The organism is Bradyrhizobium jicamae (assembly GCF_018130695.1).
In the GTDB taxonomy this organism is placed as follows: domain Bacteria; phylum Pseudomonadota; class Alphaproteobacteria; order Rhizobiales; family Xanthobacteraceae; genus Bradyrhizobium; species Bradyrhizobium jicamae_B.
Window position 1 is genome coordinate 56150 of record NZ_JAFCJX010000026.1, and the last position, 57671, is coordinate 113820.

A 57671-nucleotide genomic window follows, 5' to 3' on the forward strand; every position below is an offset into this window, starting at 1 on the left:
CGGAGCCGCGGCCGCGGTCGCCAACGCGGTCAACGACGCACTTAGACCATTTGGTACAACAATTACCGAGATTCCGCTGACGCCGCAGGTTATCCTGACGGCCTTGGGGCGGATCTGAAACGGAGACGCCACCGGCGAAAGCAAACAAAATAACGCCAAACAAAAAGTCCTAGGGGAGGAACAGCCATGACGAAGAAGGTGACTGAGGCCGGATCGATATCGCGCCGCCGGCTGCTGACGACAGCGAGCGCCGGCGCAGCACTCGCCGCTTCGCCACTCGGGATCAATCTGCTGCAGGCGCAAGGCGCCCCGATCAGGATCGGCATGAGCATGCCGCAAACCGGCGGTCTTGCGGGCGGCGGCAAGCCTTCGTTGCTTGGCATTGAGATCTGGCGGGACGACGTCAACGCCAAGGGCGGTCTGCTCGGCCGCAAGGTCGAACTCGTCGTCTATGACGACAAGTCGAGCGCCTCGGAGACGCCGGCGATCTATTCGAAGCTGATCGATGTCGACAAGGTCGATCTGCTGTTTGCGCCCTATGCGACCGTTCCCACTGCGCCGATCATGCCGCTGGTCAAGCAGCGCGGCCTGCTGTTGATCGGCAACTTCTCGTTCCAGGTCAACAGCAAGGTGGGCCACGACATGTGGTTCAACAACGCGCCGTGGGGACCGGCGGACAGCTGGGCGGCATCGTTCCTCGACATCGGCCAGAAGGCCGGCGGCAAATCCATGGCGCTTCTGTCGGCTGACCAGGAATTCGCCCAGAACCTGGCGAAGACGGCAAGGGAGGTTGCCGGAAAGCGCAGCCTGCCGGTCGTGTTCGACCAATCCTATCCACCCAACACCGTCGAGTTCTCCAGCATCATTCGCGGGCTCAAGGCCACCAAGCCGGATATCGTCTATGTCGCGTCGTATCCGCCGGATTCAGCCGGCATCCTGCGCGCCGTGAATGAGATCGGCATCGGCGGCAGCGTCAAGCTGTTCGGCGGCGGCATGGTGGGCCTGCAGTTTGGCTCCGTCATGGAGAGTATGGGTTCGCTGCTCAACGGCGTCGTCAACTACAATTCGTGGCTGCCGGAAAAGAGCATGTACTTCGACGGAACGAAGGCGTTCTTCGAGAAGTACACGAAGCGGGCCGTTGAGGCCAAAGTCGATCCGCTCGGCTACTATCTTGCGCCATTCGGCTATGCCAGCGGCCAACTCGTCGAGCAGGCCATCAAGGCGACCAACTCGCTCGATCAAAAAGGCCTTGCAAAATATCTGCGCGAGAATACGCACCAGACCATTGTCGGTCCGATCGCGTTTTCGCCGGATGGCGAGCGCAAGGAAACCGCAGTGCTGCAGGCTCAGTTCCGCGGCGTCACGGACAAGAACATCGAGCAGTTCCGAAGTTCGGGCAAGCAGGTGATCCTGTTCCCGGATAATCTGAAGTCAGGCGAACTGGTCGCTCCGTTTGAGGCTGCCAGGACGTAGGCAGAAGGCGGTGCGATGGCTCGGGACCACGGCGAGTGGTCTCGGGCAGGAGTTGGGTGCCTGACGATGCGCTGATCGGGGAAGCGGCTCAAGCCGGCTCAAGGGGGCCTCAATTGTTTTCAATGGACTTGCTGCTGGATGCGGTGGTGACCGGGGTGCTGCTCGGCTGCTTCTACGGCGCAGTGAGCCTCGGATTGTCCGTCTCGTTCGGCTTGCTTGACGTCCCGCACGTTGCGCACCCGGCCTTTCTGGTGCTGGCGTCGTATGGGGTGTTCATCATCAACGAGCAATATGGAATCGATCCGCTGATCGCAGGCCTCCTGATTACGCCGCTGTTCTTCGTGTTTGGCCTGATCGCATATCGTCTGTACTACGAGACGTTCGAAAAGCGCGGCAGCGACGCCGGCGTCCGCGGTATTGCGTTTTTCTTCGGCGTCGCCTTCATCATCGAAGTTCTGATCATTATCCAGTTCGGCGTCGATCAGCGCGCGGTCACTGCCGATTATATCGGCAAGTCGTGGCGCATCGCCGATACGCGGATTCCTTACCGAATGCTGGTCGCCTTCGCGGTCGCCGCGGCATTGACCATCGTGTTGACATTGTACCTGTCGCGGACGTTCATGGGACGTGCGATCCGTGCCGTTGCGCAGGACCAGGAAGCGCTGCGGCTGATGGGGGCAAATCCCATCAGGGTGAAGCAATGGGCGTTCGGCATTGCCACCGCCGTGCTCGGTATCGCCGGCGCCCTGCTCATCATCGTCGCACCCGTCGATCCCACACTTGATCGCGCCTATATCGGACGGACATTCTGCGTCGTTGTCATGGCCGGGCTCGGCAGCATGAGCGGCACGCTTGTCGCAGCCATCATTCTCGGTGTCGCCGAGACGATCGTCACGACCATGGTCGGCGCGTCCTGGGCGCCCGCGATTTCCTTTGCGATGCTGCTCGGCGTGCTTGCCGTGCGGCCGCAGGGCTTGTTCGGCAGACGATCATGAAGCGCAGCGGTGCGGCATTCTGGATCGGAGCGGCCGCCTTTCTTGCCGTCGCCTTCGTCATGACGAAGGTCATTGGCAACCAGTATCCATTCTTCGCCGGCTACGTCATCCTGCAGTTCATCGCGCTTGCGGTCGCATGGAGTATTCTTGGCGGATACGCAGGCTATGTGAATTTCGGCACCAGCGCGTTCTATGGCGTCGGCGTCTATGCCTCGGTGTTCCTGGTCAAGGCGTTTGGTGCGCCGCTTCCGGTCCAGATCCTGACGGCAGCGGCGATTGGGGCGCTGATGGGATTCGCGCTGGGACTGCTGACCTTGCGGATGCAGGGCATCTTCTTCTCGATCGCGACGATTGCGCTGACGATCATTATCGAGACGGTCGTCACGAACTGGCGATATGTCGGTGGCGCAGCCGGCATTCAGATCCAGCGGCCGCCCGTCACTGCGCCGTTCGACAATTATGTCCAGCTGCTGTTCTTTATTCAGGCCGTGCTGGTGGTGCTGGCGGTCGCGATCTCGCGCTACATCCAGAATTCGTGGATCGGCCGCGGCCTGCAGGCGCTCAAGGACGACGAACTGGCCGCGGAGTGCTCGGGCGTCCCGACGCTGCGGCTGAAGCTGCTCGCATGCGTCATCTCGGGGGCATTGCTGTGTGCGGTCGGTGCCCCGGGGGCGATGTACCTGCAATATGCGGACCCGTCGTCGGCATTCAATCTCAATTACTCCGTATCGACGCTGGCGATGTCACTGATCGGCGGGACCGCCCATTGGATCGGCCCGGTCATCGGCGCGATTGTGCTGAGCACGACGCAGCAATTGCTGACCGTCACGATCTCGTCGGAAGTGAACGTGCTGGTGCTCGGCGTCATGCTCGTGTTGTTCGTGGTAGGGGCGCCCGAAGGCATCATCGGTCTCGCGCGGCGGATCTTTCACAGGTCTAACGAGGGCAGGGAATGACGATGGCTCCCGAAGCCCCAGCACCTCTGCTGCGGATCGTCTCGCTGACCAAGCGTTTCGGCGGATTCACAGCGGTCGACAATGTCAGCGTCGACATTCGTCCTGGAGAGCGTTTCGGCCTCATCGGTCCGAACGGTTCGGGCAAGACCACGCTGATCAATTGCATTTCCGGTGCATTCCGGACGGAGCCCGGCACTGTGCTGTTCCGCGATGAGGACATCACCTCGCTGCAGCCGCATATGCGCACGCGCCGTGGCATCGCGCGCAGTTTCCAGATCCCGCGACCGTTCCGAAGCATGACGGTCGCCGAAAATCTGATGGTCGCACTCGACTTTGCAGCTCATGAACATGTGTCCGTGGCGCAGCGGCGGGACACCATGATGGGGATCCTGACTCAAATGGGCCTCGCGTCGAAGGCCAATGCTGCGGCCACACAGCTGAGCCAGGTCGAGCTGCGCAAGATGGAACTGGCCCGCGCCATGGCGACGCACCCGAAGCTGCTGATCTCGGACGAAGCCATGGCTGGGCTGTCCAGCTCCGAGGTCGACGAGGTGCTCGATCTCCTGATGAGTCTGGCCAGCCACGACATCACCATCATCATGATCGAGCACATCATGCAGGCGGTGATGCGGTTCTCGGACCGCGTGATGTGTCTCGACGCCGGCAAGATCATCGCGATGGGCACGCCTTCCGAAGTCATGGCCAATCAGCGTGTGCAGGAGGCCTATCTTGGCACTTAGCCTTGCCATCAACGGTCTTGATGCGGGCTACGGCGCCGTGAAGGCGTTGCGCGGCGTCTCGATGCGCGTGGATGCCGGGGAGACCGTTGCGCTGCTGGGCACCAATGGCAACGGCAAGAGCACCCTGATGAAGTGCATCGCCGGCCTGGTCAAGCCGCAGAGCGGCAGCTTATCGCTAACGATCGATGGAACGGCGCACGAGCTCGCCGGCATGCCGGCCGAGGAGATCGTCGATCTCGGTGTGGCGATGGTGCCCGAGGGGCGACGGTTGTTTCCCAGGCTGACCGTGCTGGAAAACCTGATGCTCGGCGCCTTCCGCAAGGTGGCCCGACGCAATATCGACCGTAACCTGGCGGTCGCCTTCGAGACGTTTCCGGTCTTGAAGGAGCGGCAAGGCCAACTCGCTGGAACCATGTCGGGCGGACAGCAGCAGATGCTGGCGATCGCGCGTGCGCTGATGTCGTCACCGCGGTTGCTTTTGGTTGACGAGCCATCGGTGGGCCTGTCGCCGCTGCTGGTCTCGCAGACCATTGCCAAGATCGGCGAACTCAACCGGAACCTCGGCTTGACCGTGCTGATGGCAGAGCAGAACTTCAACCAGACAATCCGGATCGCAAACCGTGGCTACATCATCGTCCACGGCGAAATCGTCGTCGCAGCCGCGTCTGTGGACGAGTTGAAAGGCAACGACATCGTCAAGCGGCTCTATCTCGGCGGTACCGCGTGAAGAGATCAGGCATGTGTCAGGCTATTCAGCTGCGCGTGAGACGTCGGCGGCCTCCCGGGTCGTGACAACCACCTTGATCGCATCCTCGATCCGCTCGCGCGCATAGCGCAACGCCGTCGGCAAATCGGCCAGCGGGAACGTGTGGGTGTGAATTTTGGTCGCGTTGAAGCGTTTTTCCGCCATCAGTGCCATCGCACGGCGGGTGGCGCTGCGGCCCTCGCCGCGAATGCCGTAGGCATAGATGTTGTTCTTTACGAGATGCGCGATATCGAGTTTCGCCAGTTCGTGAGGAAAAGCAGCGAGGCAAATCTTGCCGCCGCGATTGGTCATATGGATAGCCTGGTTCAGCGTTGCTTCGGTCCCGGCGCACTCGACAACGTAATCCGCGCCAATTCCTCCCGTCAGGTGTTTGACGACCTGGACCGGGTCCTCATCATTGATGTTGATGACGCGATCTGCGCCAAGTTCCTGGCCGATCGCGAGACGGCGATTACGTGTGCCCGTCAAGATCACCGGGCTCGCACCGAGCGCCTTGGCGACCGCCACTGCGAGCAGTCCGATCGGGCCTGGCCCGATCACGACGACGCTCTCGCCGACGACCAATCCCCCCAATTCTGTCAGCCCATACATCGACGTGCCGGCGGTCACGACCAGCGTCGCTTCAGCGTCGCTCATGGTGTCGGGCACACGCGCGAGCGTGTTGATGTGGTTGACGGCGTATTCGGCAAAGCCACCGTCGGTCGTAAAGCCGTTGGCGCGATGGCCCTTCTCGGGTTTGCCGTAGTTGAGGCACGAGGTGTACATGCCCTGCCGGCAGCGCTTGCACTGACCGCAGCCGGCGTGGATTTCGACGCTGATCCGTTCGCCGATCCTGAATTCGTCGACATCGGGCCCGAGCGCCGCGACCGTGCCCATGTATTCGTGGCCGGGCGTAAAATTCTTCTTGAAGGGCAGGCCGCCGAGGATGCTCGCGGGCGAACCCGAATGGATGATCTCGAGGTCGGTTGCGCAGATCGCGACTGCATCGATGCGGACCAGGACTTCGGCTCGTCCGGGTATAGGCGTCGGCTTCTCGCGCAAGAACAACTGCTCGGGATCGCCCAGGACCCAAGCCTTCATCTGGTCGGGGATCGGCAGATCGGGTGAGGTCGTGACGCCGGCGGGATTGTACATGGGCGTTTCCTGTTTTTTGCAGCCTAGCGCAAAACCTCTGTCGATCGCGAGTATCGCTTTGCTGCATAGCAGCACGCGTGTCGCAAAACCGTCATGCGCGATCTATACTTGGTCCCCCGGTTGATGTTGAAATCCTTTTCAGCGCTTTCCCGCCCAAACTGGAGCCAGCCATGAAGATCGTCCGCCTTGTCCTTGCCTTGCTGGCGCTTGCGTTGATCGCGCCGTCGCAATCCGCTCGGGCGGCCGACGTCATCTGCTACAACTGTCCGCCGGAATGGGCCGATTGGGCTTCGATGCTCAAGGCGATCAAGGCTGACCTGAACTACGACATTCCGCACGACAACAAGAATTCCGGTCAGGCTCTGGCGCAGATCCTCGCCGAAAAGAGCAATCCGGTCGGCGACATCGGTTATTTCGGGGTCACCTTCGGCATGAAGGCCAAGGCGCAGGATGCGCTCGAGCCCTACAAGCCCGCCCATTGGGATCAGGTCCCTTCCGGCCTGAAGGACCCGGGCGGCTACTGGACCACGATCCACTCCGGCACGCTTGGCCTGTTCGTCAACAAGGACGCACTCGGGGGCAAGCCGGTGCCGGCCTGCTGGAAGGACCTGCTGAAGCCCGACTACAAGGGAATGGTTGGCTACCTCGATCCGTCATCAGCCGCCGTCGGCTATGTCGGCGCCGTCGCGGTCAATCTGGCGCTCGGCGGCTCCTCGTCGAACTTCGATCCCGCGATCGCCTTCTTCAAGGACCTGCGCAAAAACGATCCGATCGTTCCCAAGCAGACGTCCTATGCGCGGGTGGTGTCAGGTGAGATGCCGATCCTGTTCGACTACGATTTCAATGCCTATCGCGCGAAATACTCCGAGAAGGGCAACTTCGAGTTTGTGATTCCCTGCGAGGGCTCGGTCGTGTTCCCCTATGTCGTCGGCCTCGTGAAGAACGCGCCTGACAAGGACAAGGCCAAGAAGGTGATGGACTATCTGCTGTCCGACAAGGGCCAGGCGATCTGGACCAATGCCTACCTTCGGCCCGCCCGCCCAATCGAGCTGCCGGCCGCCGTGAAGAGCAAATTCCTGCCCGACAGCGACTATGCCCGCGCCAAGAGCGTAGACTGGGGCGAGATGGAAAACGTGCAAAAAGGCTTTGTGGACCGCTATCTCGCAGAGGTCCGCTGAGGCAATATCGTGCCCTTCGGGGCACCATTCTCACAATGTCGCATAGAACCTTTCTCTGGCTCTGCCTGCTGCCGCTCGCGGTGGTGACGATGGCGTTTTTCCTGCTGCCGATGGCAAGGCTGGTGATTGTCGGCGCCGAGGGCCCGCAGGGGATCGCTGGCTATCTCGCGATCCTGGCCGAGCCGCGTTATCGAGCGACCCTGATCAACACGGTGCTGCTGGCCGCCGCGACCACGATCGTCACGCTGATCGTGGCAACGATCGCCGGAATGTTCCTGCAGCGACATCGTTTCCCGGGCCGCTCGGTCCTGATCGCGATGCTGACGTTTCCCTTGGCCTTTCCGGGCGTCGTCGTCGGCTTCATGATCATTCTCCTGGCCGGCCGGCAAGGCCTGATCGGAGACGTCTCTAACCGCGTATTCGGCGAGAAGATCGTGTTCGCCTATTCGATCTACGGTCTATTCCTCGGCTATCTCTATTTCTCGATCCCGCGTGTGATCCTCACCATCATGGCGGCGGTGCAGAAGCTCGACGTGGGCCTGGAGGAGGCTGCGCGCTCGCTCGGCGCCAGCCCGTGGGCGGTGCAGCGCGACGTCGTGCTGCCGGCCCTGGCACCGGCCTTCGTCGCGTCGGGAGCGATCGCGTTTGCGACGGCCATGGGCGCGTTCGGAACCGCATTCACGCTGGCGACGAACATCGATGTGCTGCCAATGCTGATCTACACCGAGTTCACGTTGGCCGCGAACTTCGCGACGTCGGCGGCACTGTCGGTGGGACTCGGCTTGATCACCTGGTTGATCCTGGCGCTGGCCCGCTCGTTCAGCGGCGGCGCGGTCGCGGCCGCCGGGTGAGCACATGCGCGATCGCCTGATCTTCGCCAGTCAGTTCATCTTCACGCTGCTCGTCGCCGCATTCCTCGTCGTGCCGGCGATCCTGTCGATCTCTGCCGGCGTCACCGTGAACTATTTTCGCGGGATCCAGTCCGGTGTGACCCTGCAATGGGTGGCGCAGGTCTGGGAGCTCTATGCCGGCACCATCCTGTTGTCATTTTTGATTGCCTTCGCGACGCTTGCGGTCACGCTGATTGCCGGCGTTCCGGCCGCCTACGCGCTCCATGTCAGGGGCGGGCGGCTCGCTCGCGTGGTGGAGGAGATCATCACGCTACCATTGGCCATTCCGGGTCTCGCGATAGCACTCGCGCTGCTGCTGGCCTATGGCGGCTTTGGAGATTTCCGTCGCTCCTGGCTCTTCATTCTGGTTGGCCACGTGATCTTCACCATGCCGTTCATGGTGCGATCGGTTATGGCTGTCTTCGCGACCGTCGATATCAAGACGCTCGACGAAGGTGCAGCGTCGCTCGGTGCGACGCCATGGCGGCGTTTCCTTGACGTCATCGTGCCGAATGCCGTTCCGGGAATCCTCGCCGGCGCCCTCATGGTCGTCACGCTGTCGCTCGGCGAATTCAATCTGACCTGGATGCTGCACACGCCGCTCACCAAAACGCTGCCGATCGGGCTCGCTGACAGCTATGCCTCGATGCGCCTCGAAGTGGCGTCCGCCTATACTCTGATCTTCTTCGTGATGATCATTCCGCTCCTGGTCGCGATGCAGTTGCTGGCCGACAAGGAGCAGAGGCGATGAGTGCGGTGGGACACGGCGCGGCCGTCCGGATCAAGGCGTGCGGCAAGACATTTGCCGACGGTACCCGCGCGCTCGATCCCGCCACGCTCGACATCGCGCGTGGCGAGACGCTGGTGCTGCTTGGGCCGTCCGGCTGCGGCAAGACGACGATGCTGCGGATCATCGCCGGTCTCGAATTGCCCGATGCCGGTGGCAAGGTGCTGTTCGACGGCAAGGACATGACGTCGGTGCCGATCGAGCGTCGCAATGTCGGAATGGTGTTCCAGTCCTACGCGCTGTTTCCCAACATGACGGTGGCCGACAACATCGGCTATGGGCTGAAGATCCGCGGCGTGCCGAAGGCTGAACGGGCTGCGTGCGTCGCCGAGCTTGTGGCGCTCACCAACATCACCGGCTTGGAAAATCGCCGGATCGAGCAGTTATCCGGCGGTCAGCGCCAGCGCGTGGCTTTGGCGCGGGCGGTTGCCATCCGTCCCGGCATCCTGCTGCTCGACGAACCTCTGACCGCGCTCGATGCGGCCTTGCGCGACCGGCTGCGGGGTGAGCTCAACCGCTTGCTGCGTGCGCTTGGCATCACGACGATCTACGTAACGCATGATCAAGCCGAAGCGATGGAACTCGGCGACCGCATCGTGGTCATGAGGAAAGGGGCGATTGCCCAGATCGGGACACCGCGCGAGGTTTACTTCACCCCGCAAAATCGGTTCGTCGCAGAATTCATCGGGGCCGCGAACATCATCGAAGCGCCGCTGCAGAATGGTTCGCTGGTCATGCCAGGCGGTCAGTTGCGAATTGGCGACGACGTGACGATGCCGGCCACCATTGCCATGATCCGTCCCGAGACAATCCAGGTGGTCGACGCAGGGCAAGGATCGCTTTCCGGGCTCGTCGACAGCGTCAGCTTCACTGGCGACCGGCAGCGATTGGTGGTAAGCGGCGCTTCAAGCAGGCCGCTTAATGTGGATGCGTCCAATGCAATCCGGGTGAAGGCCGGCGATCGGGTCGGACTGTCGATTGCGCCGGAGGCCGTGCGTCTGCTGCCGCTTGAAAGCTGAGAAATCCGATGTCGACGAAGCCCGTTCTGATCGCGCAGATCTCCGACCTGCACATCAAGCCGCCAGGTACGCTCGCTTATGGTCGTGTCGACACGGCCAAGGCGCTCGAGCGATGCGTCGCGGCGCTGAATGCGCTGCAGCCCGCGCCCGACTTTGTGGTGATCTCCGGCGACCTTGTCGATACACCGAGCGCGGAAGAATACGTCTACCTTAAGAGCCTGCTCGCACCGCTGAAGCTTCCATTCGCGGGTGTTCCTGGCAACCACGATTCGCGCGACTTGATGCGGGCGGCGTTTCCGAGCTTTTCCTATAGCCAGGCCTCCGGCCCGCTCGATCAAAAGATCGAGGTTGGCGGCCTCGATCTGCTGCTGCTCGATTCCAGCGTCCCCGGGAAGCCGCACGGCACGCTCGAAGCATCGACGTTGCACTGGCTCGACAAGACGCTGGCTGCTTCCTCGGGGCGGCCGGCGTTGCTGTTCCTCCACCATCCGCCTTTCAAGGGCGGGATCTGGCACATGGACGCGCAGGATCTCTTCAACGCCGATGCACTGGCGGAGATCGTCAGGTGCCATTCGCGTATCCGGCTGATCGGCTGCGGTCACGTCCATCGCGCGATGCTGACCGTGTTTGCCGGTGTTCCCACCACGATCTGCCCGGCACCCAACCACGCGGTCGATCTTGATCTTGGCAAGCTGCGGGTCCCGTCATTCAAGGTCGAGCCGCCGGCATTTCACCTTCATACCTGGTTTCCGGACGATGGGGGCGGGCACCTGGTCACTCATCAGGTCCCTATCGGTGAATTCGACGGACCCCATCCCTTCTTTGGCTCGGACGGCAAACTGCTCTGACGCGAGCCGCGTTGCCAAGTCCGACAATCCAGCGCAAACTTTCCGCAACCGGCAGAACAGAACCAAGAGCCGGCTTTGGGGGAGGGAAAGATGCGCCCGCTACGGTTGCTCGTTCCAGCGCTCGCGTTGCTCGCCGTTTCACAAGCTGCGGCGCAAAACTCCTATCCCGATCGCCCGATCAAGATGATCGTTCCGCTCGCGGCAGCAAGCGCAGTGGACGTGGCGGCGCGCATCGTCACCCAAAAGATGGCCGACAATATGGGCCAGCAATTCGTGATCTTGAATCAGCCCGGCGCATCCGGGTTGATCGGGGCCGAACAGGTCGCGCGCGCCGAGCCGGACGGCTATACGATCGGCGGCTTCAACGACAGCATCATGACCATGGTGCCCAATCTACAGTCCAAGATGCGCTGGGATACGCTGAAGGATTTTGAGCCGGTTTCGCTGGTTGCAACCGTCGAGTGGGGCTTGATCGCCAGCACCACGACCAGCTTCAAGTCCGCGGCCGATCTGATCGCTGCGGCCAAGGCAGCACCGGGGAAGATCGACTACGCGTCGGGCGGTCCCGGCAGCCCGCAACATCTGGCGATGGCGATGTTCGCATCGGCGGCCGGTATCACGCTGACGCACGTGCCTTACAAGGGCGCGACGCAGGCCGCGACCGACGTGGCGGCGGGACAGGTTCCGGTCGGCTTCCAGGGATTGGGGACGGTCGCCGCACTGGTCCGCGGCGGTCAGCTTCGGCTGATCGGCGTCACCACCGAGCGTCGCCTGGCGCAATTTCCTGATGTGCCGACAGTATCCGAATCCGGGTTGCCGGGCTTCCTGTTCAACTCCTGGTTTGCCATCGTCGCGCCGACAGGGACGCCGCGAGAAATCGTCGCAAGGCTCAATGCTGAGGTGGTCAAGGCCGTCGGTGATGCCGAGGTGCGCCGTAAGCTCGACGAGCTCGGATTTGCGGTGCGCGCCAGTTCGTCCGACGAGCTGCGGACGCTCACGCGGGAGCAACTCGCGAAATATGCGCGCCTCATCAAGGAAATGGGGATTGCGAGCGAGTGAGTGGCGGGAGAAAGTTCGCCGGCTTGGGATGATGAGCCAACGCCAACAGCTACTTTCCGTCTGACAAAATTGCCACGGGTGCGCGGGCTTCCGGCGGAATTGCGCCATGTTCTCAATCGAAAGTTTCCTAACTAAGCCATATTTATTTGAAATTGTGTGTATCGGTCTTGGCGGCAGCCTCGGCGCGCTTTATTGCTGCAGCGCCTTGGCGGGGCTATAGTCGGGGCAGCTTCATAGATTGATGGCTTTGCAGGCGCCGTGCATGCGACGCGCCCATGGTACGCAACATAGTTTGACTGGATGACGATGACCGGTGCGCCGATCGAAAGAACTGCCGGAGCGCCGACGTTTTCGGGCAGCAAGCTCTCGGTGCTGCGCAAGCATCCCTATTTTGCCGATCTGGAACCGGATGCATTCGATCAGCTGTGCCGCTACGCCAAGCACGTCACGCTGAAGCGGGGCACGACTCTGTTCTCCAAAGGCGACCCGGGGACCAACCTGATCGCGGTGATCTCGGGCACGATCAAGATCAGCATTTCCTCCCCCGATGGACGCAATGCGATTCTCAACCTGATTGAGGCCGGCGAGATCTTCGGCGAAATCGCCTTGCTTGACGGGCAGCCGCGGTCGACCGATGCGATCGCCAATACCAATTGCGAGCTCTTCATCATCGACCGGCGCGAATTCATTCCTTTCGTGCGGAGCCAGCCAACGGTCGCGATGAAGCTCATCGAGCTGCTGTGCGCGCGGCTGCGCCGGACCAGTGATCAGGTCGAGCAGGTCATCCTGCAGAACCTGCCGGGACGGCTTGCCAGCGCGCTGCTGCGCCTCAGTGAGAAGCACAAGGCTTCGCCGCAGGGGCGGACCATCGCGATCACCCAGCAGGAGATCAGCGAAATGGTCGGCATGACCCGCGAGAGCATCAACAAGCAGCTCCGCGCATGGGCGACGCGCGGCTGGGTGCGGCTCGAGCACGGCGCCATTGTCGTGTTGAAGCCCGAAGCGTTGCAGGAACTGGTCGACGCCGGCTCGCACGACGACAGCGAATGATCGCGGGCCGGATTTGCCGGGCTCGAACCTCACAACCAAGTGATCGATATTAAGCCTGTGAAATCCTTCACATGGGCTCGTCGTGCGCTGCGATAAGTGACGCATCGGGGAGCACATCCGCAATGTGGAGGAATCCATGCACGGCTCTTTCGACAAGGAACCGCAGGACGAGCAGAGCAACTATCAGAGCTTCAGCATCAAGCTGATCGCGCTGCCCATGCTCGTCATCATTGCGCTGATTGGACTGCTGGTCAGTCGCCCCGCCGCCATCAAGTGGATCTCGGATGCCGCTCAGGCGGAATTCGTCGGGACGGATTTCGTGCCCGAGGTTGCGCCGACGCAGTTCGCGCAGCCGAGCAACGCGATGCGGACAGTGCGCACCCACTGATCGACGAGAAAGTTGGCGTTACGCGCGATTGCGAGTCACGCCAACGCAGCGATCACGCCGTCACGCCAATCAGCTTTGCCGCGGTGCGCCCGAGGATATTGACTTTCTCGTCGTCGCTGAGCGTTGTGCAGGCGAAGATGTGGTCGACCGGCTGCATTTGCCAGGGATAGGGATAGTCGCTGCCCAGTACGATCTGGCTCGCACCGACCTGGGCGACCAGATGACGAATCGCTTCCGGGGTGAAGATCAGAGAGTCGAAGTAGATCTGCTTGAGATATTCGGTCGGTGCCTTCTTCAGCTTGATATCGGGATTGCATCCCTTGGGGCCGACCAGGCAGGCATGGTCGGAGCGATCGGCATAGGATGCGAGGTAGCCGCCGCCATGGGCCGCGATCACCTTCAGTCCGGGAAAACGATCCAGCGTCCCCTCGAAGATCAGATGTGACAGGGCGATCGTGGTCTCCAGCGGGTTGGCGATCGTGTTGCCGAGCCAGCCATTGCCGGAGAGGCGCTTGTTCAGCTCGGGGATGCCCTGCGGATGAATGAACAGCGGCACGCCAAGCTCTTCGGCCTTGGCCCAGACGGGATGGAATTTGGGGTCGGAGAATTCGACACCATTGACGACGCCTCCGATCGCAGCGCCCTTTAACCCTTGCTTCCTGACGGCGGTCTCAAGCTCCTGGACCGCCAGATCCGGCGCCTGCAAGGTCAGCGATGCGAAGGCGGCAAACCGGTCCGGCTTCGAGGCGCAGAGCTCGGCGAGCTTTTCGTTCTGGATCTTGACGATCTGCCCGGCGAGGTCGCGCTCGCGGTCGTACCAGAACGGATTGATCGACAGCACCTCCATGTCGATCGCCTGTGAATCCATGACCGCAAGACGTTTGTCGATTTCAATGAAGGCTTCGGATGCGCCGTTCACCGGCGGCAGCTGTAGTCGGGCGGCATCGGCGCCAAGCAGGGCTCCGGCTTCGCGGAATTGGCAGTGCGAGTGGATGTCGATCGTCTTGATGCGTTTGCCGCTGACGCTGACCGGAAGCGTCTGGCGCGGCTGTTGCGCGCTCGCGTGGTGGATCGAGCCGCAACCGCAGAAGACGATGCCGCTCGCTGCGGCGGCCGCGCCCGATTTCAGGAAATTCCGCCGTGTCTGCATGACGATCGCCTCCCTGATTTTGTTTTATTGGGGCGACACCCTACGGATGCGGAAGCAGGCCAGCAAGACCGTCAGCCATGTCCGTCGCGCAATCCTGATCGCATCAGACCGGCTTGATGCCCGCCTTGGTGATCACGTCACGCCATTTCGGCACTTCCTCGTCGATCCGCCTCCGCATGCCGTCGGGCCCGTTGGCGAGAACCTCGAAGCCGTCATTGCGGAGTTGCTCGGCTATCTTCGGCGTCTTCAAGATCGCGAGCGATTTTGCGCTGAGCAGCTCGACGACGGGAGACGGTGTGTTCGCGGGCGCGAGAAAACCCTGGAAGGTGTCGGAGACGAAATCCTTGTAACCGAGCTCGACCATTGTTGGGACCTCGGGCAGGTCGAACCAGCGATGGGGTCCGGTGACGGCTAGCGCCTTCAAGGCACCAGACTCGATGTGCGGATGCGCCGGCGGCAGCGCCGCAAAGGCGACCTGGGTGGTGCCGCTCAGGATGGCCTGGATCGCGGGGCCGGCACCTGAGAAGGGCACGTGCGTGATCTCGACCTGGCCCACGATCTTGAATAGCTCGCCGGACAGATGCGGCGTCGTTCCGAGACCCGGACTCGCATAGTTCAGCTCGTTCGGATTGGCCTTGGTGCGCGCGATCAGGTCCGCGATCGAGTTCACACCAAGCTTCGGATTGACGAGGATCACGTTCGGCGAGGTGCCAAGCTCGGCGATTGGCGCAAAACCCTTGTAGGGATCATAAGGAATCTTGGCGTAGAGGCCGGGGTTCACGACATAGGCGCTTGACGTGACCAGCAATGTGTAGCCGTCCGGTTCGGCATGCGCTGCGATGCCGATCCCGATATTGCCGCCGCCACCGGGACGGTTCTCGACCACGATGGTGCCGCCGAGCGCTTCGCCGAGATGTGTACCGAGGATGCGCGCCATGATGTCGGTCGGGCCCCCCGGTGCAAAGGGCACGATCACCTTGATCGGGCGATCCGGATAACCTGCGGCTTGTGCGCGAGTTGCAAGACCCGTTGTCGCCATCGTGCCGATCAACGTGCCTCCGGCCTGCAGGAAGGTGCGGCGGGAAGGAAATTTGCGGCCAGTCATCAAGAGTCTCCCGCTGTCCCGCGATTTGATCATATGCCGAACACGGCCACCGCCCGGATCGGTGAGGCCGTCCCATCGCGCCACTTCATCGGCAGGCCGATGAAGGTGAACTGGCCCTGACCAAGCAGCGCTTCGAGATTGCACAGGCTTTCGATGTGCGTGATGTCGAGGTCGAGGCAGGCCTTGTGCACCAGGAGATTGACGTCGCTGTCCGGTCCCGGCCGCATCGAGTCGATGCCGAAATGGACGATCCCCCGTTTGGCAAGCCACTCGGTGGCGGCAACGTTCACGCCAGCATTGTCGGTTGAATAGGCCTTGCGCGGAAACGTGCGCTCATGATGGCCGGTGCAGAGCAGGACCGTGCCACCGCGGGGAACGCCGACGCCCGCCTGCTTCACCGCGGCTTCAAGGTCGGCCGGCGTGATCTCCGCGCGCGGCGCGATGTGGCGCAGGTCGAGGCAGATGCCGGGGACGATGCACTTCTCCAGCGGGTACTGATCGATGGAGATACCACTCGGACCGAAATGCCGGGGCGCATCGATATGGGTGCCGCCGTGATCGGCCATCGAGATGAACATCGATGCGAGCCCGTAGACGTTGCCGGACTCCGCAAGCGCTTCAGTGTGGTTCTTCCACATCCCGTGGATGATCGGCGGATGGCCCGGATAGCTCGGGGTCCGATGATAGAGTTCGCGGCTGAGGTCGACGATCTTCACGAGAGTCTCCCCGCCGCGAACTGCGCACTGCACTAAAATCCGAACAATCTCGGCAACGCCAGCGACAGCCACGGCACGTAGGTTACGATCATCAGTACCGTAAACATCACGTAGTAGAATGGCCAGATGCCGCGCATCACTTCATCGACCGAAACCTTGCCGATGGCGCAACCAACGAACAGGGTTGTTCCCACCGGCGGGGTCAGCAGGCCGATACCGAGGTTGAGCAGCATCACGATGCCGAAATGCACGGGATCGATGCCGAAGCTCTTCACCACCGGTAGCAGGATGGGGGTGCAGATCAGGAGCAGCGGCGCGAGATCGAGCGCGGTTCCGAGGATCAGCAGCATGATGTTCAGCCACATCAGCAGCACGTATTTGTTGCTCGATATGGCAACGAAGAACTCGGTCATCTTGGCCGGCATCTGCATCAGCGCAGCGACATAGCCGAAGCACGACGCGGTCGCGACCAGCGTCAGCACCATCGCCACGGTCTGCAGGGTCTTGTAGACCAGGATCGGCAGTTCGGACCATTTGTAGTCGCGGTAGACGAACATCGTGACGAAGAAGGCCCAGACGCAGGCGACAGCGCCGGCCTCGATCGGCGTGAACACGCCGGTCAGGATGCCGCCCAGCACGATCACCAGTGTCACGATTCCCCACACGGCTTCGCCCAGCATCCTGACAGCCTGGCGGATCGGCACCGGCTCTCCTTTGGGATGCTTGTCCCGATAGGCGTAGAACAGGCACAGCACCATCAGCGAGAAGCCGAGCAGCAGCCCGGGGAGCACGCCGGCCAGGAACAGGCTGGTGATCGAGACCACGCCGCCCGTCGCCAGCGAGTAGATCACGGAGTTGTGGCTTGGGGGGATGATGATCGCCTGCAGTGAGGCGCTGATCGTCACGTTGGTTGCGAATACCCGTGGATAGCCCTTGTCGGCCATTTGCGGGATCATCACCGAGCCGATCGCCGACGTATCGGCAACCGACGATCCCGAGATGCCGCTCATGATGGTGGTGGCAAGGATGTTGACCTGCGAGAGGCCGCCTCGCATCCGCGTGAATCCGACGACGACGGCGGCGAAGTCGACCAGTCTTCGGGCCATACCGCCCTCGGCCATGATCGCGCCCGCCAGCACGAAGAAGGGAATCGTCAGCATCGAGACCTTGCCGACGCCGCTGGCGAATTGCTGCATCACCGCGCCAACCGGCAGGTCGATCCAGAGCGCGCCGACCAGTGATGACAGTGCCAGCGCATAGGCGATCGGCATGCCGATCGCGAAGAAGAAGCACATGCTGAGAAGCAGGACTGCGATATCCATGGGATTACTCGACCGGTACGTGAGCGTCGCTGCCGTCGCGCGGCGGCGGCCCGATGGTCAGGCGTTCGACGACAAAAAGGAACATCATGGCGCCGCTCACCACGATGGGCAGGTAGGTGATACCGACCGACAGCCACGGGAATTCGTCAACCGAATTGCCCCAGGTGGTATCAACGAGTCTCAGTCCCCACACCACCATGAAGATTGCGATCACGCCCATCAGCACTTCGCTCAGGAAGAGACAGGCGCGCCGCAACAGCGGAGGAAGCAAATCGGTTCCCACCGTCATGTTCATGTGGATGCGCTGACGGTAGCAGTTGGCCGAACCGATGAAGGTGATGCCGACAGTCAGCAGCACGGCCATCGGCTCGGGCCATGATGCGGCGCTGTTCAGGATGTACCGGGTGTAGACCGCCCACGGAATGACTGCCGAGACCAGCACGAGTGCCGCGCACCCGATCACGGCACCGGTCCAGTAGACCGCGTCGTTCACACGCCGAAAAATGCCGGCTGCAGAATTGGACATCTCAACCTCGAGAATGACGGCGCTTTGAATCGCTTCGGAGGCGCGGGAAGGGGCCGGACCGGAATCGTCCGGCCCCTTCAATCGCTGGGCGCTAGTTTACGGCCTCGATGCGCTTGACCATCGCCGCGTATTTGGCGCCGTATTTGTCCCAAACCGGCTTCACCGCGTCCTGGAACGGCTTCTTGTCGATCTCAGTGACGATCTCGGTGCCGATCGATTTCATCTTTTCGAGCGCGGCGTTCTCGGCCTCGTACCAGAGCGCACGTTGCTCCTGCTGCGCTTCCTTTGAAAGCTTCTTGATCAGCGCTTGATCGTCCGGTGACAGCTTTTGCCAGGAAATCTTCGAAAAGACCAAAAGCTCGGGAATGATCAGGTGCTCGGTCATCGTGAAATACTTGGCGACCTGGTAGTGGTTCTGCGCCACGAATGAGGGGGCATTGTTTTCGGCGCCGTCGATCACGCCGGTCTGCATCGCGCTGAAAACCTGATCGAAGCCGAGCGCGATGCCATTGCCCCCCAGCGCATTCATGGTGTCGACAAACAGCGGATTGCCGATCATTCGGATCTTGAGGCCCTTGAGGTCGGCGATGGATTTGATCGGCCGCTTGCTGTTGTAGATGTTGCGCGATCCGGCGTTCATCCAGCACAGCGCGACCAGTCCGGTCTTCTCGTTGGCGGTGATCTTCGCCAGCAGTTCGTCACCGATCTCGCCGTCGATGACCTTCTCCATGTGCTTGGAGTCGCGGAACACGAACGGCATGTTGAAGACGTTGACATCATCCACGACGGGGCCGACGGCGCCCACCGAAATGCGGGCAATCTGCAGCGCGCCGAGCTGCGCCTGCTCGATCATCTCCTTCTCGCCGCCGAGCTGCATGGAAGGGAACATCTGGATCGTCAGCCGGCCGTTCGTGGCGGTCTCCAGCTTCTTGCCCATCCGCATCACGGCTTCGACCGTCGGATAGCCCAAGGGATGAACGTCCGATGCCTTCAGCACCATCTTCGTCTGGGCCAATGCAGAGGACATCGGTGCTGTGGTCGCCATCGCGGCTCCGAGCCCTGCGCCCAGCTTGATGAAGTCTCGGCGGCCGATGCCTGAATAAGATGCCGTCATGTCGTTTCCCTCCGTGAATGCACGGCCGGTGTCCGGTCCGTGGTCGTATGGCTAGTTGGGTTGGTCGAAGAACTCCGGATTGCTGCTTTGCGTCGAGGAGATGTCGGCGAGCAGGCGTTCGATATGCTTGGCCATCGCAGCGCCGGCGGCGACGGGGTCGCGCGCCTCGATCGCGACCATGACGCGCTCGTGCTCGGCGATCACCTCGGCCATTCGTCCCCGCACCGGCAACGTCAGCAGCCGAAAACGATCGACATGGACCTTGACCTGCAGGATCAGCCGCCAGATGCCGGGGTATCCGGCGATCTCCGCGATTGCGGCGTGGAAGGCTTCGTCGGCCTGGTGGAATGCTGAGCGATTGTCGGCGGCGTCGGCTTCGCGCTGGGCCTGCAGGATCGCCTGCAGGCTGAGGATCTGGCTGGGACTTGCGCGCTCGGTCGCCATCCGCGTCGTGGTTTCCTCGAGCGATCGGCGCACGATGATGGCTTCGGGCAGCGCCGCCATCGGAATCCGCGAGACGAAGATGCCCGATTGCGGGAAAATCTCGAGCAGGCCTTCGTCCGACAGTTTCAGGATGGCTTCGCGCACCGGCGTGCGGCTCACCCCATAGGACAGGGCGATTTCGGCCTCCGAGATCGCCGCGCCGGGGCGGCGCTGCAGCGAGACCAGTTCCGCGCGAAGCTCCTGGTAGATGCGCGCTGATGCCGTGGCCGCGCGCGGCCGGCCAACCCGGCGCGGGCCGCCGCGACGGGACGTCATCTCTGGCTTTTTTGGCGCGCCCGCGGGCATTCCTGCTCCCAAAATTGATATATTAGTATATGAATTGGAATCAGAAGGCAAATCCGGGATTGGTGCTGTCCCCGGATTCTCGGGAGTGGGAGTTTTGACGTGACTGATTATCGCAAGCTGTTCGATCTCACCGGCAAGACGGCCGTCGTGCTGGGCGCCGGGTCTGGCATTGGTAAATCCTCGGCCGAGGCGCTGGCCTCGCTGGGCGCTGAGGTGCTGTGCGCAGATCGGGCGCAGGAGGATGCGGAAGTAACCGCGGCGGCGATCCGCACGAACGGCGGCAGCGCTGCTGCTGCCGCCTGCGATGCGGCCGATCGCGGCAGTGTCGAGGCGCTGGCCGCGAAGGCGATGCAGCAGTTTCCGCGGCTCGACATCGCGGTCACGACGCCCGGCCTCAACATCCGCAAGACCATCCTCGACTACACCGAGGAGGATCTCGACCGCGTCATCAATCTCAACATCAAGGGTACGGTTTGGTTCTTCCAGTCCTTTGGAAGGATCATGGTCAAGCAGCAAGGCGGCAGTCTGATCGCGTGCTCGTCGGTGCGTGCGGTGACCATCGAGCCGGGGCTGGGCGTCTATGGCTCGACCAAGGCCGCGATAGGGCTTTTGGTGAAGGGCTTTGCGTCGGAGGTCGGTCGTTCCGGCGTCCGCGTCAATGCGATCGCACCGAGCATTGCCGAGACGGCGCTGACGGGACCGTTCAAGCAGCGGCCGGACATCTACAACCTCTATGCCGGCCACACCGTATTCAACCGCTGGAGCAGCGCCGACGAGGTCGCGACCGCGGTGGCTTACCTGGCGTCGGACGCTGCGAGCTATGTCAGCGGCAGCACGCTGTTCGTCGATGGCGGCTGGACTGCGGTCGACGGTCCGCCGACCGGCCTGACGCAGCTGGCGCGTTAGCCGACGAAGCCCGAGCGGCTGCGCAGGTCCTGCGCGGTCGCAGCGGTCAGCATCTCGATGAGTCGCTGCGCCGGCTGGGCTGCAGTGGCATGCGTCGTCACCGCAGCCGTGTACATCGTCGCGAGCTCGCAGCCCGGCGGCAGCGAGCCGGACAGCTTGACGCCCTCTGTGCTGATGATTTCGGTCGCCTGCGTGCAGCCGATGGGACGCCGCGATCCGGATTCGGCCAGATGCCGCATCGCGGTGGCGCCGTTCGGAAAGATTCTGAGGCGACCCTCGACGTCATTCGTGATGCCGAGCTGGTCCAGAACCTTCGCGACGTGAATTCCCGCGGTTGACGCCTTGGTGTCAGGCACGAAGATCTCATCCGCGTTCAAGAACGCTTGACGCAACGCATCAGCGTCGGGGGCCTCGGCCCGCGGGTCACGGACGCGGACGGCGAGGGCCGTCTCCACGCGTCCCACATCCTTGATCGAAGTCCGGCTCACCAATCCTTCATCGGCCAATTTCGCAACCAATGCGGCCGTCAGGATGATGATATCTGTCGGCGCGCCCGCGCGCAGCTTGTCGGCCATGGCGCCGACTGCGCCGAAATCACCGGTTATGTCGACGCCGGTCTCGGCCTTAAAAGCTTGCGCTAGGCTTCCGACCAATCCTTGCGCCGCGCCACCGCTCAAAATCTTCAACGTCGTCATTGGCTCTATTCCATCGCCGCGATCAGGCTATCGCGGTTGATCGGGAGGTTGCGGATGCGCACGCCGAGGCAGTCGAACACCGCATTGGCAATCGCTGCGGTGACTGGCCCGTGCGCGGCTTCGCCGGCGCCGACGGGATCGAGCTCCGAACGCTGGATCAATTCGACCTCGACGTCCGGGACCTCAGTGAAGCGCAGGATCGGATAATCCGACCAACTCGTGCTGGTGATCCGCTGCTGGTCGAAGCGGACGCGCTCCTTCAGCACCCAGCTCGTGGCCTGGATCGCGCCGCCCTCGATCTGGTTGATCACGCCGTCCGGATTGATGGCCTCGCCGACATCGACTGCGAGCGTTAGCTTTCTGACGCGGATATCCTCATCGCCCTCGATCTCGGCCACGACAGCACAATAGGCGCCGGTGTTCTTGTAGCGCGCGAAGCCGATGCCGTGGCCGATTCCGGGCGTGCGCTCCGGCTTCCAGTTCGCCCGCTTTGCGGCGGCACGGATGACATCCCTGGCGCGCTCGTCGCGCAGATAGCGAAGGCGGAAGGCGACCGGGTCCTCAGCGCGTTCGGAGGCGATCTCGTCCAGAAAGCATTCGATCGCGAAGACATTGCCCTGCGCGCCCAGCGTCCGCAGCGCGGAGGTGCGGATCGGCATCGTGAGCAGCCGGTGGCTTTCGATCGTCCAGGCCGGGAAATTGTAGAGCGGGATCGCGTTCCGATCCGCGCCGCCGCCATTGGCCTGCGGCGGATTGCTCGAGATCATCCGCGGAAACGGCTTCTCCAGTTCGAAGCCCGCGAGCAGGGCAGGCTGTGTGGCACGTCCGGGACGGGCGGCGTGGCCGTTGCTCCAGACCGCGTGCCGCCAATCGACGATCTCGCCGGCCGGATCGAGATCGGCCTCGATCTCGATCGCCATCGCCGCGCCGAACGGCGCTTGCGACATCTCATCCTGCCGCGACCATTGCACCCGCACGGGGCGACCGCCGGCGGTCCGGGCGAGCAAGACGGCGTCGAGCGCGACATCGTCAGCAGCGTTGTGGCCATAGCAGCCGGCGCCTTCCATGTGCTCGACGGTGATGTTCTCGACCGGCAAGTTGAGAACGAGCGCGAGATCGGCGCGCAGGAGATAGACGCCCTGGCTGTGGGTCCAGACGTGCACCTTGTCCCCGGTCCATTGTGCGATTGCGCAGGACGGCGCGATCGATGCATGTGCGATGTAGGGGCGGGTGTATTGGCGCCGGATCGTGCGGGCCTTGGTCGCAGGTGTCGGCGCAGGCCGCGTATCGATCACGGTCAGCTCCGACGGCTCGGCCTTCAGGAACGACGCCAGATCGTTCTCATCCGGCAGCGCATCGCCTTCCGACCACACCGCAGCTTTACCCAGCGCCTGCAGGGCGATCTCCGCGCCGTTCTCGGTCTCGCTGACAACACCGCAAAAGCGTCCGTCACGCACGATTGCGACGAGGCCGGCCGTGGTGCGGGTCGTTTCGTCCTTCAGTGCGATCAGGCTCGCCCGCGCGTTGTCCGGCCTTAGCACGCGGCCGTACAACATGTTCGGCAAGACCTGATCCTGGATGAAGGGCGGTCGGCCGAACACCTTGTCGGGAATGTCCAGCCGCTCGACGGAATGCCCCGCCAGCGAACGCTGCGCGATCGCCTTTGCGCTTGCACCGGCCGTCGCCTCGCGTTTGAGATCGACATCTTCAGCCAGTTCCCAATAGCTGGTCCTGACATTGCCGGGCCCCGAGATCGTACCGTCTTCGACCGAAAGCGTATCGGCAGCGACACCGAGCCGGTCGGACGCCGCGACAAGGAAGATCCGGCGAATTTCGGCACAGGCGTGGCGCAGAGCGCGGCCCGATTGCTGTATCGAAAGGCTTCCGGAGGTGACGCCCTCGTTCGGGCTCATCGCCGTCGAGGCACGCACCATGCGGACGCGCGCGATGTCGACGTCGAGTTCGTCAGCCGCGATCTGCGCCAGTGCCGTCACGATGCCCTGGCCGATCTCGACCTTTCCCGGCGACACCAGCACATGCCCGTCGCGCGAGAATGTCAGCCACGAGGACAGCAATGGATTGGCCGCGAGGCTCACGGGCAATTTCGGAGGGGCGTTCATCTGGCCGCCATCTCCGCAGCTGCGCGCAGCACGGCGCGCACCATCCTGTTGTGCGCGCCGCAGCGGCAGAGATTGCCGTCGAGCGCGCGCTTCACGTCGTCTTTCGACGGTGAAGGGTTTTGCTTCAGCAACGCCGCTGCGCTGATCAGGATGCCTGAGACGCAATAGCCGCATTGCAGCGCCTGCTCGGCGATGAAGGCGCGCTGCAGCGGATGCGGATGCTCGGCGCTGCCAAGTCCCTCCAGCGTCATGACCTCCTTGCCGGCAACCGACCACAGTGGCATATCGCATGAGCTCACGGCGCGACCGTCGACCATGACGTTGCAGGCACCGCATTCGCCGGCACCGCACCCGAAATGCGGTCCGGTCACCGCAAGCGATCCGCGCAGCACATCCAGCAACATCCGGTCGGGATCGGTGTCGACATCTCTCTCGACGCCATTGAGGCGGAATCGAACGCTAGGCATTTGCAGCCTCTTATTGGGTCTTGTCGAACTTCTTGACCACCTCGGCCCATTTCACAATATCGCCGCGCAGGAATTTGTCGAATTCCTCCGGCGACATCGCCATCGGCACCGCGCCCTGGTCGGTCCAGAGTTTGACGATATCAGGCCGCTTGATTGCGGCGTTCACCGCCGCGTTGAGTTTGTCGATTACCGGCTTTGGCGTTCCCGCCGGCGCCATCAGGCCGAGCCAGATCGTCGCCTCGTAGCCGGGAACGCCGGCCTCGATCACGGTCGGGACATTCTTCAGCACGGTCGAACGCGCCGTGCCGGTGGTCGCGAGCGCACGGACCTGATTCTCTCCGATGTTCGGCGCCATCGCCGGCACCGCGTCGATCATCATCTGCACCTGGCCGCCGATGACGCCGCTGCGCGCCTCGCCGCTGTTGCGGTAGGGCACATGCACAAGGTCGATGCCGGCCATGGTTTTGAACAGCTCGCCGGCCATGTGGTAGGGCGTGCCCTGACCCGAGGAGGCATAATTCAGCTTTCCCGGCTGCGACTTCGCAAGTGCGATGAATTCCTGCAGCGTCTTGGCGGGCACGGCCGGATGCACCACGATGACGAGATCGGAGTAGTTCACCGGCGCGATCGGTGCCAGATCACGCATCAACTCGTATTTGCGCTGCGGCACCAGCGATTCATTCGCGGTCTGGGTATTCGACATCATGAGAAGCGTGTAGCCGTCGGCCGGCGCCTTCGCGACCTCGAGCGTGCCGATCACACCGCCAGCGCCGGTGCGGTTTTCGATCACGAAGGGCTGACCGAAGCTCTCCTGCAGGATACTGCCGATCTGGCGTGCAGTGACGTCGGCGGGGCCGCCGGGCCCGAAGGGAACAATGATCTTGACGGGCCGGTTCGGATAATCCTGCGCAGCGGCCGGCAAGCCTGAGACCGCTACTGCCAGCAGAGCCGCGACCAATGCCAGCACAAATCCTGGGCTCGCCATCAAATTCTCCCTCGACTTTAGTCTTCTTTCTTGATTGCAAGTCTAGCGGCAACGTAAACCACCTGTCGACGACAGACTCCGTCTCCCGCATAGGAATAAAAGATAGGGAACGGTGTACTTAAACTTCGCCATTCACGAGCGGGGATGACATGAGGAAACGACTCATAAGGAAGCGTCTCGGGATTTCGCGCCGTGATGTCCTGAGGGGCACCGGCGCTGCGCTGGCCAGCGTTGCGTTTTCGACGCGGGTGATGGCCGCGGCACCGCCGGCTGAAGCTGTTACCCCGGCGCTGATCGAGGCCGCCAGGAAGGAAGGCCAGGTCATCTACTACACCTCGACCGACCTGCCGGTTGCCGAAAAGCTGGCAAAAGCCTTTGAAGCGAAATATCCGGGCATTGCGGTGCGGGTAGAGCGCACCGGTGCCGAGCGCGTGTTCCAGCGCATCGGCCAGGAGTACTCCAGCAACATTCATGCGGTCGACGTCGTCAATTCGTCCGACGCCGCGCATTTCATCGTCTGGAAGCGCGACGGCATCCTGGCGCCGTATGTTCCCGAAGAGGTCGCAAAATTCTATCCCGACGAGCATCGCGATCCAGATGGCCAGTTCGCGAGCTTCCGCGTCTGGCTCTCGATCATCGCCTATAACACGAGCTTGGTGAAAGCGGAGGAGGCGCCGAAGAGCTTTGCCGATTTGCTCGATCCGAAATGGAAGGGCAAGATCGTCAAGGCGCATCCTGGCTATAGCGGCACCATCATGACCGCGACCTACCAGATGCAGCGCGATCTCGGCTGGAGCTTCTTCGAGAAGCTCGCCAAGCAGAACATCATGCAGGTACAGTCGTCGGCCGATCCGCCGAAGAAACTCGACCTCGGCGAGCGCGCCGTGATGGCCGACGGCAATGAGTACAACATCTTCCAGATGAAAGAAGCGGGCCGTCCGGTCGAGCCGGTCTATGCCACCGAAGGCTCGCCCTTGATCATCGGACCAAACGGCATCTTCAAGGACTGCCCGCATCCCAATGCCGCAAAGCTGTTCCAGTCGTTTGCGCTGAGCCGAGAGGCGCAGCAGCTGATCATCGATGTCGGCGGGCTGCGCTCGGTGCATTCGCAGACCGCGGAGAAGGCCGGTCGCAAACCGCTGAAGGACATCAAGACCATGAAGGATGATGCCGCCGCCGTGGAACGCGAGGGCGAGCAGATCAAGTCGCGTTATACGCGCATCTTCCGCGTCTGACCGGCATGGGCTCCGAACTGCCAAAAATCTCCGTCGCCGAAACGCTGGCGGAGAGGATCGCGGCGCTGAAGCCGGGCGCTCTCCCTGCCGCGACCACGCGCAAATGCGAGGATCTGCTGATCGATGTCGTCGGCCTCTGCGTCACCGCGCGCAACGAGGATTATGTCGGCAGTGCCCTTGCGGGCTCGGACGATGATGGTCCATGCACGGTGATCGGCCACGGCCGAACGCTGACCGCCGCGGGTGCGGCGTTCGTCAACGGCACGGCCGCGCATGGCGAGGATTTCGACGACACCTTTGAAGGCGGTCCGGTGCATGCCGGCGCGGTGGTCGTACCTGCGGTGCTCGCAGCTTGCGAGCGGCACAATCCGGACGGCCGCATGGCGCTGATCGGGATTGCTGTTGGCACCGAGGTACTGTGCCGGCTCAGCCTGGTGGTGCCGAAGGCGGTGCACAAGGCGGGATTTCATCCGACCGCAATATTTGGCGCAATGGGCGCCGCCGCCGGTGTCGGCGTGGCGCTCGGGCTCAACGTACGACAGATCGTCGACGCGCTCGGCGTCGCCGGCAGCATGGCTGGCGGGATCATCGAATATCTCGCCGAGGGCGCCTGGACCAAGCGGATGCATGCAGGCTGGGCCGCGCAATCCGGCATTCGCGCCGCGCTGCTTGCGCGCGGCGGCTTTGTCGGTCCGCGGACCGTGTTTGAAGGCGTGCACGGCCTGTTCCACGGCTTCGCGCACACGACCAAGGGCGACTACGAGGCGTTGACCGGCGATTTCGGCACGCGATGGGTGACGGATACGCTGGCCTTCAAGCCCTATCCCTGCGGAACGATGGCGCAGCCTTATATCGACTGCGCGCGCCGGCTCCGCGCACGCGGCATTACGTCCGAAGATGTCGCCGAGATCGTCTGCGAGGTGGCCGAGGGGACGGTACATCGGCTGTGGGAGCCGCTTGCCGACAAGCAGCGTCCGCCCAACGGTTATGCCGCCAAATTCGCTACTCCCTATCTCCTCGCCGCCGGCTTTGTTCATGGCGGCGTCGGGCTCGGCGCCTTCACCGAGCAGGCGACCCGGGATCCGCGGGTGCTGGCGCTCGCCGCGAAGGTGAAATTCGTGATCGATCCCGGCAATCCCTATCCAAACAACTACACGGGCCACATCCGGGCGACGCTGAAGGATGGCCGGGTCGTCGAGGAACGGCAGCCTCATATGCGCGGTGGCGCGCTGGAGCCATTGACGCGGCAAGATGTGATCGACAAGTTCATGCTCAACGTATCGCACGGCGGCTGGAGCAAGCCGCAAGCCGATGCCGCCCTGAAGCTGCTGGCTGGATTTTATGATGGTCGCATCGATCTCTCACCGTTACGTGGATAGGGTCTGATGACCAAAGAGCTCGCAGGCAAAGTTGCGATCGTCACCGGTGCCGGCCGCAATATCGGTCGAGCGATCGCGCTCACCTTGGCAGATGGCGGCGCGTCGGTGCTGGTCAATGCACGGAGCAATCGCGCCGAAGTCGAAAGCGTCGTGCGCGAGATCGAGGCCGCCGGCGGCAAGGCGGCTGCTCATCTCGGCAATGTTGCCGATGCCGCGGCCGTGCAGGCGATGGCAGGCCAGGCCATGAAAGCCTTCGGCCGTATCGATTTCCTCATCAACAATGCGGCGCTTCGGCGCGAAGCCGCCTTTGCCGAGATGGACTATGCGGCGTGGCGCGAGATCCTCGATGTCACGCTCGATGGCACTTTCCATTGCGTCAAAGCCTGCCTTCCGGCGCTGCGGCAGAGCGGGGCAGGGACGATCGTCAACATCGGCGGACTCAGCGCGCATACAGGTGCGAAAAACCGCACCCATGTGGTGACGGCCAAGGCCGGCATCATCGGCTTCACCCGCGCGCTCGCCCATGATCTCGCTGACGACGGGATCACCGTGAACTGTGTCGTTCCCGGCCTGATCGGGACGCCGCGCCCAAAGGACAAGCCGGAACCGGCGCATCATCTGACGCACCAGACGATATCAGGCGAACGAGGCAGGCCGGAGGACGTAGCCGCCACCGTACGCTTCCTTTGCAGTCCGGCCGCGCGATACATCAACGGCCAGGCGATTCACGCCAATGGCGGTGCCTATTTGGGCGGCTAAAGCCCTTCGCGCTTTAGCCGCTTATGTGAGAGCATGATCTTTTCGGAAAACCGCTTCACACTTTCCGGATCATGCTCCGACGCATGGCTTGTGCCCGGTTTTTGGGGGCTGTGGCCGGATAATACCCTCGGCGAAAAGGTCAATTGATGTTACCAATTTCGTCATGAACCAGCACGCCAAGATCGACATCCGCCATTCCACCTGTCCGCATGATTGCCCTTCGGCCTGTGCGCTGGATGTCGAGGTGATCGAGGGCCGCTCGATCGGCCGGGTCCGCGGCTCCAAGAAGCAGACCTATACGGCCGGCGTGGTTTGCGCCAAGGTGGCGCGCTATTCGGAGCGCATCCACCATCCCGACCGGCTGCTCTATCCGATGCGCCGCACCGGCCCGAAGGGCTCGGGACAGTATGCGCGGATCTCCTGGGATGAGGCGCTCGACGAGATCGCAGCGCGATTCGATGCGGCCGAGCGCGAGTTCGGCGCGCAGTCGGTCTGGCCCTATTACTACGCCGGCACGATGGGGATCGTGATGCGCGACGGCATCAACCGTCTGTCGCATGTCAAGAAATACTCCCGCTTCTACCAGACGATCTGCGCCAACATCGCGCGCGTCGGCTTCGCGATCGGCACCGGCAAGATCGCCGGCGTCGATCCGCGTGAGATGGGCGTCTCCGATCTCGTGGTGATCTGGGGCACCAATCCTGTCAATACCCAGGTCAACGTGATGACGCATGCGATGCGCGCCCGCAAGGAGCGCAACGCCAGGATCGCCGCGATCGACATCTACAACAACGACACGATGAAGCAGGCTGACATCAAGATCATCCTGCGCCCCGGCACTGACGCAGCGTTCGCATGCGGCGTGATGCACGTGCTATTCCGCGACGGTTTTGCCGATCGCGCCTATATGGACAAGTACACCGACTGTCCGGACGAGCTTGAGGCGCATCTGAAGACCCGCACGCCCGAATGGGCGTCGAAGATATCAGGCGTGCCGGTGGAGGAGATCGAGGCGTTTGCGCGACTGGTCGGTGAGACCAAACGCTCGTTCTTCCGCCTCGGCTATGGCTTCACCCGCAGCCGCAATGGCGCCGCGCAGATGCACGCTGCGTTGTGCATCCCTGCGGTGACCGGCGCCTGGCAGTATGAAGGCGGCGGCGCCTTCTTCAACAATGCCGCACTCTGGAAGTTCGACGAGTCCGTCATCGAAGGCCACGACGCGATCGACAAGACGACCCGCTGGCTCGATCAGTCCAAGATCGGGCGCATCCTCACCGGTGATGTCGAGTCGCTCAAGAATGGTCCGCCGGTCAAGGCGATGCTGATCCAGAACACCAATCCGATGACGGTCGCGCCGGAGCAGGCATTGGTGCGCCAGGGCTTTGCCCGTGAAGATCTGTTCGTTGCGGTCCACGAGCAGTTCATGACCGAGACGGCGCAGATGGCCGATATCGTGCTGCCTGCCACGATGTTCATGGAACACGACGACCTCTATTACGGCGGCGGGCACCAGCATATCTCGGTTGGGCCAAAGCTGATCGATCCGCCCGGTGAATGCCGCAGCAACCATCAGGTGCTGCAGGGCCTCGGTCGTCGCCTCAATGCCGAACATCCCGGCTTCGAGATGACGCCGCGCGAGTTGATCGACGTGACGCTGAAGAAAAGCGGTCACGGCGACATCGCGGGGCTGGAGGCCGATCTCTGGCGCGACCTGCAGCCGGATTTCCGCACCTCCCATTATCTCGATGGCTTCGCGCATCCCGACAAGAAGTTCCACTTCAAAGCCGACTGGACCAAGCCGCCCTACGGCAATCCCGGCCTCGGTCCATGGGAGCAGTTGCCGGCGTTGCCGGATCATTGGGCGATCATCGAGGAAGCCGACGCACAGCACCCGTTCCGCCTAGCGACCTCTCCGTCGCGCAGCTATCTCAACACGACCTTCAACGAGACGCCGGGATCGCAGGCGCGCGAAGGCGTGCCAACGGTGATGATCCACCCGGAGGACGCGGCCGCGCTCGGCGTCGCCGATGGCGACGCGGTGACGCTCGGCAACATGCGCGGCGAAACGACGTTGACCGCAAAGCTGTTCGACGGCTTGTGTCGAGGCGTCGTGATCGCGGAATCCGTCCACCCGAACAAGGCGCATCTCGGCGGCCGTGGCATCAACATGCTGACGGGGGCCGACGTGGTCGCCCCGATTGGCGGCGTCGCATTCCACGACAACAAGGTCTGGATCAGGAAGGCCGCGCCGGCCGTCTAAATCCACTTGCAGTCGGCGCCGATCCTGCCGCAAATGTGCGCTGACAACAGCGGACAGGCAGCAAACATGACCGACAACAGCAGCGTCATTCTCGAAAAGCGCGGGCAGGCGTTCTGGATCACCATCAACCGGCCGGACAAGCGCAACGCGCTGAACGCCGACGTCATCGCGGGCCTCACGAAAGGCTATCGCGACGCCCATGACGACAAGGACGTCCGCGTCATCGTGCTGACCGGCGCGGGCGACAAGGCGTTCTGCGCCGGCGCCGATCTGCAGAACAGCGGCGCGGCCTTCTCGATGGATTACTCCCGCCCCAATGTCGATTATGCCGACCTGCTGCGGCTGTCGCAGAACGCGACCAAGCCGGCGATCGCCCGCGTCGGCGGCGTCTGCATGGCCGGCGGCATGGGATTGCTCTGCATGACCGACATGGCGATTGCCGCCGATCACGTGATCTTCGGCCTGCCCGAGGTGAAGGTCGGTGTGTTCCCGATGCAGGTGATGAGCCTGTTGCAGTCGATCGCGCCGCCGCGGCTCGTCAACGAATGGGCGCTGACCGGTGAGCCCTTTGATGCGAACACCGCGCAGGCAGCTGGTCTCCTGAACTACGTCGTGCCCACGTCCGAGCTCGATGCCAAGGTGGAATGGCTGATCAGCCGCATCGTCGACAAGTCGCCGACCGCGATCCGCCGCGGCAAATACGCGATGCGCGCGATCGCCTCGATGTCGTTCGACGAGAGTATCGCCTACACCGAGAGTCAGATCGCACTTCTCGCGATGACTGAAGATGCCAAGGAAGGCCTCAAGGCGTTCGGCGAGAAGCGCAAGCCGTCATGGCCGGGACGGTGACGGGGCGCTCCGCGATTTCGCGCGAAGCACCATCCCGCCGGTCACGCCGACGCCAAGTACGTAAATCCATCCCTCCTGGAAATCGGCGAGATGGGAGTTGAACAGCGAGCTGACGATATTCTGAACCACGATCAGGAAGCCCGCCCAGCTCGCCCATCCACCGCCGCGAAACAGCAGCAGATGCGATAGCCACATCGCATAAAGCGCGAGCATGCCGACCAGTCCCCATTGGATACCGGCATAGAGTGTCTGATTGTGCGGATTGCCGGTGACTTCGGCCGCGACGCCGGTTTGATTGACCGCAGCGCGCTCGAACAGTTTCTCGATCGAACCGGTACCGTGCCCGATCAGTGGCGCCTCGCGAATGAAGGCCAACGATTTGCGCCAATATTCAGAGCGGATCTCGATCGAGGTCGGCGTGTTCTCGGGTTCGTAAAGCCGGTAGGGTGGAAGCAGGCTGGCGGTTTTGGCGCGCAGCGCGGGCGAGATGGTCCAGCTCAAACCTCCAAGCAAGGCGAGCACCCCGAGTGCAACAAGCACAGCGCGCCATGACATCCGATGCAAAACGATCATCGCCACGATCACGGGCAGCGTCACCAGCACCGTTCGTGAGAGATTCACGAACGCCAGGTTGGCGATGAACCCAAGCGCGACGATGATGAGCAGGCCTGTTTCCAGGTATTTTCGTCGCTGCAGCAGGACCGTGATCGGCCAGGCCAGTCCGAGCACGCCAAGCGCAAAGACGTGACTCTGGTCGATGTGATTCTTCACGACGACGCCGGGCTCCATGTACCATTTGAGCGTCAATGCCGGCGCGAATCCTACGATCCAGGATGCCAGCATCAGCAGCGTCGACGACGCCACGAACGCGATCAGCACCCAGCTGCCACGCGTTGTGCGCGAGAAATGATAGAGCAGCAGAGGCAGGAACGTGAGCTTCAGGGCCTGGCCGACGGCCTGGTACCGCGCGTCCCATGGCGCCTCGGACCAGAGGGCCCCTGCAAACGCCAGCACGAGCAGGATCAGCGGCGTGGTGCTGACGGGATTTCTCAGTGAGCGCAGAAATGCGCCTGGATCGAACGTCCACATCAGCGCGATGGCCCAAAGCACTGCAAAAATAAGCACGCCGGTCGTCGACCACGGCAGGAATATTGCTATAAGGACGGCCAGCAGGTCGACATTGAGAATGCGCACTGCCGGGTCGTGCCGAGCCGCGAGGACGAACGATAGCCAGGATGCAGTTTGGTTTGTGTCCTGTTTCACCAGGGCCTCGGTGCCGATCGCTTTAGGATGGAGCTATGTATCATTTTTGGGGGCATCGCGTTGCTCGAGCGACAAGAGCGCGTTAGCCAGCTCGGTCTCGCCGTTGCGGACTTTGCGGCTGCCCTGCGGCTTTGGCCACTCTGGACCCGACTCGGCTGGAACGACATCCTCTATCGCTACAGGCGCTCCACGCTGGGGCCGTTCTGGTCGACCGTGAACGTCGCGGTCACGGTGATCGCGCTCGGGTTGGTCTATTCGGAAATATTCAAGCTGCCGGTGCGGCAGCTGATGCCATTCGTTTGTGCAGGACTGATCGTCTGGAGCTTCATCAGTGCGATCCTGCTCGAGGCCGGCGGCCTGTTCTCGGGCTCGGAGAGCTATATCAAGCAGGTCCGCTTGCCCTATACGCTCTACGTCTTCCGCTTCGTGTTCAGCAAGATCATGCTGTTTCTGCACGATATTCCGATCTACCTCGTGCTGCTGCTCTACTTCCAGATTTGGCCCGGACTTGCCCTGGCGTGGGCGATTCCCGGATTCGTGCTGCTTTCGATCAACTGCACATTCGCAAGCCTTGCCATCGGCATGGCGTCGGCGCGCTTTCGGGACATTCCGCGCATCATCGCCAGCCTGACCCAAGTCCTGTTCCTGGTCACGCCGATCATCTGGATGCCGGATCTGCTCGGCTCGCGCCACATGCTGGCGGCAGGCAATCCGTTCTTTCATCTGATCGAGATCGTTCGCGCGCCGCTGCTGGGCATGGCGCCGTCGACGGACACGATCATGGTGATGCTGGCGATGACCGTGCTCAACATGCTGGTCACGGCAACCGTCTTCCTGCGCTTCCGTGCGCGCATTGCCTACTGGATCTGACGATGGGCGCCGCGGTCGACAGCAGCGAAATCGTGAGCCTGGAGCAGGTGCGCATCACTTTCCCGGTCTACCAGGCCGGTGCGCGATCGCTCAAGAAACGCGTGCTGTTTCACGGCTCTGCCGGCAAGATCGGACGTGATGCCAACGATCATATGGTGATCGAGGCGCTGCGTGACGTCTCGTTCTCGCTCAAGGCCGGCGACCGTCTGGCGTTGATCGGCACCAACGGTGCCGGCAAGACGACCTTGCTGCGCGCGATCGCCGGCATCTATGAGCCGCTGCAAGGGCGCCTGATCACGCGCGGCCGGATTTCGCCGATGTTCGACATCACGCTCGGCATCGACGGCGACCTCAGCGGTCTCGACAACATCCACTTGCGCGCGCTGCTGCTCGGCCTGTCGCCGGCGGAGATCGAGCAGCGTATGGCCGATATCGTCGAGTTCACCGAGCTCGGCGACTATCTCGACATGCCCGTGCGCACCTATTCGGCGGGCATGATCCTGCGCTTGAGCTTTGCGGTGGCGACCTGCTTCGAGCCCGATATTCTTCTCATGGATGAATGGATCCTGGCCGGAGATGCTCATTTCATGAGCAAGGCGGAGGTTCGCATCCAGAGCTTCGTCGAGCGGGCGCGCGTGATGGTGCTGGCGTCACACAATCTCGAGCTCTGCCGCCGCTGGTGCAACGTCGGACTGTGGCTCGACCGTGGCTCGGTGAAGGAGTTCGGGCCGATCGATCAGGTGATCGAGCGGTATCAGCAATTCGTCGCTGGCGTGCAGCCGCACTAATTACTGCCGAATCAGGCCGAGCCGGTAGCTCCAGTGCATGATGAACTGGCGGATCAAATACGGCGCCATCGCGCGAAATATCTGGCGCTGGCCCGGGATCTGCCCGAGTGATCTCAGCCGCAGCGCCTGCATCTCGGCGCGGCCGCGTTCGTAATCCTTGCTGGTTTTCTGGTCGTCGTGGACGCGGAAGCAGGCGAGGAAGCGGCGGATGTGCACCATCTTGAAGCCGGCGGCTTCTGCGCGCAGCATGAAATCCCAATCCAGCGCGTAATGGAAATCGGTGTTCAAAGGCCCGATCTTGTCCCACACGCGCCGCCGCCAGAACATGGTCTCCTGCGGCACGTAGCCGGCGAACTTCAAGGCCTGGCTGTTATGCGCAGGCAGCACGGCGCGGCCGACCTCAGAGCCGGCATAGTCGATGAAGATGCGATGGCCGTAGAGGATATCGACGTCGTTCCGCTCCGCGAAGTGGTTGGCGACGATCGCGAGCGTGCCTGGCAGGAGCGTATCGTCGCTGTTGAGGTAAGCCATCACGTCGCAATCGGCGTCGGCAAATCCTCGATTGATTGCGTCGGCCTGACCTTCGTCGCGTACACTGCGCCAGGAAATCCTGTCGCCATAACTCTCCAGGATGTTGGCGGTGTCGTCGGTCGATCCGCCATCCTGGACATGATAGAACAGATTTGGATAGTCCTGCGCCAGCACGCTGTCGACGGTGGCGCGCAGGAAGCGGGCGTGATTGAAGCTGGGCGTGACGATGGCGATCCGCGGTGGCCGTTGCGGCAGCGGCGGTGGCGAAGGCAGCCGACCGAGCTGGAGCGGATACGGTGCGTGCTGCTCGAACGTCCACATCGGCGGACGCAGCCACAAGCGCCGCAGATGGGCGCGCGATCGCGCATAGGCCTGCTTGAGCGTGTGCTGCCCGCTTTCGAGCGCGTCGATACGCTTCTCGATCGCATCGAGCCGCCGCAGCAACTCCTGCTTGAGGTCGTCGCTCATGCCGTCACGATCCGTGGGCGCCTGCCTGAGCGCCGCCTCTAGCCGGCGTTGGCCTTCAGGCCGGCGGCTTCGATGCCGGCGACGGCGCAGATCTCGTCATTGTCGGAGGTGTCGCCGCTGACACCGACGGCGCCCAGCAAGGTGCTGCCGTCGAGGATCAGCACGCCGCCCGGCACCGGCACCAGGCGGCCTTGCGCCAGCGTGTTCACGGCGTCGACGAAATAGGCCTGCTCCTGTGCGCGCTGGAACAGGGCGCGCGAGCCCATGCCCATCGCAAGCGCGCCATAGGCCTTGCCATGCGCGATCTCGGCCCGCATCAGGCTGGTGCCGTCCTGCGCCGCGGTGACCTTCACGGCGCCGCGAGCGTCGAGAATGGTGATAACCAGCGGCTTCAGCTTCTTCTCGACGCCCTTGGCCAGCGCGGCGTCCAGGATCTTGCGGGCGACGTCGAGGGTGAGCTGGGACATGGGTTCTATTCCTTTGCGGGCAATGACTTGTCGGAATGCGGTGTCGCACAATTGAGGCTCATCGCCAAGACGCGAGAAACATGAAGTGGATCACGTCCGCTTCCGTCCTTGATCTGGTGGCGGCAGGAGGTGCCGTCGGCGACGATCAACGTGGCGGCGTCAGCACGCCGGACCGCCGGCAGCAACGACAATTCGGCCATCTCGATCGAGGCGGCATAGGTCTCCGCGCCGTAGCCGAAGGCACCGGCCATGCCGCAGCAACTCGACTCCACGGTCTCGACGGCGAGATCCGGGATCAGCCGCAAGACCTTCTCCACCGGCTTGAATGCGCCGAAGGACTTTTGGTGACAATGGCCGTGCACCAGCGCTTTTGCGGTGATCGCGCCGAGCGGCAGGCTGAGCCGGCCGGCTTCGGCCTCGCGCACCAGGAACTCCTCAAATAACAGGGCGTGGGCGCTGAGCGTGCGCGCAGTGTCGTCGGAGCGGAGCGACAGCAATTCGTCCCGCAAGGTCAGCAGGCAGCTCGGCTCGAGCCCGACGATCGGCACGCCGCGCGCGGCAAACGGCGCGTAGGTCGCGACCAGTCGATCGAGTTCGGCGCGGGCCTCATCGACCAGACCTGCGGACAAGAAGGTTCGGCCGCAGCATAGCGGCCGGGCATGATCGGCAGGTTTCGGCAGATACACGCGGTAACCGCCGGCAATGAGCACCTCGAGCGCCGCGTCGAGGTTCTCGCGCTCGTAGTGGCGGTTGAAAGTGTCGGCGAACAGCACGACCTCGCGCCCCTCGGCCGGGCCAAACGTTTCGGCGTCGGGAGCGAATATGTCGCTCCGGAACGCGGGCAGGGCGCGCTTGGCGCTGATGCCCGCAAACTTCTCAAACAGCGCACGAAGCAATCCGCTGCTGTTGCGCAAATTGGCAAGCGGCGCAAAGCGCGACGCAAGGCCGGCATAGCGCGGCAGATAGCCGACCATGCGGTCGCGCCACGACAAGCCGTGTCCGGCAGCGCGCGCGGCCAGTACCTCGATCTTCATCTTGGCCATGTCGACGCCGGTCGGGCATTCGTGGCGGCAGGCCTTGCAGGAGACGCAGAGTTTCAGCGTCTCCATCATCTCGTCGGAGGAGAGCGCATCTGGACCCAACTGACCGGAGATCGCTAGCCGCAGCGTGTTGGCGCGGCCGCGCGTGACGTCCTTCTCGTTGCGCGTCGCGCGGTAGGACGGGCACATCACGCCGCCCTCGAGCTTGCGGCAGGCGCCGTTGTTGTTGCACATCTCGACCGCGCCCTGGAAGCCGCCGCCGGCACCCGGATAGGATGACCAGTCGAGCACGGTCTTCATCTCGCCGACGCGATAGTCCGGTGCAAAGCGGAACAGCGATCGGTCGTCCATCTTCGGGGGATCGACGATCTTGCCGGGATTGAGCGTGTTGCCGGGGTCGAAGCGCTGCTTGACCTCGCGGAAATCGGCGACGAGGCGCGAGCCGAACATCGTTTCGTGGAATTCCGAGCGCACCAGGCCGTCGCCATGTTCGCCGGAATGCGAGCCTTTGTATTCGCGGACCAGCGCGAAGGCCTCCTCGGCGATCGCGCGCATCGCCTTGACGTCCTTCTCGAGTTTCAAATTGAGCACCGGGCGCACGTGCAGGCAGCCTTCGGAGGCATGCGCATACATCGTGCCGCGGGTGCCGTGCTTGGCAAACACCTCATTCAGCCGCTGGGTGTAATCGGCGAGATGCGGCAGCGGCACCGCGCAATCCTCGACGAAGGAGACCGGCTTGCCCTCCTGCTTCATCGACATCATCACGTTGAGGCCGGAGGTGCGGAAATCGGCAATCGCCGCCTGCATCGCGGGTTCGACGACATCGACCACGCCGCCCCATTTGCGCTGCGGATGATTCCAGCCGAATCCGAGGTCGGCCATCAATTCGGAGAGCTGCTTCAGCTTCTGCAGATTGTCGGCCTGATCCTCTTCCGCGAATTCGACGATCAGCAGCGCATCCGGATCGCCGCGCACGGTCGCTTCGATCACGGGCCTGAACATCGCAATGTCGCGCCCGAGCGCGATCATGGTGCGGTCGACCAGCTCGACTGCGATCGGCCGCAGTTTCACGAGATGCTGGGCCGCGTCCATCGCCTCGTAGAAACTGCCGAAATGGCAGACGCCGAGCACCTTGTTGCGGATCACGGGCCACAGCTTGAGCTCGACTTGCGTGGTGAAGGCAAGCGTGCCCTCCGAGCCGACCAGGAGGTGCGCCATGTTGTTCGGCGCATTGCGCGGCACCAGCGCATCGAGATTGTAACCGCCGACCCGCCGCTGCACCTTCGGGAATTTGTCCGCGATCTCGGCCGCCTCGCGCTCGCCGAGGTCAAGCATGTCGCGGAGCAGTTTTAGCCCGCCCTCCGGCGCGTTGACCTGCGCGAGGTCGCGCGGCACCTCGCCGAAACGCATCCGCGTGCCGTCGACGAGGGTTGCCTCCATCGACAGCGTGTTGTCGCGCATGGTGCCGTAGCGCAGCGATCGGCCGCCGCAAGAATTGTTGCCGGCCATGCCGCCGATCGTCGCGCGCGACGCCGTGGAGACGTCGACCGGGAACCACAGCCCGTGCTTTTTAAGCTGGCGATTGAGATCGTCGAGCACGATACCCGGCTCGACCACGCAAATGCGGTTCGCGACGTCGAGCGAGACCAGCCGGTTGAGGTGCTTGGAGAAGTCGATGACGAGGCCGTCATTGATGGTCTGGCCGCATTGCGAGGTGCCGCCGCCGCGGGGGGTGACGATCCGGCCGTCGTCCCGGGCAATGGCCAGCGCCCGCAGCGCCTCGTCGATGGTCCGGGGCACCACCACGCCGGCCGGCATGATCTGGTAGAACGAGGCGTCGGTGGCGTAGCGGCCGCGGTTGAAGGCGTCGAAGAAGACGTCGCCGGTAATCTCCCGGGACAGCCGCGCGGCAAGGGCACTGATTTCAGCCGAATGTTGAGATTTTTCGGCTTGCTCTGCCGCCATGGGATCGGTCTCGTCGGTTATCCCGCTGTCTTGCCCGCCGGGGTCGGGATTGGCAAGCGAAGCCCTGCTTCTAATGCATTGACGACCCCCGCGCGGCGGGGGACAAACCCGCCGAATAGTGATATGCGGGCGGCTCACTTCAAGACCAAGGCAAGATCGGGAAGGACGCCCATGACCGTGCATACTGGAAGGCATTTTCTGCAGATTCCGGGACCGACCAACGTGCCGGACCGGGTGCTGCGGGCCATGGATATGCCGACCATGGACCATCGCGGTCCGGAGTTTGCCGAAATAGGCTTTGCCGTTCTTTCCGCAATGCAGCGCGTGTTTCGCACCAAGCAGCCGGTGATCATCTATCCGTCGTCCGGAACCGGCGCCTGGGAAGCTGCGATCGTCAACGCGCTGCAGCCGGGCGACAAGGTGCTGATGTGCGAGACCGGCCAGTTCGCGGTGCTGTGGCACGGCATCGCCACCAAGTTCAAACTCGACGTCGACTTCATCCCGGGTGACTGGCGTCATGGCGCCGATCTCGAGCAGATCGAGGCCAAGCTCGCGGCTGACAAGGCGCACAAGATCAAGGCCGTCTGCATGGTCCATAACGAGACCTCGACCGCCTGCGTCACCTATCCGCGCGACGTGCGCAAGATCCTCGACACGACAAAGCATCCGGCGCTGCTGATGGTCGACACCATCTCCGGTCTCGGTTCGCTGGAATATGAGCACGACGCCTGGGGCATCGACGTCTCGATCGCCGGCTCGCAGAAAGGCCTGATGCTGCCGCCGGGTCTCGGCTTCAATGCCGTCTCGGAAAAGGCGCTCGCCGTTGCGAAGGCCAATCCGGCAATGCGCTCCTATTGGGACTGGCAGGACGTCATCAACATCAACAAGGCCGGCACCTGGCCCTATACGCCCGCGACCAACCTGCTGTTCGGCCTGCGCGAGGCGGTGAAGATGCTCGAGGAAGAGGGCCTCGAGAACGTCTTCGCCCGCCACAAGCGCCACAGCGAGGCCACGCGCGCTGCGATCAAGGTCTGGGGCCTGGAGACGCAGTGCCAGGAGCAGGGTGCGCATTCGCCGGCACTGACCGCGGTGCGCATGCCCGAGGGGCATGACGCCGACAATTTCCGCAAGATCGTGCTGGAGAAGTTCGACATGTCGCTCGGCACCGGCCTCAACAAGGTGAAGGGCAAGGTGTTCCGCATCGGTCATATCGGCCACTTCAACGACCTGATGCTGATGGGGACGTTGGCGGGCGTCGAGATGGGCCTTGGCCTCGCCAAGGTGCCGCATCGCGACGGCGGCGTCCTGGCGGCGATGGAGGTCCTCAAAGGACACGACGGCGCGCAGATGTCGAAGGCCGTCGCCTGAGCCGATCCGTCAACGAAGAGAAAGAGCGAGACATGAACGCGCCCGTCACTCCGACTGAAGATCTGATCTATTCTGTCAACGACGGGATCGGGCGGATCATCTTCAACCGTCCGCAGGCGCGCAACGCGCTGACCTTTGCGATGTATGAGCAGATGGCTGCGATCTGCGACGACATCAACAAGGATCGCTCGATCAAGGCGCTGATCCTGACCGGGGCCGGCGACAAGGCGTTTGCGTCCGGCACCGACATCTCGCAATTCCGCGCCTTCAAGACCGCGCAGGATGCGCTCGAATACGAGGCGCGGATCGATCGCGTGCTCGGCGCGCTGGAGCAGTGCCGCGTGCCCGTGATCGCGGCGATCGCGGGCGCCTGCACGGGCGGCGGCGCCGGTATCGCGGCGTGCTGCGACATCCGCATCGGCACCGAGTCGACGCGGATGGGTTTTCCGATCGCGCGCACGCTCGGCAATTGCCTGTCGATGTCCAACATCTCGCGCCTGGTCTCGCTGGTCGGTCCGGCGCGCACCAAGGATCTGATCTTCAAGGCGCGCCTGGTGGAGGCCCCGGAAGCGCTGGCACTCGGCCTGCTCAATGAAATCGTACCCGACGTCGAGACGCTGCAGCGCCGCGCCGACGAGACCGCAAAGCTCGTCGCAAGCCATGCCCCGATCACGCTCGAGGTGACCAAGGAGGCGGTGCGCCGCATCCGCCGCACCCTGTCGCGCGACGAGGGCGAGGACCTGATCTTGCGTGCCTACATGAGCGAGGATTTCCGCGAGGGCATGGACGCATTCCTCAACAAGCGCACGCCCAACTGGAAGGGCAAATAACAATCCTTCCCGCGGGATCGCGATCACGCGGGCGTACACAGGCGCACCACAATTTCACATCAATCGGCGCACTTGACCTGATTGTCCTCGACGTTAGTTCGTGCAGATCGTCTCAGGTTCAACTTGCCGGTGCGTTTATGTTGACGCGCTTGCAAGACGGGGCTTAAGATCGCTGAGGTTGTTGTCGCCGTTTTCCTGTTTCAGTCGATTATTCAGCGTTTTTGTATTCCCTCGGGCTGCGGCCGCAACCACAAGTCATCAAACTGAAAAGCGACACCGTTAGTTTCGACACGCGACCGCGCCGGCACCTATTGCCAATCACACCTCATCTCACGCCGAACGCGGTTTGCGACGACGTCCGATACTTCAAGTCTGATACGTCAAGTCTGATCCTCGAAAATTGATCTTCACGCCGTCGATTCTCGGCGCGACGGCGCATGTGGCAACGCACGCAGGGGCTCCCCATGACCAATCATACTCCGGTTTTCACGTCTTCGTCCGCGTCCGGCAGCTTCACCGAATTCACCAACACCACCGATTCCACCGCGCTGCATCAACTGACCGGCACGATGAGCTTCAGGGATTCGGATCGCAGCGATACGCACACGACGACGGTGACCCTGCACTCCGCGACCTTGTCGAGCGGCTCGATCATTCCGGCTGCGTCGCTGGCCGATTTCCAGACCGCGATGACGTCGCAGATCACCAGCGACAGCAACGGTTCGGGCAATTTGAGCTGGATCTTCAGCGAGGCCGATGACGATTTCGATTTCCTGTCCAAGAACCAGACGCTGGTTCTGACCTACGACATCCAGGTCTCCGACAATCACGGCGGCACGGCGATCCAGACCGTCAAGATCACCGTCACCGGCACCGACGACAAGCCGGTCATCAACATGACGACGGTCGCGACCGTGACCGAGCAGGCCGACCAGACGCTGTCGCTCACGCCGGATACCGTTCATGTCGCGCTGAACTTCACCGACGATGACCTGACCAACACCGGACATACCGCGACCGTGATCGCGGCGAGCGCGTCCGGTGATACGGACGGGCTGTTGCCGGGGCCGCTCGGCACTGCCGAACTGATGTCGTTCTACCAGGTCGACAATGTCATCAAGAATTCCGGATCCAGCGCCGGTACCATCAACACCACGTTCGGGGCGCCGGATCTCGCCTTCGACTATCTGGCGGCTGGCGAGCATCTCGACATCACCTACACGGTGCAACTCGACGATCACGCCGGCGGCGTCTCGACCCAGACCGTGACCGTCACCGTGATCGGAACCAACGACAAGCCGGTGTTCCTGTCGTGCCCGGAAACCGCCCATCTGGTCGAGGACCAGAACGTCAGTCCGTCCGGCGATCTGACCGCGCACGGCGATCTCGCGTTTGCCGATGTCGACCTGTCCGATACGCACACCGTCTCAGCCACGGTCACGGCCACGCGCTCGGGCGGTGGTTCGATTCCACTCAGCGATGCCGATCTGCTGGCCGCATTCGGGACCTCATTGTCGCCGGACTCCACAGGTCATGTGCTCGGTGATGTGACGTGGGATTTCGCGCTGCCGAACGCGGATACCAATTTCCTGATGGGCGGCGAGACCCTTACACTGGTCTATCACGTCACGGTCCAGGATCCATCCGGCGGTACCGATACGCAGGACGTCACCGTCACGATCCTCGGCACCAACCATCCCGTCGTCATCACCAGCGGCGCTGAATCGACCACGGTGTCCGAGCTTGCCGACACCACGGGGTCCTCGACCCCGGACACCACACCGACGACGCCGGCCGGCACGCTGGCTTTCACCGATCCCGACACGTCGGACACCCACACGGTGGCGGTGACGCTCGACTCGACGTCCGGCGCGCCGATTCCCGCCGCGACGCAGACCGATCTGGCCGCCGCCCTGACCACGACGCTGAACGACTCGACCGGCACCGGGAACGGCAGCGTCGATTGGAATTTTGCGATTCCCGACAAGGATCTCGACTATCTCGCGCAAGGCGAGACGCTGACCGTCAACTACAACGTCAAGGTCAGCGATGGCGCGACCAGTTCCACGCAGACCGTTTCGGTCGTCATCACCGGCGCCAACGACGCCGTCACGATGACCAGCGCGCCGGAATCTGCATCGCTCGCCGAGCAGGCGGGGGTGACGAATTCAAGCGCGCCGGACACCACGAGCCCGGTACCGACCGGGACATTGAACTTCACCGACGTCGATCTGGCCGACACACACTCGGTCAGCGTCAGCCTGGATTCCGCGGTGTGGTCGGCTAATCCGAGTTTCGTTCCTGACGGTACCCTGTCCGGTCTGCAGAGTGCATTGTCGACCGTGCTGCATGATTCAACGGGCTCCGGAACCGGCGGTATCGACTGGACCTTCAGCATCCCCGATGCGAACCTCGACTTCCTGAGCGCCGGCGAAACCTTGACGGTGACCTATGACGTGACCGTCGCTGACGGTGCGACCAGCTCGACGCAGACGGTGACGGTCACGATCAACGGCGCGGCCGATCCGCTGCTGGTCACACCGGTCGCGGTTGATGCGCCGGAAAGCCCATTCAACGACACCGGCGCCGTACTCGCGTCCGGAACGATCTCCGACGTCTCGCATCCGATCGACCTGAGCACACCGCGCAGCATCACCGAGGTGAACGGCAGTGTCACCAATGTCGGCATCGCGGTCGCCGGCACTTACGGTACATTGATCCTCGATTCCAGCGGCTCCTATTCCTACTACGCCAACGCGTCGGTCGACGGCCTGCAGATTGGGGACAACGTCTCAGACCAGTTCACCTTTACCGTCGACGACGGCCACGGAGGCCAGGCCACCACGACATTGACGTTCAACGTCGCGGCCACCGACGACAATCCGATCATCACTGCGGCCAATGTCAGCGGTGCAGTGACGGAGGACGCGGGTCCGCCTTCGATCGTCAATGGCGACTTCGAGACCGGCAATCTCGGCGGTTGGACCGCCAGTGGTAACATCGAGGTTCAGCAGCTCGAGCTGGGGGGCTCGTTCGGGCATTACTCCGTGCAACTCGCCCCGACCAGCTCGCTCGGGACGCTGTCGCAGGATGTCGCGACGACGGCCGGTCAGACCTACTTTGTCAGCTTCGATGTCATTGGTGATCCCGAAGGCTTCAATACGCCGTTCACTGTGACGTGGGACGGCGTTACCTTGATGTCGCTGAGCAACGTCCCGCTCGGCGTCAATCATTACGCATTCGAAGTCACCGGCGCGGCGTCCAGCACGTCCCTGCAGTTCAGCTATGCCGACGACGCCGATGGCATGATCCTGGATTCCGTCGTCGTCAGCCCGGCATCGGGACCGCCCACCGAATCGACGTCCGGATTGATCTCGTTCTCCGATGCCGAGACGACCGATACCCACGCGGCGACCTTCATTCCGATCGGCAGCGGCTATGTCGGCACGTTCTCGCTTGATCCCGTCACCGAGTCTTCGGGCAGCGGATCGGTTGCATGGAACTTCACGGTCAACAACGCGGATATCCAGTTCCTTGGGCAGGGGCAGACCCTGACCCAGGACTATCTCGTCACGATCACCGACAGCCACGGTGCATTGGTGACGCAGGACGTCACCGTCACCATCAACGGCACCAACGACGCGCCGACCGCGGTCAGCGAAACCGTGATCACCGATGCCGGTGCCGGCGGCAGCGTCGATATCCCGACCTGGGCGCTGGCAGCGAACGACACTGATCCGGATACGACGGATCATTTGTTCGTCAACAGTGTCAGCGCGGGCACGGGCGGCAGCACGACCGTCGTCGGCTCCGATGTGTCCTTTACCGATGATGCGACAGCCGGAGGGGCTTTCAATTACACCTCGTCCGACGGCGTCGCGCCCAGCGGCAACTCGGCGACGGCCACGATCGTCAACAATGCCGCGTCGGCAACGGCCCTCATCGCCACCAGCGGCGACGATATCCTGATCGCCACCAACGGTACAGAGACACTCGATGGCGGCGCCGGCAACGATATCCTGATCGGGAATTCCGGCAGCCACGCCATGACCGGTGGCAGCGGCAACGACACCTTCGCGTTCCTGCATACGACTGATGGCGTCGGCAACATCACCGACTTCAACAACATCACGGCGCAGGATCACATCGCCATCTCCGCCAACGGCTTTGGCGGCGGTCTCGCCGCCGGGATGGATGTGACCCCGATCTTCGAGACCTCCGGTGACGATCAGTTCTCGGGCTTCGGCGCCGAGTTCCATTTCGATACCGCGAACCAGACGCTCTACTTCAGCGCCGACGGCACACAGGCGTCCGCAGTGGCGATCGCCACCGTGCAGGCCGGCGTGATGCTCAACCCGCACGACCTCCTAATCGTGTGACTGACGCCGCTGGACAGATTGACGCGGGCTCTTCGGAGCCTGCGTTTTTTTTGCCCTTATTCCAAAGTCATAGCGCCCGGCGTGGTTGTCGGCTTGAACTCGCTCGCATTATCCGCACAATGACGGCCGTCCAGGGCTTTTGCGGATTTTCCAAGCCGAACAAAGAGATAGGGAAGAAACTCGTGGGACAGATTTTAAGAGCCACGGCCACCGTCGCGGCCCTGCTGATCAACGCGCCAGCGTTTGCGGCCTGGGAGCCGACCAAGCCGGTCGAAATCGTGGTCGCAGCCGGCGCGGGCGGCGCCTCCGACCAGATGGCGCGGATGATGCAGGCTGCGATCCAGAAGAACAATCTGATGAAGCAGCCGATGGTGGTGTCGCTGAAGGGCGGTGCGTCCGGCGCCGAAGCGTTGATGTACATGAAGTCCAGCGAGGGCGATCCCAACAAGGTGCTGATCGCCTATTCCCTGATCTACATGCTGCCGCTGTCGGCCAAGATTCCCTTCAACTGGCGTGATCTCACGCCGGTGTCGGTGATCGCGCTCGACCAGTTCGTGCTGTGGGACAACGCCTCCGGTCCCAAGAGCGTAAAGGATTTCATCGCCGCGGCGAAGGCCGCCAGCGCGCCGTTCAAGATGGGCGGCACCGGCTCCAAGCGCGAGGATCACGTGCTGACCGTCTTCATGGAGCAGAAGACCGGCGCGAAATTCTCCTATCTGCCGTACAAATCCGGCGGCGAGGCGGCGACGCAATTGGTCGGCGGTCACACCGAATCCAACGTCAATAACCCGAGCGAGAATCTCGAGGTGTGGCGTGCCGGTCAGGTGCGTGCGCTCTGCGTGTTCGACAAGGAGCGCATCGCCTACAAGACCAAGGTGACGGAGACGCAGTCCTGGAACGACATCCCGACCTGCAAGGAAGAGGGCCTCGACATGCAGTATCTGATGCTGCGTGCGATGTTCCTGCCCGGCAAGGTGACGGCGGAGCAGCAGGCGTTTTACGCCGACCTGTTCCAGAAGGTGACGCAGACGGCGGAGTACAAGGACTACATGGAGAAGCAGGCGCTGAAGCCGATCTTCCTCACCGGCAAGGACATGATCCAGTTCCTCGAGGATGACGACAAGCTCAACGCCACGCTGATGAACGAGGCGGGCTTCGTCGCGAAATAGCCGGCCTTCCACAATCGCCCCGTGTGACCTCGCTCGGTCATGCGGGGCGATTTTTTTATCCCGCCGAAACGGCTTGCAGGCCGCAAACGAAGGTTGAATATTGCGCTGCGGTGCTGTCGAACATTCAAGTCGGTTCGGTAAGCCGCCAAGGGACTTGAGGAGAGACCATGACCAGCGCCGTGCTCGGCATCATCGGCGGATCCGGCATCTACGACCTGCCGGGGCTTGAAAACGTCCGCGAGCAGGTGATCGAGAGTCCGTGGGGCGAACCATCGGCGCCACTGCGCCGCGGCGAGATCGCAGGCCTGCCGATCGTGTTCCTGCCGCGGCATGGCAAGGGCCATGCGCTGTCACCCTCCGACATCAACTACCGCGCCAACATTGACGTGCTGAAGCGGGCAGGGGTCACCGACCTCGTCGCGCTCTCGGCCTGCGGCTCGTTCAGGGAAGATCTGCCGCCAGGCACCTTCGTGCTGGTCGATCAGTTTGTTGACCGCACCCACAGGCGGGAGAGCTCGTTCTTCGGCAAGGGCTGTGTTGCGCATGTCTCGATGGCGCATCCGGTGTCGCCGCGGCTGCGCTTTCACCTGGCGGCCGCCGCCGAAGCCGAGGGTATCGCGTTCGCGCGCAGCGGCACCTATCTGTGCATGGAAGGGCCGCAATTCTCTTCGCTGGCTGAAAGCCTGACCTACAAGGCGCAGGGCTATGCGGTCATCGGCATGACCAATATGCCGGAAGCGAAGCTCGCGCGTGAGGCCGAGATCTGTTACGCCAGCGTGGCGATGGTCACCGATTTCGATTGCTGGCATCCCGATCATGATGCCGTCACGGTGCAGGACATCATCCGCGTGCTGAACTCGAACGCCGAGAAGGCCAAGGCACTGGTGGCGCGGCTGGCGCGCGATTTTCCGCGTGAGCACGAGCCATGTCCGATCGGCTCCGATCGTGCGCTGGACACCGCGCTGATCACGGCGCCCGAGGCGCGCGATCCGGCGCTGCTGACAAAACTCTCTGCGGTGGCGGGACGGGTGTTGAAAGCATGAAAGTCGACGGTCGCCATTTCCGCAGCATCTGGCTCGAGCCCGACGGCTGGACCGTCGGTGCAATCGACCAGCGTCGGTTGCCGCATGAGTTCATCGTCGCAAAGCTCACAACTGCGGACGAGGCGGGCGACGCCATCCGCTCGATGCTGGTACGCGGCGCGCCGCTGATCGGCGCCACCGCGGCCTACGGCATGGCGCTCGCGATGCGCGCCGATGCCTCCGACGCCGCACTCGATCGCGCCTATGAAATGCTGATCGCGACGCGGCCGACGGCAATCAACCTGAAATGGGCGCTGGACGAGATGCAGCGCGCGCTGCGGCCGCTGTCGGCCTCAAGCCGCACGGAAGCCGCCTATGCCCGCGCCTGCGAGATCGCTGATGAGGACGTCGAGATCAATGCAGACATCGGTCGCCATGGTCTCGCGCTGATCGAACAGATCGCGGCGACCAAGAAGCCGGGCGAAACCGTCAATGTCCTCACCCATTGCAACGCCGGCTGGCTTGCAACCGTCGATTGGGGCACCGCGACCTCGCCGATCTACCAGGCCCATGATCGCGGCGTGAAGGTTCACGTTTGGGTAGATGAAACGCGTCCGCGCAATCAGGGCGCCTCGCTCACCGCCTGGGAACTCGGCCATCACGGCGTGCCGCACACGGTGATTCCCGACAACACCGGCGGCCATCTGATGCAGCATCGGATGGTTGATCTTGCCATCGTCGGGACCGACCGCGTCGCTGCGAATGGCGATGTCTGCAACAAGATCGGTACCTATCTGAAGGCGCTCGCCGCGCACGACAATGGCGTGCCGTTCTATGTTGCGCTGCCCTCGCCAACCATCGACTTTCGTATCGACGACGGCATCAGGCAGATTCCGATCGAGCAGCGCGCGGCGAGCGAAGTTACGCACCTTACCGGGCGCACCGCTGACGGGCGTATCGAGACCGTGCGCGTGGTTCCTGAGGGATCGCCAATCGCCAATTTCGGCTTCGACGTCACACCGGCGCGGCTGGTGACCGGCCTGATCACCGAACGCGGCGTGCTCAAGGCGGAGCGCGCCGCGCTTGCGGGAGCGTTTCCGGAGCGGGCGAGCCTACGCTGAAGGCTGCATTGACGGGGCTTGCGTCCGCACGCTAAGCCACCTCGTCATCCCGCCATCAAGACCATCTCACAATGTCGAATACCGATATCGAAATCGTCGTCGACGATCCGACCGCGCCGGAAACCGATTCACCTGCGGTCGTCAGCACCGGCGTCGTCGACGTCGTGGTGTCGCTGCTGCTGCTCGTACTCGCGGCCGTGCTCGGGTGGGACAATTGGCGCACCGGCGCGGCCTGGGATTCGACCGGTCCGGAGCCCGGCTACTTCCCGTTCTACCTGTCGGTGATCCTCGGCGCCGCCAGCCTCTACGGCATCGTTGCCGCCATGGTCTCGCGCAAGGAAGCGGTCGAGTCCTTCGTGACGCGGGCGCAGCTTCGCCGCGTGATGGCGGTATTCGTGCCAACCTTCCTGTTCTGCCTCGCCACGCAATATCTGGGCCTCTACGTCGCGAGCTTCCTCCTGATCGCCGGCTTCATGCGCCTGGTCGGCAAGATCGCGCTGTGGAAATCGCTGCTGACCGCCTTTGTGTTCACCGCCGTGATGTTCGTGACCTTCGACATCGCCTTCGACGTCATCATGCCGAAGGGGCCGCTCGAGGCGGCTCTCGGCCGCTAGCAGATCGGCGGAACCTCACGACATGGAAGCCTTAGGTCTCTTGCTACATGGCTTTGCCGTCCTGCTGACGTGGAAGACACTGCTCTTGATGATGGTCGGGCTCGTGCTCGGCATCTTCGTCGGTGTGCTGCCCGGCCTTGGCGGTCCGAATGGCGTGGCGATCCTGCTGCCGCTGACCTTCACGATGGATCCGACCTCGGCGATCGTGATGCTGTCCTGCATCTACTGGGGCGCGCTGTTCGGCGGTGCCATCACCTCGATCCTGTTCAACATTCCCGGCGAGGCCTGGTCGGTCGCGACCACCTTTGACGGCTACCCGATGGCGCAGCAGGGCAAGGCGGCCGAAGCGCTGACCGCCGCTTTCACGTCATCGTTCATCGGCTCGCTGGTCGCGGTTCTGCTGATCACCTTCCTTGCACCGATGATCTCGTCGTTCGCGCTGAAGTTCGGTCCGCCCGAGTTTTTCGCTGTCTATCTCCTGACCTTCTGCTCCTTCGTCGGCCTCGGCCGCGATGCCAAGCACAAGACGGTCATCTCGATGTCGCTCGGCCTGTCGCTCGCCGGCGTCGGCATGGACACGGTGTCGGGCCAGCTCCGCATGACTTTTGGCTCGGCCGATCTGTTGCGTGGCATCAACTTCCTGGTCGCCGTGATCGGCCTGTTCGGGATCAGCGAGATTCTGCTGACGATGGAAGAGCGCCTTGCCTTGCGCGGTCACGCCGCCGGCATCTCGCTCCGCGTCGTTCTGTCGGTGTGGAAGGACCTGCCGAAATACTGGGTGACGCTGGTGCGCTCGTCCTTCATCGGCTGCTGGCTCGGCATCACGCCGGGCGGCGCGATCGCGGCCTCCTTCATGGGCTACAATCTCGCCAAGCGCTTCTCGAAGGACCAGGCAAGCTTTGGCAAGGGCCGTATCGAGGGCGTGTTCGCCCCCGAAACCGCGGCGCACGCCTCTGGCACCTCGGCGCTGCTCCCGATGCTCGCACTCGGCATTCCCGGCTCCGGCACCGCGGCGATCCTGCTCGGCGGCCTGATGGTCTGGGGCCTCAATCCGGGGCCGCTGCTGTTCGTCGAGCACAAGGACTTCGTCTGGGGCTTGATCGCCTCGATGTATCTCGGCAATGTCGTGGGCCTCGTGCTGGTGCTCACCACCGTGCCGATCTTCGCCTCGATCCTGCGCGTTCCCTTCGCGGCGGTGGCGCCGATGATCGTGGTGTCCTGCGCGATCGGCGCCTATGCGATCCAGAACGCGATGTTCGATATCTGGCTAATGCTGGGCTTCGGCGTTGTCGGCTATGTCTTCAAGAAGATCGGCATTCCGCTCGCGCCGTTCACGCTGGCGCTCGTGCTTGGCAACCGCGCCGAGGATGCCTTCCGCCTGTCGATGATCGGCTCCGGCGGCGACATGAAGGTGTTCTGGTCGAACGGTCTCGTCGGCTCGATCACGACGCTTGCGATCATCCTGCTGTTCTGGCCGCTGATCGACCGCGCCTTCGCCGGCGTTTCGCGTCTGCTGCGCCCGGCGAAGGCCTAAAGCCTCACACCACCTTGCGCTCCCTGAGGGCTGCGATCTCGTCCTTGTCGAAACCGAACTCGGCCAGCACCTCCTCGGTCTGCTCGCCGAACTCCGGCGGGCGCGCCGCCATGCTGCTCGGCGTCCGCGACAGCGTCACGGGCTGGCCGACCAGCTGGATGTGGCGGTTCTCGTCATTGGGCACGTGCTGGGCGATGCCGAGGTGCTTGACCTGGGCGTCGTCGAACATCTGGTCGATCGAGTAGATCGGCCCGCAGGGCACGCCGGCGGCGTTGAGCTCGCGCACCCAGGTCTCGGTCGACTTTTTCTCGGTCAGCACATTGATCTTCGCGTTCAGCGCATCGCGGTTCTTGGAGCGCGCCGGCGCGGTCGCGTAGTCGGGATCGGAAACCAGCTCGGGCGCGCCGATCGCCTGCGCGCAGCGTTCCCAGATCCGCCCGCCCGTGGTGGCGATGTTGATATAGCCGTCCGAGGTCTTGAACACACCGGTCGGGATCGAGGTCGGGTGGTTGTTGCCCGCCTGTTTGGCGACTTCCTTTTCCATCAGCCAGCGCGAGGCCTGGAAGTCGAGCATGAAGATCTGGGCCTGCAGCAGCGAGGTCTGCACCCATTGACCCTGGCCGGACACGTCGCGCTCCAGCAGCGCGGTCAGGATGCCGATCGCGCAGAACAGCCCCGCCGTCAGGTCGGCCACGGGAATCCCGACCCGCATCGGACCCTGGCCGGGTGCGCCGGTCACCGACATCAACCCGCCCATGCCCTGCGCAATCTGATCGAAGCCGGGTCGCTTGTGATAGGGGCCGTCCTGGCCGAAGCCTGAGATGCTGCCATAGACGATACGCGGGTTGATCTGGCGAATGCTCTCATAGTCGATGCCGAGCTTGCCCTTCACGTCCGGACGAAAATTCTCGACGATCACGTCGGCCTGCTCGGCCAGCCGCTTGAACACCTCGAGCCCCTTGGGGTCCTTCAGATTGAGGGTTATCGCCCGCTTGTTGCGGTGCAAATTCTGGAAGTCGGAGCCGCCGCGCGGGCCGCCCGGCTGCTCGCCGCCGCCATCCTCCAGGAGCGCGTCGATCTTGATGACGTTGGCCCCCCAGTCAGCCAGCTGCCTGACGCAGGTCGGTCCGGAGCGGACGCGGGTCAGGTCGAGCACGGTGAACCGGGACAGGGCTTGGGACGCGCGGGGAAAGGGCATTGAAAACACCTCTTGATTAGGGCCGCTTCGGGATCGCCTTGTCTGGCTTAGACAATTTGGCCGGCCATTCCAACCTTCGGCTGGGCTCACCAGACATGACGGTGGGTCGACCGTCCCGACCCGGCCCGCCGCATCTGCGACGATGCCGCATAGCCCGCAAATCTACGGGCTTTGCAAAGGGGGTAGACCAAATTTTTTCCTCGGGCAGTGGCGGGCGATTCCATGTTCGGCCTTAATGGTTTGCCAATCAGCTCCCGACAAGATGTGAGGGGTGTTCGCCATGGGCTATTTTTCCTAGACCCGCGTTCCGGCGATTTCGACACAACGCGAACCTGCAGGTGTGGTCAGCTCGATGCGAAAGAGCAATTTTCCGTCCGACGATTTTGCAAGCCTGTCTGCGGCCGACAATTGGAGCGATGCGACGCTTCGCACGATGTCCGCAGGCGGCGCGGTCAAAATCATCAGCGATGACGGCGATGCCTTTCCGCTCGCCGGAAGCACGTCCGCGAGCAGTTCGGCTGCCACCAGCGCCAGCAGCGCCAAACCGGTCGGGACGATTCCCCAGCTTGCCGATTACCTGGTCAATGGCTTCTGGGCCTACAACAACACCAGCGCCCATCACTGGGGCTCCAACACCATCACGTTCAACATCAACGGGCTGAACGCGGCCGAGCAGGCGCTCGCGCTGTCGGCGCTGCAGGCCTGGCATGAGGTCGCCAACGTCACCTTCGTCCAGACCTCGGGCAGCGCCAACATCACCTTCATCGATACCGGCACGATGACGGCGGTGACCAACGCCAATTGGACCTATGGCGGCATCATGACGTCGGCGACCGTCGACATAAGCTCCGACTGGATCACCAATGACGGCGGCGCCTACGACGGCAAGACCGGCATCGACAGCTACGGCTACCAGACCTACATCCACGAAATCGGCCACGCGCTCGGCCTCGGCCACCAGGGTCCCTACAACGGCAGCGCGACCTATTCGAGCAACGCGATCTACGCAGACGACACCTGGCAATACTCGATCATGTCGTACTTCGCGCAGGATAATTACTCCGGAAGCTCGTATCGCTACGTCGTCACGCCGCAGATGGCCGATATCTATGCGGTGGGCCTGATCTATGGTGCATCCACGACGACGCGCACCGGCAACACCGTCTACGGCTTCAACAGCAACGCCGGCGCGGTCTTCAACTTCGGCAATTACACCAAGGCGCCCGCGCTGACGATCTACGACAGCGGCGGCACCGACACGCTCGACTGCTCCGGCTATTCGGCCGCGCAGACCATCGATCTGCACGCCGGCGCCTTCTCCTCGGTCGGCGGCCTCGTCCACAATATCGGCATCGCCCTCAACACCACGATCGAGAATGCGATCGGCGGCAGCGGCAACGACACGTTGATCGCCAATGATTCCGGCTGCACGCTGAGCGGCGGCGCCGGCAATGATACGTTGACCGGCGGTGCCGGTGCCGACCGCCTGATCGGCGGCACCGGCGTCGACACCATGACCGGCGGCGGCGGTGCCGACACCTTCGTGTTCGCGACCGGCAACAGTTCGGCGGTGAGCGGCCAGCACGACAAGATCACCGACTTCACCTCCGGTGTCGACAAGATCGACCTCAGCGCCTTCGACGCGATCAGCTCGACGGCCGCTATTGATTCGTTCAAGTTCATCGGCGCGGCCGGCTTTGACGGCACGGCAGGCGAGCTCGACTACGGCTACAACAGCTCCACCGGCATCACGATGCTGCAAGGGGACGTCAACGGAGACAAGGTCGCCGATTTCATCATCGACCTGACCGGCAACATTGTCGTCAGCGCATCCGATCTCGTCGGGATCGCCAGTCAGGCCAGCCTTGTGAACGACAGCATTGTCACCCACGCGCCCGACTTCAACGGCGATGGCGACACCGACCTGCTGTTCGTCAACAGCACGACGAATGGTGTCGCCGAGTGGCAGATGAACGGGGCGCAGGTTATCTTCAGCGACCAGGTCGGAACCTTGGCATCAGGTTTTCACTTCGCCAACACCGGGGATTTCAATGGTGACGGCAAGACCGATCTTCTGATGCTCAATGATACCACGCACGACGTCGCAGTCTGGCAAATGAACGGCGGACAGGTGACCTCCAATGTGACGATCGGCACCATCAACGCCGCCGGCGGTTGGCACCTTGAAGATACCGGAGATTATAACGGCGACGGCAAGACGGATTTGCTCTTCCTCAATGATGGTACCGGAGGGGTCGCCGTCTGGCAGATGAACGGCACCCAGGTCGTTGCGAGCCCGCAAGTGGGAACCATGGCGTCAGGCTTCCACTATGCTGCGAGCGGGGATTTCAACGGCGATGGCAAGACTGACCTGTTGATGATCAACGATACCACGCATGCCGTTTCGATCTGGCAGATGAACGGAACGCAGTCGCCTTCAGTCAGCACCGTCGGTACGATCAACGCCTCTGCTGGTTGGCAGTTTGAGGCGGTTGGCGATTTCAACGGCGATGGCGATTCGGATCTGCTGTTCCTCAATAGCTCCACCCACGGCGTCGCGGTCTGGTTGATGAACGGCAGTCAGGTTACCGCAAGTCCGCAGGTTGGTACGATGAATGCCTCCGGTGGTTGGAATTTTGCGGATGTCGGTGACTTCAATGGGGACGGGAAGTCCGACCTTCTTTTCCTCAACAGCACCACCAACGGTGTCGCGGTTTGGCAAATGAACGGCACGCAAGTCGTGGCGAATCCGCAGGTCGGGATTGCAGCCGCAGGTGATGGCTACATGAAGCTGGAAGATATCAACGGCGATCACAAGTCGGACATCCTGTTCGAAAATTCAACGACGCATGCTCTCACAGCCTGGGAAATGAACGGAACCCAGATTGCGCTCAATCAGCAGATTGGTACCATCAACGCTGCTGGCGGCTGGCATCTCGTGTCTTGAGGCAGCCTCCCCGGGGGCGGCTTTCCGCGAATTCGCCTGCTTCAGCGCAAGCGCGGAGCCATCGGCCCGAGCTTGATTCGTCACGGCGAGATCACCTAAACTCTGATGGGCGATCGTGTGATCGTGCCCATTCGCGCCCTGGCGTGATGAGGCACGGCAAAAGCCGGGATTTTTTTCGGCGTGCCGCCTCGGGACTTTGCGTTGAACGCGGGCCCGATCTTTCACGAATCTGAGGGGCTTCTGGTGAGATTGTCCATTGTGACGACTCTCTATCGATCTGCGCCGACCATCAATGAATTCTGTCGTCGGGCGTTACTCACGGCCGAATCGATCAGCCACGACATCGAGCTGATCATGGTGAACGATGGGTCGCCGGACGAGAGCCTTGCCCTTGCGCTCGACCTGCATCGCGCGGATCCGCGCCTGGTGGTCGTCGATCTGGCACGGAATTTCGGCCATCACCGCGCGCTGATGACCGGCCTCGCGCATGCGACCGGCGATCTGGTGTTTCTGATTGACAGCGATCTGGAGGAAGAGCCGGAGTTGCTTGGCCGCTTCCACGAGCGCCTCGCGCAGGGTGACTGCGACGTGGTCTACGGCGTTCAGCAGGTGCGCCGAGGTCATTGGTTCGAGCGGGCCACCGGTGAAGCCTTCTTCTGGCTCGTCAATGCCATGAGCGACCAGCCAATTCCGCGCAATGTCGTGATCGCGCGGCTTATGACCCGCGATTACGTGCGTGCATTGCTCCAACATCAGGAGCGCGAGTTTCTGATCGGCAACCTGTTTCAACTCGCGGGATTCCGGCAGGTTGGTCTTCCGGTACGAAAGCTGTCGACTTCACCGACGACCTATTCGTTGGGCATGCGGCTCGCGATGGCGGTCAAACACCTGACGACCACGTCGATCAGGTTGCTATATGTCGTGCTCTACGGTGGCATCGGGATTTTCGTCCTGTCGCTGTTCGCGATTCTCTACTACTTGATCCGATATTTCCATTCAGGAATCGGCGTGGACGGCTTTACGTCGTTGATCATATCGATCTGGTTTTTCGGCGGACTATCCACATTGACGCTTGGTATCATCGGCATCTATGTCGCGGACATCCTCATGGAGACGAAGCGGCGGCCCTATGCCTTGGTCCGCCAGGTGCATCGCTCTGGAACCGTCCCAACCAGTGCGGCCAAGATTGTTGACGGTCCGGCCGGGGAGGCGTGGATCGACTCCAACCGGAGCAACGTGCAATGATCGTTATGCTCGTCACCAACCAGATTTGATACTTCATGCAATCTTGGGAAAAAATCGGTCTGATCTTTTGCCCCGACGGCCGACATCCGCTCATGAGAAGTCACGCGACGCTTCCGATCGCCGAAGCGATCGGAGGAGATTTGTACAAGATCTATTTCAGTTCGCGCGACGAGAACAACCGTTCGAGGACATTCAACCTGGTGATCGATCTCAATCGTCCACTTCAGGCGATGGACGTGAACGTTGAGCCGCTCCTCGACATTGGAGAGCTCGGCGGCTTCGATGACAGCGGAGCGATGCTGTCATGGATCACCGACGCAGGCGCGCTTGGCAAGTACTTCTACTATGCCGGTTGGAACCTCGGAGTGACAGTTCCATTTCGTAATGCGCTCGGGGTTGCGCTGGTGAGGGACGGACATATCGTCCGCCGCTATCGCGGGCCGGTACTGGATCGCAGCATGAGCGAGCCGCATTTCGTCGGTGCGGCCTGCATCCTGCGTGAGGGCGACCTTTACCGCTGCTGGTATTTGTCGTGCGTGGGGTGGGAGCCGCGAGAGCCCCGACCGGTTCATCGGTACCATCTCAAATATGCCGAATCGGCCGACGGGCTGACCTGGCGTCGCGATGGCATTGTGGCCATTGATTTTGCAAACCCCGGCGAGTTCGCGATCGCGCGCCCGTCCGTGATCCGTGATGCCGATCGCTACCGCATGTGGTTCAGCCATCGCGGCGACAATTACCGTATCGGCTACGCGGAATCAGACGACGGTGTCGGTTGGACGAGGATGGATGGTGAGGTTGGCCTCGCGGTGTCGCGCAGCGGATGGGACTGCGACAGTCTCGCCTATCCCTATGTATTTGATCACAAGGGAAGCCGCTTCATGCTGTACAACGGCAACGAATACGGCAGGTCCGGCTTTGGTCTCGCCGTCCTGCGGTAGGTGCTGGTCAGATCCGACGCAACCGGTTGCTCGGCACGCTCGATCGCTCGGTGCCGCGAGGAGCGATCACCGAAAAGTCCGGTTGATCCTCGAGGACAAGGGCGCCGGCGCCGATGACGCAGTTCCTTCCGATCTTCACCCGGTCTCTGATCGTCACGTTTACGCCCAGGAAGCTGCCTTGACCGATCTGCGCGCCGCCGGAGATCACGACATGAGAGGCGATAAAAACATCGTCCTCCACGATGGAATGA

General features: G+C 62.8%; 51 protein-coding genes (2 of these 51 running past the window's edge). 33 read left to right on the forward strand and 18 right to left on the reverse strand.

Annotation, left to right across the window (positions count from 1 at the left end; all coding sequences use genetic code 11):
- The 6 genes from JQ604_RS31005 to JQ604_RS31030 form a co-directional block, all read left to right on the forward strand.
- A protein-coding gene (locus JQ604_RS31005; RefSeq protein WP_212364499.1) for a xanthine dehydrogenase family protein molybdopterin-binding subunit crosses the window boundary here: on the forward strand, positions 1 to 118 show its final stretch. It extends 2276 nt beyond the left edge of the window; 118 of the gene's 2394 nt are visible here — the last part of the coding sequence; its start codon lies off the left edge, out of view; its stop codon occupies positions 116 to 118.
- Between the two features lie 68 nt (positions 119 to 186).
- Entirely contained in the window at positions 187 to 1473 is a 1287-nt protein-coding gene (locus JQ604_RS31010) for an amino acid ABC transporter substrate-binding protein (RefSeq protein WP_212364500.1), read from the forward strand.
- A 122-nt stretch (positions 1474 to 1595) separates the two neighbouring features.
- Positions 1596 to 2468 carry a branched-chain amino acid ABC transporter permease gene (locus JQ604_RS31015; RefSeq protein WP_249158924.1) on the forward strand — a complete coding sequence of 291 codons (873 nt, stop codon included), beginning with the start codon at positions 1596 to 1598 and terminating at the stop codon, positions 2466 to 2468.
- Positions 2465 to 3424, forward strand: a complete 960-nt coding sequence (locus JQ604_RS31020) for a branched-chain amino acid ABC transporter permease (RefSeq protein ID WP_212364502.1) — start codon at positions 2465 to 2467, stop codon at positions 3422 to 3424. Before JQ604_RS31015 ends, JQ604_RS31020 begins: the two co-directional genes overlap by 4 nt.
- The gene (locus JQ604_RS31025; protein ID WP_212364503.1) at positions 3421 to 4164 is read left to right on the forward strand and encodes an ABC transporter ATP-binding protein; all 744 of its coding nucleotides are present in this window, start codon (positions 3421 to 3423) and stop codon (positions 4162 to 4164) included. The genes JQ604_RS31020 and JQ604_RS31025 overlap by 4 nt, the downstream gene beginning before the upstream one ends.
- Positions 4154 to 4891, forward strand: a complete 738-nt coding sequence (locus JQ604_RS31030; protein WP_249158917.1) for an ABC transporter ATP-binding protein — start codon at positions 4154 to 4156, stop codon at positions 4889 to 4891. Before JQ604_RS31025 ends, JQ604_RS31030 begins: the two co-directional genes overlap by 11 nt.
- A 21-nt stretch (positions 4892 to 4912) precedes the next feature.
- Here JQ604_RS31030 and JQ604_RS31035 read toward each other — a convergent pair whose 3' ends face one another.
- Positions 4913 to 6064 (reverse strand): zinc-dependent alcohol dehydrogenase, encoded by a 1152-nt coding sequence (locus tag JQ604_RS31035; RefSeq protein ID WP_212364504.1) that lies wholly within the window; start codon positions 6062 to 6064, stop codon positions 4913 to 4915.
- Between the two features lie 170 nt (positions 6065 to 6234).
- On the opposite strand from JQ604_RS31035, the gene JQ604_RS31040 reads away from it, so the two are divergent.
- The 8 genes from JQ604_RS31040 (at position 6235) to JQ604_RS31075 (ending at position 13283) form a co-directional block, all read left to right on the forward strand.
- Positions 6235 to 7242, forward strand: a complete 1008-nt coding sequence (locus JQ604_RS31040) for an ABC transporter substrate-binding protein (protein ID WP_212364505.1) — start codon at positions 6235 to 6237, stop codon at positions 7240 to 7242.
- Between the two features lie 35 nt (positions 7243 to 7277).
- Positions 7278 to 8093 (forward strand): ABC transporter permease, encoded by an 816-nt coding sequence (locus tag JQ604_RS31045; protein ID WP_212364506.1) that lies wholly within the window; start codon positions 7278 to 7280, stop codon positions 8091 to 8093.
- Between the two features lie 4 nt (positions 8094 to 8097).
- Complete coding sequence (locus JQ604_RS31050; RefSeq protein WP_212364507.1) at positions 8098 to 8883, forward strand: ABC transporter permease; 786 nt, start codon at positions 8098 to 8100, stop codon at positions 8881 to 8883.
- Entirely contained in the window at positions 8880 to 9938 is a 1059-nt protein-coding gene (locus JQ604_RS31055) for an ABC transporter ATP-binding protein (protein ID WP_212364508.1), read from the forward strand. Before JQ604_RS31050 ends, JQ604_RS31055 begins: the two co-directional genes overlap by 4 nt.
- 8 nt (positions 9939 to 9946) lie before the next feature.
- Complete coding sequence (locus JQ604_RS31060) at positions 9947 to 10786, forward strand: phosphodiesterase (protein WP_212364509.1); 840 nt, start codon at positions 9947 to 9949, stop codon at positions 10784 to 10786.
- Between the two features lie 90 nt (positions 10787 to 10876).
- Positions 10877 to 11845, forward strand: coding sequence for a Bug family tripartite tricarboxylate transporter substrate binding protein (locus JQ604_RS31065; RefSeq protein ID WP_212364510.1), 969 nt, complete (start codon positions 10877 to 10879; stop codon positions 11843 to 11845).
- Positions 11846 to 12151: 306 nt separating this feature from the next.
- Complete coding sequence (locus JQ604_RS31070) at positions 12152 to 12895, forward strand: Crp/Fnr family transcriptional regulator (RefSeq protein WP_212364554.1); 744 nt, start codon at positions 12152 to 12154, stop codon at positions 12893 to 12895.
- Positions 12896 to 13031: 136 nt separating this feature from the next.
- Entirely contained in the window at positions 13032 to 13283 is a 252-nt protein-coding gene (locus JQ604_RS31075; RefSeq protein WP_212364511.1) for a hypothetical protein, read from the forward strand.
- Positions 13284 to 13335: 52 nt separating this feature from the next.
- Here JQ604_RS31075 and JQ604_RS31080 read toward each other — a convergent pair whose 3' ends face one another.
- The 7 genes from JQ604_RS31080 to JQ604_RS31110 all read right to left on the reverse strand — a co-directional run bounded on the left by JQ604_RS31080 (position 13336) and on the right by JQ604_RS31110 (position 19975).
- Positions 13336 to 14433 (reverse strand): amidohydrolase family protein, encoded by a 1098-nt coding sequence (locus tag JQ604_RS31080; RefSeq protein WP_212364512.1) that lies wholly within the window; start codon positions 14431 to 14433, stop codon positions 13336 to 13338.
- Positions 14434 to 14536: 103 nt separating this feature from the next.
- Entirely contained in the window at positions 14537 to 15538 is a 1002-nt protein-coding gene (locus tag JQ604_RS31085) for a Bug family tripartite tricarboxylate transporter substrate binding protein (protein WP_212364513.1), read from the reverse strand.
- Between the two features lie 29 nt (positions 15539 to 15567).
- On the reverse strand, positions 15568 to 16254 hold the full coding sequence (locus JQ604_RS31090) for a cyclase family protein (protein WP_212364514.1): 687 nt from the start codon (positions 16252 to 16254) through the stop codon (positions 15568 to 15570).
- Between the two features lie 32 nt (positions 16255 to 16286).
- Positions 16287 to 17576 (reverse strand): TRAP transporter large permease, encoded by a 1290-nt coding sequence (locus tag JQ604_RS31095; RefSeq protein ID WP_212364515.1) that lies wholly within the window; start codon positions 17574 to 17576, stop codon positions 16287 to 16289.
- Positions 17577 to 17580: 4 nt separating this feature from the next.
- Positions 17581 to 18102, reverse strand: coding sequence for a TRAP transporter small permease (locus JQ604_RS31100; RefSeq protein ID WP_212364516.1), 522 nt, complete (start codon positions 18100 to 18102; stop codon positions 17581 to 17583).
- 91 nt (positions 18103 to 18193) lie between these two features.
- Positions 18194 to 19216, reverse strand: coding sequence for a TRAP transporter substrate-binding protein DctP (dctP, locus tag JQ604_RS31105; protein ID WP_249158919.1), 1023 nt, complete (start codon positions 19214 to 19216; stop codon positions 18194 to 18196).
- Between the two features lie 51 nt (positions 19217 to 19267).
- Positions 19268 to 19975 (reverse strand): GntR family transcriptional regulator, encoded by a 708-nt coding sequence (locus JQ604_RS31110; RefSeq protein WP_212364517.1) that lies wholly within the window; start codon positions 19973 to 19975, stop codon positions 19268 to 19270.
- A 129-nt stretch (positions 19976 to 20104) separates the two neighbouring features.
- Here JQ604_RS31110 and JQ604_RS31115 point away from each other — a divergent pair, with 129 nt between their 5' ends.
- A complete protein-coding gene (locus JQ604_RS31115; RefSeq protein WP_212364518.1) occupies positions 20105 to 20911 on the forward strand; it encodes an SDR family NAD(P)-dependent oxidoreductase in 807 nt (268 codons plus the stop codon).
- Here JQ604_RS31115 and JQ604_RS31120 read toward each other — a convergent pair.
- From JQ604_RS31120 to JQ604_RS31135, 4 genes are read right to left on the reverse strand one after another with little or no spacing between them, the layout of a single operon-like run.
- Entirely contained in the window at positions 20908 to 21606 is a 699-nt protein-coding gene (locus JQ604_RS31120; RefSeq protein ID WP_212364519.1) for a molybdate ABC transporter substrate-binding protein, read from the reverse strand. The genes JQ604_RS31115 and JQ604_RS31120 overlap by 4 nt on opposite strands.
- Positions 21607 to 21611: 5 nt before the next feature.
- Positions 21612 to 23726, reverse strand: coding sequence for a xanthine dehydrogenase family protein molybdopterin-binding subunit (locus JQ604_RS31125; protein ID WP_212364520.1), 2115 nt, complete (start codon positions 23724 to 23726; stop codon positions 21612 to 21614).
- Entirely contained in the window at positions 23723 to 24193 is a 471-nt protein-coding gene (locus JQ604_RS31130; protein ID WP_212364521.1) for a (2Fe-2S)-binding protein, read from the reverse strand. Before JQ604_RS31130 ends, JQ604_RS31125 begins: the two co-directional genes overlap by 4 nt.
- Before the next feature lie 10 nt (positions 24194 to 24203).
- Positions 24204 to 25178 (reverse strand): tripartite tricarboxylate transporter substrate binding protein, encoded by a 975-nt coding sequence (locus JQ604_RS31135; RefSeq protein ID WP_212364522.1) that lies wholly within the window; start codon positions 25176 to 25178, stop codon positions 24204 to 24206.
- A 149-nt stretch (positions 25179 to 25327) separates the two neighbouring features.
- Here JQ604_RS31135 and JQ604_RS31140 point away from each other — a divergent pair, with 149 nt between their 5' ends.
- The 5 genes from JQ604_RS31140 (at position 25328) to JQ604_RS31160 (ending at position 31660) form a co-directional block, all read left to right on the forward strand.
- Positions 25328 to 26413 (forward strand): ABC transporter substrate-binding protein, encoded by a 1086-nt coding sequence (locus JQ604_RS31140; RefSeq protein WP_212364523.1) that lies wholly within the window; start codon positions 25328 to 25330, stop codon positions 26411 to 26413.
- Positions 26414 to 26418: 5 nt separating this feature from the next.
- A complete protein-coding gene (locus JQ604_RS31145) occupies positions 26419 to 27792 on the forward strand; it encodes an MmgE/PrpD family protein (protein ID WP_212364524.1) in 1374 nt (457 codons plus the stop codon).
- A gap of 6 nt (positions 27793 to 27798) precedes the next feature.
- A complete protein-coding gene (gene fabG / locus JQ604_RS31150) occupies positions 27799 to 28551 on the forward strand; it encodes a 3-oxoacyl-ACP reductase FabG (RefSeq protein ID WP_212364525.1) in 753 nt (250 codons plus the stop codon).
- A 163-nt stretch (positions 28552 to 28714) separates the two neighbouring features.
- Entirely contained in the window at positions 28715 to 30811 is a 2097-nt protein-coding gene (locus tag JQ604_RS31155) for a molybdopterin oxidoreductase family protein (protein WP_212364526.1), read from the forward strand.
- A 66-nt stretch (positions 30812 to 30877) separates the two neighbouring features.
- On the forward strand, positions 30878 to 31660 hold the full coding sequence (locus JQ604_RS31160; protein ID WP_212364527.1) for an enoyl-CoA hydratase/isomerase family protein: 783 nt from the start codon (positions 30878 to 30880) through the stop codon (positions 31658 to 31660).
- On the opposite strand, the gene JQ604_RS42060 is transcribed toward JQ604_RS31160, so the two are convergent.
- The gene (locus JQ604_RS42060; RefSeq protein WP_212364528.1) at positions 31643 to 32923 is read right to left on the reverse strand and encodes an O-antigen ligase family protein; all 1281 of its coding nucleotides are present in this window, start codon (positions 32921 to 32923) and stop codon (positions 31643 to 31645) included. The genes JQ604_RS31160 and JQ604_RS42060 overlap by 18 nt on opposite strands.
- A gap of 60 nt (positions 32924 to 32983) precedes the next feature.
- On the opposite strand from JQ604_RS42060, the gene JQ604_RS31170 reads away from it, so the two are divergent.
- Both JQ604_RS31170 and JQ604_RS31175 read left to right on the forward strand, forming a co-directional pair.
- Positions 32984 to 33793 carry an ABC transporter permease gene (locus tag JQ604_RS31170; RefSeq protein WP_249158921.1) on the forward strand — a complete coding sequence of 270 codons (810 nt, stop codon included), beginning with the start codon at positions 32984 to 32986 and terminating at the stop codon, positions 33791 to 33793.
- Between the two features lie 2 nt (positions 33794 to 33795).
- A complete protein-coding gene (locus JQ604_RS31175) occupies positions 33796 to 34581 on the forward strand; it encodes an ABC transporter ATP-binding protein (RefSeq protein WP_212364530.1) in 786 nt (261 codons plus the stop codon).
- On the opposite strand, the gene JQ604_RS31180 is transcribed toward JQ604_RS31175, so the two are convergent.
- From JQ604_RS31180 to JQ604_RS31190, 3 genes are read right to left on the reverse strand one after another with little or no spacing between them, the layout of a single operon-like run.
- Positions 34582 to 35580 (reverse strand): glycosyltransferase family 2 protein, encoded by a 999-nt coding sequence (locus tag JQ604_RS31180; RefSeq protein WP_212364531.1) that lies wholly within the window; start codon positions 35578 to 35580, stop codon positions 34582 to 34584.
- A gap of 38 nt (positions 35581 to 35618) precedes the next feature.
- On the reverse strand, positions 35619 to 36047 hold the full coding sequence (locus tag JQ604_RS31185; protein ID WP_212364532.1) for a GlcG/HbpS family heme-binding protein: 429 nt from the start codon (positions 36045 to 36047) through the stop codon (positions 35619 to 35621).
- 5 nt (positions 36048 to 36052) lie between these two features.
- The gene (locus JQ604_RS31190; protein WP_212364533.1) at positions 36053 to 39052 is read right to left on the reverse strand and encodes an FAD-binding and (Fe-S)-binding domain-containing protein; all 3000 of its coding nucleotides are present in this window, start codon (positions 39050 to 39052) and stop codon (positions 36053 to 36055) included.
- A gap of 171 nt (positions 39053 to 39223) precedes the next feature.
- Here JQ604_RS31190 and JQ604_RS31195 point away from each other — a divergent pair, with 171 nt between their 5' ends.
- From JQ604_RS31195 to JQ604_RS31230, 8 genes are all read left to right on the forward strand, one after another.
- Positions 39224 to 40420, forward strand: coding sequence for a pyridoxal-phosphate-dependent aminotransferase family protein (locus JQ604_RS31195; protein ID WP_212364534.1), 1197 nt, complete (start codon positions 39224 to 39226; stop codon positions 40418 to 40420).
- 32 nt (positions 40421 to 40452) lie between these two features.
- Positions 40453 to 41250, forward strand: coding sequence for an enoyl-CoA hydratase/isomerase family protein (locus JQ604_RS31200; RefSeq protein WP_212364535.1), 798 nt, complete (start codon positions 40453 to 40455; stop codon positions 41248 to 41250).
- A 464-nt stretch (positions 41251 to 41714) separates the two neighbouring features.
- Positions 41715 to 45629 (forward strand): beta strand repeat-containing protein, encoded by a 3915-nt coding sequence (locus tag JQ604_RS31205; RefSeq protein WP_212364536.1) that lies wholly within the window; start codon positions 41715 to 41717, stop codon positions 45627 to 45629.
- A 191-nt stretch (positions 45630 to 45820) separates the two neighbouring features.
- Positions 45821 to 46798 (forward strand): Bug family tripartite tricarboxylate transporter substrate binding protein, encoded by a 978-nt coding sequence (locus tag JQ604_RS31210; RefSeq protein WP_433996301.1) that lies wholly within the window; start codon positions 45821 to 45823, stop codon positions 46796 to 46798.
- 167 nt (positions 46799 to 46965) lie between these two features.
- The gene (locus tag JQ604_RS31215) at positions 46966 to 47841 is read left to right on the forward strand and encodes an S-methyl-5'-thioadenosine phosphorylase (RefSeq protein WP_212364538.1); all 876 of its coding nucleotides are present in this window, start codon (positions 46966 to 46968) and stop codon (positions 47839 to 47841) included.
- Positions 47838 to 48941, forward strand: coding sequence for an S-methyl-5-thioribose-1-phosphate isomerase (mtnA, locus tag JQ604_RS31220; protein ID WP_212364539.1), 1104 nt, complete (start codon positions 47838 to 47840; stop codon positions 48939 to 48941). Before JQ604_RS31215 ends, mtnA begins: the two co-directional genes overlap by 4 nt.
- Positions 48942 to 49012: 71 nt before the next feature.
- A complete protein-coding gene (locus JQ604_RS31225; RefSeq protein WP_212364540.1) occupies positions 49013 to 49555 on the forward strand; it encodes a tripartite tricarboxylate transporter TctB family protein in 543 nt (180 codons plus the stop codon).
- Between the two features lie 22 nt (positions 49556 to 49577).
- Entirely contained in the window at positions 49578 to 51089 is a 1512-nt protein-coding gene (locus JQ604_RS31230; RefSeq protein ID WP_212364541.1) for a tripartite tricarboxylate transporter permease, read from the forward strand.
- A 4-nt stretch (positions 51090 to 51093) separates the two neighbouring features.
- Here the strand turns inward: JQ604_RS31230 and JQ604_RS31235 are convergent, their stop codons facing one another.
- A complete protein-coding gene (locus JQ604_RS31235) occupies positions 51094 to 52287 on the reverse strand; it encodes a CaiB/BaiF CoA transferase family protein (RefSeq protein WP_212364542.1) in 1194 nt (397 codons plus the stop codon).
- A 352-nt stretch (positions 52288 to 52639) separates the two neighbouring features.
- Between JQ604_RS31235 and JQ604_RS41925 the strand changes: the two genes are divergently transcribed.
- From JQ604_RS41925 to JQ604_RS31250, 3 genes are all read left to right on the forward strand, one after another.
- A complete protein-coding gene (locus JQ604_RS41925) occupies positions 52640 to 55234 on the forward strand; it encodes an FG-GAP-like repeat-containing protein (RefSeq protein ID WP_212364543.1) in 2595 nt (864 codons plus the stop codon).
- 201 nt (positions 55235 to 55435) lie between these two features.
- A complete protein-coding gene (locus JQ604_RS31245; protein ID WP_249158922.1) occupies positions 55436 to 56479 on the forward strand; it encodes a glycosyltransferase family 2 protein in 1044 nt (347 codons plus the stop codon).
- A 35-nt stretch (positions 56480 to 56514) separates the two neighbouring features.
- A complete protein-coding gene (locus tag JQ604_RS31250; protein WP_212364544.1) occupies positions 56515 to 57420 on the forward strand; it encodes a hypothetical protein in 906 nt (301 codons plus the stop codon).
- Positions 57421 to 57427: 7 nt separating this feature from the next.
- Here JQ604_RS31250 and JQ604_RS42065 read toward each other — a convergent pair whose 3' ends face one another.
- Positions 57428 to 57671, reverse strand: partial view of an acetyltransferase gene (locus tag JQ604_RS42065; RefSeq protein ID WP_212364545.1) — the final stretch only. Its footprint extends 422 nt past the window's final position; only the last 244 of its 666 coding nucleotides appear in the window; its start codon lies off the right edge, out of view — the gene reads right to left on this strand; its stop codon occupies positions 57428 to 57430.

Excerpts from the sequence above, each read along its gene's own strand:
- JQ604_RS31135 (WP_212364522.1), bottom strand. The coding sequence starts at position 25,178 with ATGGCGAGCCCAGGATTTGTGCTGGCATTGGTCGCGGCTCTGCTGGCA.
- JQ604_RS31190 (WP_212364533.1), bottom strand. The coding sequence starts at position 39,052 with ATGGCGGCAGAGCAAGCCGAAAAATCTCAACATTCGGCTGAAATCAGT.
- JQ604_RS31075 (WP_212364511.1), top strand. The coding sequence starts at position 13,032 with ATGCACGGCTCTTTCGACAAGGAACCGCAGGACGAGCAGAGCAACTAT.
- JQ604_RS31050 (WP_212364507.1), top strand. The coding sequence starts at position 8,098 with ATGCGCGATCGCCTGATCTTCGCCAGTCAGTTCATCTTCACGCTGCTC.
- JQ604_RS31025 (WP_212364503.1), top strand. The coding sequence starts at position 3,421 with ATGACGATGGCTCCCGAAGCCCCAGCACCTCTGCTGCGGATCGTCTCG.
- JQ604_RS31010 (WP_212364500.1), top strand. The coding sequence starts at position 187 with ATGACGAAGAAGGTGACTGAGGCCGGATCGATATCGCGCCGCCGGCTG.
- JQ604_RS31035 (WP_212364504.1), bottom strand. The coding sequence starts at position 6,064 with ATGTACAATCCCGCCGGCGTCACGACCTCACCCGATCTGCCGATCCCC.
- JQ604_RS31065 (WP_212364510.1), top strand. The coding sequence starts at position 10,877 with ATGCGCCCGCTACGGTTGCTCGTTCCAGCGCTCGCGTTGCTCGCCGTT.
- JQ604_RS31250 (WP_212364544.1), top strand. The coding sequence starts at position 56,515 with ATGCAATCTTGGGAAAAAATCGGTCTGATCTTTTGCCCCGACGGCCGA.
- JQ604_RS31175 (WP_212364530.1), top strand. The coding sequence starts at position 33,796 with ATGGGCGCCGCGGTCGACAGCAGCGAAATCGTGAGCCTGGAGCAGGTG.
- JQ604_RS31205 (WP_212364536.1), top strand. The coding sequence starts at position 41,715 with ATGACCAATCATACTCCGGTTTTCACGTCTTCGTCCGCGTCCGGCAGC.
- JQ604_RS31120 (WP_212364519.1), bottom strand. The coding sequence starts at position 21,606 with ATGACGACGTTGAAGATTTTGAGCGGTGGCGCGGCGCAAGGATTGGTC.
- JQ604_RS31235 (WP_212364542.1), bottom strand. The coding sequence starts at position 52,287 with ATGCCCTTTCCCCGCGCGTCCCAAGCCCTGTCCCGGTTCACCGTGCTC.
- JQ604_RS31045 (WP_212364506.1), top strand. The coding sequence starts at position 7,278 with ATGTCGCATAGAACCTTTCTCTGGCTCTGCCTGCTGCCGCTCGCGGTG.
- JQ604_RS31110 (WP_212364517.1), bottom strand. The coding sequence starts at position 19,975 with ATGACGTCCCGTCGCGGCGGCCCGCGCCGGGTTGGCCGGCCGCGCGCG.
- mtnA (WP_212364539.1), top strand. The coding sequence starts at position 47,838 with ATGAAAGTCGACGGTCGCCATTTCCGCAGCATCTGGCTCGAGCCCGAC.
- JQ604_RS31145 (WP_212364524.1), top strand. The coding sequence starts at position 26,419 with ATGGGCTCCGAACTGCCAAAAATCTCCGTCGCCGAAACGCTGGCGGAG.
- JQ604_RS31015 (WP_249158924.1), top strand. The coding sequence starts at position 1,596 with ATGGACTTGCTGCTGGATGCGGTGGTGACCGGGGTGCTGCTCGGCTGC.
- JQ604_RS31185 (WP_212364532.1), bottom strand. The coding sequence starts at position 36,047 with ATGTCCCAGCTCACCCTCGACGTCGCCCGCAAGATCCTGGACGCCGCG.
- JQ604_RS31040 (WP_212364505.1), top strand. The coding sequence starts at position 6,235 with ATGAAGATCGTCCGCCTTGTCCTTGCCTTGCTGGCGCTTGCGTTGATC.
- JQ604_RS31140 (WP_212364523.1), top strand. The coding sequence starts at position 25,328 with ATGAGGAAACGACTCATAAGGAAGCGTCTCGGGATTTCGCGCCGTGAT.
- JQ604_RS31020 (WP_212364502.1), top strand. The coding sequence starts at position 2,465 with ATGAAGCGCAGCGGTGCGGCATTCTGGATCGGAGCGGCCGCCTTTCTT.
- JQ604_RS31230 (WP_212364541.1), top strand. The coding sequence starts at position 49,578 with ATGGAAGCCTTAGGTCTCTTGCTACATGGCTTTGCCGTCCTGCTGACG.
- JQ604_RS31095 (WP_212364515.1), bottom strand. The coding sequence starts at position 17,576 with ATGGATATCGCAGTCCTGCTTCTCAGCATGTGCTTCTTCTTCGCGATC.
- JQ604_RS31055 (WP_212364508.1), top strand. The coding sequence starts at position 8,880 with ATGAGTGCGGTGGGACACGGCGCGGCCGTCCGGATCAAGGCGTGCGGC.
- JQ604_RS31125 (WP_212364520.1), bottom strand. The coding sequence starts at position 23,726 with ATGAACGCCCCTCCGAAATTGCCCGTGAGCCTCGCGGCCAATCCATTG.
- JQ604_RS31200 (WP_212364535.1), top strand. The coding sequence starts at position 40,453 with ATGAACGCGCCCGTCACTCCGACTGAAGATCTGATCTATTCTGTCAAC.
- JQ604_RS31195 (WP_212364534.1), top strand. The coding sequence starts at position 39,224 with ATGACCGTGCATACTGGAAGGCATTTTCTGCAGATTCCGGGACCGACC.
- JQ604_RS31130 (WP_212364521.1), bottom strand. The coding sequence starts at position 24,193 with ATGCCTAGCGTTCGATTCCGCCTCAATGGCGTCGAGAGAGATGTCGAC.
- fabG (WP_212364525.1), top strand. The coding sequence starts at position 27,799 with ATGACCAAAGAGCTCGCAGGCAAAGTTGCGATCGTCACCGGTGCCGGC.
- JQ604_RS31060 (WP_212364509.1), top strand. The coding sequence starts at position 9,947 with ATGTCGACGAAGCCCGTTCTGATCGCGCAGATCTCCGACCTGCACATC.
- JQ604_RS31080 (WP_212364512.1), bottom strand. The coding sequence starts at position 14,433 with ATGCAGACACGGCGGAATTTCCTGAAATCGGGCGCGGCCGCCGCAGCG.
- JQ604_RS31070 (WP_212364554.1), top strand. The coding sequence starts at position 12,152 with ATGACCGGTGCGCCGATCGAAAGAACTGCCGGAGCGCCGACGTTTTCG.
- JQ604_RS31100 (WP_212364516.1), bottom strand. The coding sequence starts at position 18,102 with ATGTCCAATTCTGCAGCCGGCATTTTTCGGCGTGTGAACGACGCGGTC.
- JQ604_RS31215 (WP_212364538.1), top strand. The coding sequence starts at position 46,966 with ATGACCAGCGCCGTGCTCGGCATCATCGGCGGATCCGGCATCTACGAC.
- dctP (WP_249158919.1), bottom strand. The coding sequence starts at position 19,216 with ATGACGGCATCTTATTCAGGCATCGGCCGCCGAGACTTCATCAAGCTG.
- JQ604_RS31180 (WP_212364531.1), bottom strand. The coding sequence starts at position 35,580 with ATGAGCGACGACCTCAAGCAGGAGTTGCTGCGGCGGCTCGATGCGATC.
- JQ604_RS31085 (WP_212364513.1), bottom strand. The coding sequence starts at position 15,538 with ATGACTGGCCGCAAATTTCCTTCCCGCCGCACCTTCCTGCAGGCCGGA.
- JQ604_RS31155 (WP_212364526.1), top strand. The coding sequence starts at position 28,715 with ATGAACCAGCACGCCAAGATCGACATCCGCCATTCCACCTGTCCGCAT.
- JQ604_RS31160 (WP_212364527.1), top strand. The coding sequence starts at position 30,878 with ATGACCGACAACAGCAGCGTCATTCTCGAAAAGCGCGGGCAGGCGTTC.
- JQ604_RS31225 (WP_212364540.1), top strand. The coding sequence starts at position 49,013 with ATGTCGAATACCGATATCGAAATCGTCGTCGACGATCCGACCGCGCCG.
- JQ604_RS41925 (WP_212364543.1), top strand. The coding sequence starts at position 52,640 with ATGCGAAAGAGCAATTTTCCGTCCGACGATTTTGCAAGCCTGTCTGCG.